Origin of the sequence: Kitasatospora sp. NPDC005856, from assembly GCF_040629945.1 — a bacterium.
Taxonomy (GTDB): domain Bacteria; phylum Actinomycetota; class Actinomycetes; order Streptomycetales; family Streptomycetaceae; genus Kitasatospora.
Genome location: NZ_JBEXWT010000036.1, coordinates 30,013 through 81,527 on the forward strand (window position 1 = coordinate 30,013; position 51,515 = coordinate 81,527).

The following is a 51,515-nucleotide window of genomic DNA, read 5'->3' on the forward strand; positions in this document are numbered from 1 at the left end:
CGTGAAACCCTGCCAACCGTTGCCGATCCTGACCGGCTGCGCACTGCTGTAGCCACGGCTGCTCTCCCCCGGGTACAGCAACAGATCACCACTGGCGTCATTGCGGACGACGATGTCCTGGTGACCGTCGCCGTCCCAGTCGGCCACCCCGAACGGCGTGAAACCCTGCCAACCGTTGCCGATCCTGACCGGCTGCGCACTGCTGTAGCCACGGCTGCTCTCCCCCGGGTACAGCAACAGATCACCACTGGCATCGTTGCGGGCAATGATGTCCTGGTGGCCGTCGCGGTCCCAATCGGCCACCCCGAACGGGGTGTAGGGCAGTTTGGTCAGCTGGCTCAGCAGCCAGTCACGGTTGGGGCCGGCCCCCACCTCGCTGTACGAGGCGGCACCGCCGCAGCTGGCCCCCTTCAGGACACCTGCCTGCACGGTGTCACCGCCGCCCTGCGGGGTCACCAGGAGCGGGCCGCCGCTGTCGCCCGGGCATGGGCCCTTGTCGACCATGATTCTCTTGATTCCGAGATTGTCCGGTTGCGGCGGCGTGATGAAGACGCTGATGAACTGCAGTTGGCTGGGCAGGACACCGGCTGCGTTCAGTCCCCAGCCGGTGGCTATCCCCTGGTCGAACTGCGTGAACGGCCCTGCGGCCACACCGTCCCACAGGAAGGCCTGCGCCGGCACGGCAAGCTGAACGGGAGTCACATTGGTGATGGGGGAACTGAGTTCGAGCAGGGCCACGTCGTTGTGTCCGCCGATGTAGGCGGGGTTTCGCAGGATCCGCTTGATTCCGCGGATCTGTCCGCCCGTGGCCGCCATGTTGTTTCCGACCCGCACCGTCATGTCGCCGACCGAGGTCGGCACCGAGCAGTGCACCGCGGTGAGAACCCAGCTGGGGTGGATCAGGGAACCCGTGCAGAGGCCGCCGACGGCGGTATTGCGCACCTCGGCCACGAACGCCAGATCACCGTTCGAAACCGGGTTTCCACCGGTGATGGCGTGCGCCGCCGACGGGACGAGAGTTGGCAGCACGGCCACGAGCGATGCTGCGAGAAATCTACCGCTTATCCCCTTCATCGAACCTCCAGGGAACCAACCCCCCAGATGGATCTCACGAGAGCGGGCTGCCGCGCCCGCATGACGTCACGCTAAGTCCTCGATTCGGCGAAGGCGCGGGTGAGGCGGGCAGCCCTGCTCTGATCAGGTGAGCACGCTCAGCCGGACGCTTTCCCACCAGCACTCGAACGCGTTTGCCCTGGAAGAATGCCCCCCCAGGACGTGGGTCGACATCAAGGACGTCCACGGCCCCCGGGGTTCCGCCCGTGGCGGGCGGGCGGGATGATGGCGGGTGTGATCGTCGCAGCTGCGCAGTTCGCCCCGGCCGCCGGGGATGTCGAGGGCAACGTCCGTACGGTGTCCGGCCTGATCCGCCGGGCCGGTGCCGAGGGCGCGCGCGTCGTCGTCTTCCCCGAGCTGGCCCTCACCGGCTACGAACCGACCCTCATCCGCGCGACCCCGGCCGCTCGTCTCACCGAGGCGGACGCCCGGCTCGATCCGGTACGGGAGGCCTGCCGCGCGACGGGGGCGGCGGCCGTCGTCAACGGGCCCGTGCTCATGGCCGGGGCGCAGGGCCGGGCGGGTATCACCTCGCTGGTCGTCGGCCCGGACGGCGCGCTCCTCGCCCGCTACGACAAGAGGCATCTGTACGGCGTCGAGGCCGAGGTCTTCGCCCCGGGCACCGCCGACGGGCGTTTCACCCTCGACGGCGTCCGGTTCGCGCTCGCCACCTGCTACGACAACCGCTTCCCCGACATCGCCGAGCGGGCCGCCTCGGACGGCTGCACCGTCTATCTGGCGAGCTCGGCGTTGGACGCCGACAACGACTCGTTCGAGAAGGTGTATCCGGTACGGGCCAGGGAGTTCGGGCTGTACGTGGTCCTGGCCGACCTCCTCGGCCCGAGCGAGGCGGGCCCGTGCACGGGCCGCAGCGGTGCGTGGGGCCCGGACGGCGAGCGGATCGCCGACGCGGGCCCCGACCGGGAGGGGTTCGCCCTCGCCGAGGTGGGCTGACGAGCCCGCCGGGTGCACTCGGCGGCACGCAGGACGCTCCGGCGGTCGTCCGGGGCGCCGCCACAGGAAGTCGGCTTCATCCCAGGTAGTCGACGCGCACCAGACTGGTGTCCGGGATGACGATCACGTGTCGCTTCTGTTCGGCCCAGCCGTTCGGCAGGAGGAACGGAACCAGCGCCATGGCCGCACGCGGTCAGGTCGGGCGGACGGAATCCACGGCTTCTCAGCCGGCGACGGTCTCGGCATGCCGGTGGAGGGCGTCCAGGAGCGCGGTCTGCCGGTCGGTCAGCTTGCCCTCGGTGCGGGCCGTCGCCTGCTTGCGCAGCCAGGTGCCGGGGCGGAAGGCGGGGTCGTCGCCGAGGCCGGTGCGGTTGGCGGGGCCGGTGAGGGTGCCGCCGGCGGCGAGGTAGGCGAGCAGGCGGCGGTAGGAGCGGTTCCAGTCCGGCTCCAGGCGCCACAGCTCGTCCAGCGTGGTGAGCTTCGCAGCCTGGTCGGCGGTGAGGTTCTCGGCCTTGCGCTGGCGGCGCATCCACGCGCCCACCGCGTAGTCGTCGAGCTTCGCGGTCGCGGGGATCGCCAGGTGGCCGTGCTGGTGGTGGAAGGCCTTGGCGTAGGCGTGGCCGCGTTCCCAGGCGTTGGCGTGCTTGGACCAGATCATGCCCAGTGCGTCCAGCTCCGAGACGCGGGCCGGGTCGAGCAGGTGCCGGCCGCCCAGGTGGCGCTGGCGGGTGAGCCAGGAGATCAGCTCGGCGTGCTCGGTCTTGTCGGTGGGGTCGAGGTGGCCGTGCCGGAGGTGGAATGCGGTGGCGACGGCGTGCATGCGCTGCCACTCGACGGCCCGCGGGTTGAACGCGCGCAGCTTGACGGTCTGGAGGATCCGCGCGGCGTGCCGGCGGGCGTCGATCTTCAGCCACTCGATCGGCGACTCCACCGGCGCCGACCGCTGCTCCCCCGCGCCGCCGCCGGCTGCGGCGGCCTCGCCCTCGGCCGGCTCGGCCGCGGTGGTGTGCGCGGTGCCCTGGGAGCGGTGGGCGCGCAACTCGGTGATCCGGCCGACGACCCGGGCGTCGTGCGCGGCCAGGGCGCGCAGGACCCGCCAGATCGTGCGGAAGGAGCTGGCTTCGATCTCGGTGTCGGCCTCCGCCTTCACGGCCTCGCCGGCGTCGTGGATCTCGGCCGGGTCGGCGGTGGCCGTGTCGTCGCCGACCTCGGGTGTCGGGAGGTGGACCGGGATGATGACCCAGGACACCTTGCCCTGCCGGTAGGACTGGCGCAGCGCCCGTCCGACGGCCTGGACGATGTCGATGACGGACGACTTCGGGTCCGCGAAGCAGACGGCGTCCACCGCCCTCACGTCGATGCCCTCCGAGAGCAGGCGGGCGTTGGCGAGGATGCCGCACTCCTCGCCGTCCTCGCCGGTGTGGTTCTTGAACTCCGTGAACGCGGCCCGGCGGTCCTTGAGCCGGTCGGTGCCGGCCACGGCCTTCGCCCGGATCCGCTCGGGGCGCTCGGCGTCGGGCAGCAGTTCCGAGGCGTCCGGCAGGGTGGTCGCGAACTCCCGTGCCGCGCTGACGCGGGAGTGGAAGGTGATGACCCGGCGCAGGCCGAGGTCGGCGACCGCGCGCAGCACGGCGATCTGCAGGGCCAGGCGCAGGAGTTCCTCGTTGGAGCGCTGGGTGCGGAGGTCCGCGACGGCCGGGAGGCGGAGCAGTTCGCGCAGGTCCTCGTCGGTGACGACGGGGACCAGGACGCGGTAGTCGGCGAGGTAGCCGTGTTCGATGCCCTGGCCGAGGGTCCAGGTGAAGACGGTGGGGCCGTAGATGCTTTCGTCGTCCATGGAGCAGAGCGCGGGCAGCTTCGCCGTGCCCTCGCTGTCGGCGTCGCCGAGGTCGGCCAGTCCGTCCTTCGCGCGCCGGTCGTCGGCGATCCGCGGGGTGGCGGTGAAGTAGAGGCGGCGCGCGGCGGGGACCTGGGTGTCGTCGTGGACGGCCGCCCACGCTTTGCCCTCGGCGCCGGCGGTGCGGTGGGCCTCGTCGACGACGACCAGGTCCCAGGCCGGGAGGCGGAAGTCGCGGTGGGCCTGGACGATCCGCTCCAGCGAGGCGTACGTGGCGTACACGGTGACGGGTTCGCCGGCCTTCTCGGCGGCGACCAGGTCGGCGATCCGCGGGGCCTGCGTCGTCACCCGGGCGTGGACGCGGCCGCCGGCCTCGGCGCTCTCCAGCGCCTCCTCGCGCGAGCAGGCCGCGACGGCCAGGCCCCGGCGGCCGCCGCGCAGCGACCAGGCTTCGGCGGTCTGCTCCAGCAGCTCGATCGTCGGCACCAGCACCAGCACCCGGCCCTTCGCCGCCAGGCGGCGGGCGCAGCCGGCCGCGATCAGCGTCTTGCCGGAGCCGGTCGCCGCGACGACCGTCGCCCGGCCGCCGTCCTTCACCTCGCGCACCGCGGCCGCGACCGCGTCCTTCTGGAACCCGTGCAGCGGCAGCGGGTTGACCGCGGTGGTGCCGGACGGCTGCGCCGGGACGGGAGGCTCGGCCTGGGCGCGCGGAGCGGCCGGCGCGTCCTGCTCGGCGGCGGTGGTGGTGGTCTCCACGGCGGCGGTTCTCCTTCGTCGGCCGGGGTGGTGCGGGAGGGCGGTCGGGTACCGGGCGGGATCGGCCGCCGGTCAGCCGATGAGGACTTCGGAGGTCTGGTGGCCGGTGGGGGTCCAGGTGCGGATCTCCAGGTAGACGATCTCGGCGTCCTCGGTGGCGCGGCCGCTCTCCACCAGCCAGGTCTTCACGGCGTGGACGACGTCGCCGTGCGAGTCCGCGACCCGCCGCGACCACTCGGCGGCGGGGAAGCCGCCGGTGGCGGCGGAGCCGTAGGTGCGCTCCTCCGTGCCGTCCTCGCGGGGCACCACGCCGCGCCGGATGCCGGGCGAGTCCTGCCTGGACCCGGCCGACAGGATGAAGTAGCGGGACAGCATGCGCACCGTCAGGGCGACCCGACCGTCCGCGGCCGCGGCCGCGTGGATCACGCCGGCGAGGTGCGCGGCGCCGGACCTGATGGCCTGCTTCCCGGCCCGGCCGGCCATGCTCCCGCCCGGGGTGCCGATGACGTCCTTGCCCCGCACCCGGGCCTTCTGACCGGTCTTCGTGCGGCGGCGCTGCACGTTCTCCTGCGCGACGGCGCCGAGTACCTCGGCGTCGCGTTCGCCGCCGCGTACCGCACGGACGACCTGGCGCAGCGCGTTCACGAACGCGGCGCCCTTGCCCTTGGTGAAGAACTGCGAGACGAGCGAGGCGTCACGGCCGAGCATCTGCGCGACCTGGCGCTTCGTGTAGCCCTCGTCGATCAGATCCTGGGTCAGGCGGGCGGCCTCGTTCGGCCGGCTCCGGTCGGCCGGGCTCACCGGTCGGCTCCCTTCGCGGCGGCGAGTTCGGCGCGGCCGAGGCCGCGCAGTTTCAGGTACTGCTCCTGGCTGGTGGGGTGCTCGACGGGGCCGGTGAGGTGGCCCTTGAGGAGGTAGTCCCCGGGCTCGCCGCGGTAGGGCCAGGGCTGGCGCTCGGTCAGGGCGATGCCGTCGGTGCCGAAGTAGACGACCGTGCCGGGCTTCGCGTGGAGGGCACCGGCGTGGCCGATGACCTCCTTGCCCTGGCGGTACTTCATGTCCAGCAGCGCCGCCCGGGCGCCGGACCACACGTAGGCGGCCCATTCGGGGTGGGCGTACGGGTCGCGGGAGAAGCCGGCCTGCCGCTGCCAGGTCACCACCTGGTCGTCCTGGCCGAGGATCTCCACGCCGGCCGGGAGCGCCTCGCCGATCGGGGTGGTGCCGGAGACCAGGCGGGGGCGCTGGGCGAAGCCGCCGAGGCCGAACAGCAGCACGGAGCGGACGGCGCGGGACGCGAGGTAGGCCGCCTGCCGCTGGCGCTCGTCGCCGTGCACGCGGGAGAGGTTGGTCAGGTCCGCCCAGGCCGACTTGAGGCGCTTGCCCCACTCGTCCAGCGGCTTGCCGTCCTCGAAGAGCAGGCCGCCCAGGATCTCGACCTTCCACGGCATCAGGTGGTTCGACAGCGCCAGGTGGACCTCCGCGCCTCCCGCCCAGGTGGTGAAGGTGGCGCCGGGCTCCGAGGGGTAGGTCCAGGCGCGGTCACCGGTCACGGGGGCCGGGAGCAGGCCGACGTGGTTCCAGCCGGCCGGGACGGTCACGCGGATGTTCCAGTGCGAGCAGCTCATCAGGGCCTTGACCTGCTCCTGCTCGCTCATCGCGGCGAACGCGGCGGCGGTGACGCGGCGCGGGGTGCCGACCGGGGACTTCCACAGGTGCTTGGCGTAGGCGAACGTGCGGTCGTACTCCACCAGGGCGGGCAGTTGTTCCGGGACGCGCGGGGGCAGGATCAGCTCGGTGCGGCCCTGGCCGCCGGTCACGTGCAGCAGGCCTCGCAGCTCCTCGCTGAGGACCGGGTAGCCGCCCGCCCACCTGCCGGTGGTGGGGACGGTGCGCGACCACAGGTCCCGGCCGGTCTGCGAGGGCGAGCCCATCAGGACCGCGTCGTCCCAGTGCCGGCGCAGCGCCTGCCACAGCAGGGTGAACGCCTGACGGCAGGTGACGACGTCGGCGCCGTCCGGGTCGAACCACTCCCCCATGGAGCGGATCTCGGTGGTGGCGCCGTCCGGCGCGGCGGCGGGGGCGTAGCGGCCGACGGGCTGGCGCTGGTGGACGAAGTGGCCGGCCAGCTTGTCGCGGCCGGAGCCGACGGCGGTGGTCCACCGCTCCGATGGGGTGTTCAGCCAGGCGGCGACGGCGTCCTTGAGCGTGCTGTGGCGCTCGGCGCCGTCGTGCCAGGGGGCGCCGGCGGTGATGTAGATCCGTTCGGTGCCGGGTGCGGCGGCGAGGACGGCGTCCAGGAGTTCGCCCGGGGTGCGGGTGCCGAGGTCGAGCCGTACGACGCGGTCGCGCACGGCGAGGTCGCCGGTCGTGGCGTCCAGGAACACCGTGGCGCGGGTCTGTTGGACGAAGTTCGGGCGCTTGGAGGACAGACCGGTCGTCACGGCCTCGAACCGGGCGCCCGCCGGGCCCTCGGGGAGGGTGGGCAGCTCGCGCGGCCCGACGGCGACCGGAGCAGCGGGAGCCGTCCGGACGGCCGGCGCGGCGGCGGGCGCGGCGGCGGGCGCGGCCGGGGCGGGCTGCACGGCGACGGCCTGGGCCTCGACCTCGACCTCGACCGGGGCCGGGGCCGGCTGCTCGGGTGCGGCGGCGGTGCGGGTCAGCGCCGGAGCGACCGCGCTCGCGGGCTCGGCGGCGGGCGCGGCCTCGGGCGCCGGGGCGGGTGCGGCGGCGGCAGCGGCGGCCTGGCTGTCGGCCCTGGCGGCGCGGACGGCGGCCGGGGTCGGGTCCAGCAGCGGGGCGATCCGCACGACGTCGGCCAGCGTCAGCCCGGAGGCCTTCGCGATGGCCGGCGCCTGGGCGCCCTCGTACCCCGCGAGCCCGGCCACGCGGCGCGCGCGTTGGGCGGTGAGCTTGTCCAGCTCCTTCTGCGCGGCCGCGACCTGCTTCTCGGCGGCCGTGATCCCGGTGCGCAGCTCGCGCAGACCGGCGAGCTCGGCGGTGTACGTCTTGCGGTCCATCAGCGGGTCACTCCCCCTCGGTGGTGGCGTCGGTGTCGGTGTCGAGGGGGCGGGCCCGGCGGGCGAGGGTGAGCCAGCCGTCCGGGCCCCGGGTGCCGTGGATGTCGGCCAGTCCCGCGAGCAGGAAGGCGTACGCGCCGCGTTTGGGGGCCCGCGGCTGTGCGGTGCCGCTCTCCCACTTGGCGAACGTCTCCCGCCGGGTCTTCAGGGCCTCGGCCACCTCGACCTGGGTCAGGCCGGCGGCCTTGCGCAGTCGTTCCCGCTCGGCCGGTTCCGGCAGGTCACCGCCGTCGCGGGCCTTGGCCAGCAGCGCGTCCACCGCCGCGAAGATCTCGGACATCACATACCTCCTATCCGGAAAGGCAGCATAGAACAACTCTCCTAGCGCAGCATTTTTCATCGCATGAACATCGCACTGGCAACCTCATGAGGCGCTCATGACGCTTGGCCGGCGTGGACTGCCGCCGGCCTTCCGCCCGCCGTACGGCGGCGGCCCGGTCCTGGTGGCAGGCGGGGACAGTGGGCGGCTCGCCGGCCTCGTGTGCACCGCGTCTTGGTCCTGCCCGCCGGATGGCGCGGTGGGACGATGGCGGTGTGGAGCCGCTGTACGACTGGTTGTCTCAGCGGGGTGTGGACACCGGAATGATCTGGGGACTCCCACGCTGGAACGTGGGCGTGCCGCCGGACGGGGACGGCCGGTCGGACCGGCGCACCGTGCGGCCGCGGGAGGGCGGGTGCCATGACCAGCGGCCTGCTGGACGTCCGGGCGCAGACGGCGGACGAGGCGGCCCTGTGGGCTCGGCGGGCCGTCCGGTTGCTGCGGGGCGCTTCGAAGCGGTTCCGCCGGATCCATGGTGACGTCGCGGACCAGGTCATGGAGCTGGGGCGGCTGTACGACCGTTGGCAGCGCACGACGGCCATGGCCACCCGGGCGCTTGCCGCGTTCTACGCCTCGGGCGCCTCGCTGGACCCCGCGGTCGAGGAGTTGCGCCGGGCCGAGACGGACGAGGTCATCGCGGCCGACGAAAACAGCGTGAGCGAGCTGCGGGCGCTACGGTACGGCCTGCTCGAACTGCAGCGGCGGGCAGGGGATCGGTGGCTGCGGGTGGGACGGGGAAAGCTGGTCTACCTCTACCCGTTCGCCGTACGCGGTGTGGAGCCCGAGAAGCTGGTCGAGGCGGTCGGGCAGAACGAGGCGTCGCGTTGGGAACTGGTCGGCACCCGCCCGGTCAGGACGCACGGCTCGCTCGATCTCGACGACGTGTGGAAGAGCCACGACGGCTTGGGCCGCCGCTACGACGGTGCGCTGGTGGTCATGCCGGACGCCGTCGTCCGTGCGCCGGACGGGCGTGAGCGGGCGGAGGCCGGGATGAGGCCGAGGGCTTCGGCCGTGGCTCCGTGGCCTCGATGCGGTCGGTGCCCCTCCCCCGGCCGGTCAGTCCTCCATGCGCAGATAGTCGTCCAACGGGACCTCACTCATGCGCTGCGTGACGATCGGCCGAAGCAGCGCGGCGGTTGCTCCGGCGATCGCTCCCAGCGGCGCCACGAGGGAGCGGTCGACTCCCGACAGGCCGCCGGTGCAGAGGTAGGCACCAGCGATCGCGCTGATCAGCACCTCCTTGGGGTCGGCCGCGGGGAACTCGAAGTCCGCGTTGCTCGGGATCACCGAGACGATGGCGACGGCCAGCGGGCTCGCATCGGGCCGCCCCACGATCTTGGCGCCCACGTCGGCCGCGGCACCGTCACCCAGAAAAATGAGCCGAGCGAATTCTCCCAGCTCGCCTACCTCTTGCTCGGTGAGCGGGGCGACGGCCCCGAGCCGGAGCAGGTGGTAGCGAATCCTGTGGATATTCGCGTCCTCCATGAAGAATTGCCTGGACTCGTTGACGGCCTGCTCGGCATCCCTGAAATCAGTCATCGTCTCGCACTCGCCTGGGAAAGCTTCGGGGCTGTTCCACATTGTGGACTGCCATGACAGCATCGGGGACTGTCATGAAGCGTCGCCGACCTGCGGAATCCCCTCAGATCCGAACTCGCGGACAGGGGCGGCGACACCCTTGTCGGGGCTAGGACTGGATTCGTTGAAGTTCTGCCGGAATTCACCCCCTGAAAACAGGGAACGATATCTTGCGTCAAAACGTATCCGCCGGATCCCTGACGCGGTCCGGCCTCGGAGGATTCAACCCCGCGGGGGGTCGCTCTGCTTTTGTCGCCTGACACAACAGTAGTCCTGGATCTTGCCGGTCCGCCAGTGCCTGTCGTCCCCGGCAAGAGAGCGCAGAGCGCTCCTGGCCCCAGGCCCTGGTGACGCTCTGTAAGAGGTCTCGCGTTCGCCACGATGGAGTGGAGCTGCACGTGGTGGCTCCACTCGGACGTCGGTGAGCAGGGCCGGCCGGCCGGGCATCGGGGCGACCGTCAACGGAGCGCCGTCGTGCCGAGTGCGCCGCCGCGGAGCGCCGCCGGCTGCACGGTGGCGCGGCTGTCGGGAGAACCGAGCTGCTCGCACTGGAACATCCGCGTGACCGTCCCGGCCGGCTGGAACCACGTCGGCCTGCTCCCGGCCCCCGTGACCGGTGACCGCGCCTGGACCTACCCCTCGGAGCCCGGCGCCACCTTCACCACCTGGGCGGGAGGCGCGGAGGTCCACCTGGCGCTGTCGAACCACCTGATGCCGTGGAAGGTCGAGATCCTGGGCGGCCTGCTCTTCGTCGCCGCTCCTCGGCGACATCCAGGTCCGCAAGGCGGTGCAGGAGAGCATCGACCGCGCGCAGATAGCGAAGATCCGGTTCCAGGGCCTCGACTACAGCGAGCCGCTGCCCGGCTCGGCGGTGCTCTACAGCTTCCAGCAGGGCTACCAGGACAACGTCGCCGCCGTGCTGACGTACGACCCGCAGGAGGCACGCAGGACCCTGGACGCGGCCGGCTGGAAGCCCGGGGCCGACGGCATCCGCACCAAGGACGGCAGGGCGCTCGAACTCGGCTACACCCTGCTCGGCGACGACCCCGTCGAGAAGGCCACCGCCGGGGCGTTCACCGCGATGCTCAAGGCCGTCGGCGTGAAGGTGGACGTCAACAAGGTCTCCGAGAACGACTTCTCCAAGGTGCTCAGCGACCGCCGCTTCGACCTGTTCATCTCCGGCAACCGCTCGACGGACCCCTTCGGCGCGCGGTACCTGTGCGACTTCTACTGCTCGGACCGTGACTCCAACATCACCGGAGCCGGCACCCCCGAGCTGGACGCGGAGATCCGCGCCACCGCGGAGATCGCCGACCTCGGAGGGCAGATCGCGGCCGTCAACAAGGTCGAGCAGAAGGCCCTCCAGCAGTACGCCTTCCTGCCGCTCTACAGCGGTCCCTCCACCTACGGCATCCGCAAGGGCCTCGCCAACGTCGGTGCCACCATCTTCTACAGCCCGCTGCCCGAGACCATCGGCTGGCAGAAGTAGCACCACCGGCGCCCGGGCCGCCCTGTCACCCGCGTGGGTGGCAGGGCGGCCCGCCGTGCCGGTACGGCCCCGGGCCGCTGCGTGCGGTGCGGCCCGCCGGGCGCTTCCGGCGGCGGCGGGCCGTACCCGTGGGGAGTTACAGGCTGCGGGTGAGGCGGTCGGTCAGGAGCCGGGTGAAGCGGGCCGGGTCGCTCAGGTCGCCGCCCTCGGCGAGCAGGGCGCTGCCGTGGACGAGTTCGGCGATGTCGGCGAGGGTCGCGTCGTCGGGGTTCGTCCGGTGGGCCTGGTGCAGGGCGGTGACGAGGGGGTGGGTGGGGTTGAGTTCGAGGATCCGCTTCACGGGGGGAAGGTCCTGGCCCATGGCCCGGTACATCTTCTCCAGGGTGGGGGTCAGGTCCTGGGCGTCGCCGACCAGGCAGGCGGCGGAGGTGGTGAGCCGGGTGGAGAGGCGGACCTGCTTGACCTGCTCGGTCAGGGTGCTCTGCAGCCACCCGAGGAGGTCGGCGAAGTCCTGTTCGCGCTGGGCCTTCTCCGCCTTCGCCTCGTCACCGCCGTCGGTGTCGGCGTCGTCGAGGTCGACCTGGCCCTTGGCGATGGACTGGAAGCGGTGGCCCTCGAAGGCGGGGATCTGGTCGGTCCAGACCTCGTCGACGGGGTCGGTGAGGATCAGGACCTCGTAGCCCTTGGCGGTGAAGGCCTCCATGTGCGGGGAGTTCTCCACCATCTGGCGGTTCTCGCCGGTCAGGTAGTAGATGGTGTCCTGGCCGTCCTTCATCCGCGCGACGTACTCGCGCAGCGTGGTCTCCTTCCGGGCGTCGTGGGTGGAGGCGGCCGAGACCAGGTCCAGCAGCGCGTCGGTGCTGTCGTGGTCCTCGAGCAGGCCTTCCTTGATCACCCGGCCGAACTGCTCCCACAGCGCGGTGTAGGCGTCGGTGTCGGCGGCCCGCATGCTCTTGAGGGCGGCGAGGACCTTCTTGACGAGTCGTCGGCGGACCGCGGTGATCTGGCGGTCGTGCTGCAGGATCTCGCGGGAGACGTTCAGCGACAGGTCGTGGGCGTCGACGACGCCCTTGACGAAGCGCAGGTAGTTCGGCATGAGCGCGTCGCAGTCGTCCATGATGAACACGCGCTTGACGTACAGCTGCACGCCCCGCTTGGTGTCGCGGGAGTACAGGTCGAACGGGGCGTGGGCGGGGATGAACAGCAGCGCCTCGTACTCGAAGGTGCCCTCGGCGCGCATGTGGATGGTCTCGGCCGGGGCCTGCCAGTCGTGGCTGATCTGCTGGTAGAAGTCGTGGTACTCGGCCTCGGTCACCTCGCTGCGCGGGCGGGCCCACAGGGCCTTCATCGAGTTCAGCGTCTCGGGCGCGCCGGCGGCCTCGTCCGCGGCCTCGTCCGCCGCACCGGATTCGGCGTCCGCACCGACGGGTTCGGCGGCCATCCGGATGGGCCAGCGGATGAAGTCCGAGTACTGCTTGACGATCTGACGGATCTTCCACGCCGCGAGGTAGTCGCCGAGCCCGTCCTCGCCGTCCGCCGGCTTGAGGTGCAGCGTGACCGAGGTGCCCACCGGCAGGCCGTCGGCCTGCGCGACGGTGTAACTGCCCTCGCCGTCGGACTCCCACGCGGTGCCCTGTTCGGTGCCGGCGCGGCGGGTCTGCAGGGTGACCTTGTCGGCGACCATGAACGCCGAGTAGAAGCCGACGCCGAACTGGCCGATCAGGCTCTGCGCCGCGTCCGCGTCCTTGGCCTCCTTGATCTTGGCCAGCAGGCTGGCGGTGCCGGACTTGGCGATGGTGCCGATCAGGTCGACGACGTCCTCGCGGGTCATGCCGATGCCGTTGTCCCGCACCGTCAGGGTGCGGGCCTGCTGGTCGACTTCCAGGGTGATGTGCAGGTCCGAGGTGTCGACCGCGAGGTCGGTGGCGGTGAGGGATTCCAGGCGGAGCTTGTCGAGGGCGTCGGAGGCGTTGGAGATCAGCTCGCGCAGGAAGATGTCCTTGTTCGAGTAGATCGAGTGGATCACCAGCTGCAGCAGCTGGCGGGTCTCCGCCTGGAACTCCAGCGTCTCGGTCGGGCTGGCCACGGGACGTGTCTCCTTCGTGTTCATGCGTTACGTGGTGGAAAGGGGGTTCGGTGGGGTCGCCCGTGTTCGGTCGGGGCGCCCGTGTTCGGTCCGGTGACCGGTGGCGGCGTCGGGATGCGCACGGCCCGCGAGCACCTGCGCCGTGTCGTCCTCCGCGGGCGGGCGCGGTCCCGTGCTACTCCGGCGGCTCGCGCCAGGCGGCGACGAGCTCGTGGAAGCGCGGGAACCGGGCGCCCGGCACGGTCTCGTCGCTGACCGCCTCGCCGTTGAGCCAGCAGATGTCGAAGGTGTCCGTCTCGGTGTCGAGCAGGCAGCACACGCCACCGGTGGCGGCGGTGAGGCCGGTGAACACCTTCCTGACGCTCGCGGACCGCGCGAACATCCGGCTCATGGCCGAGGTGGCCGCGGTGAACTGCAGCGACGCGAAGTCCGGGTGCCATGCGGGCGAGAACCTGACGGTCAGGTAGACGTACCCGACCGGCACCCGTCCTCGCTCGTCGACCCTGGTGAAATCGCTGAGGAAGAACTCGCGCACCGCGTCGTCGACGCCGATCACGATCGAGGTGTCCAGTTCGAGCGTGCCGCCTGCCGAACAGTCGACCGGTTCGCTCGTGAACCCCGAGGTGAACGGCACGATCACCTGCTCGCCGCCCGGCAGGGTCACCGGAAGCGGCGGTGTGTCGCGGCCCCGGGGGGCGAGCTCGGCCAGCCGGGTCAGTGCTCTCCCGACGTTCCGAGGGGGCATGAAGATCTCGTAGCTGTAGTCCAGCCCCATACCGCCTCGCCTCCCCTGTCGCGAAACCGCCATCCTTTCACGGGATGGACCGGCCGTGCGGTCGATGGCTCCGACGGGACCGGCCGGAGGTGGGGCGGCGTCCGCTCCGCCCGTACGGGGACGGGTTTCGGCCCGGCCCGGCCCGGGGCGGGCCGGGTCAGCCCGTCGCGCCGGTCGCCGCCCGTGCCCGGAGGGCGTCGACGGCGAGGCGGGCGGTGGTTCCGATGGCGGCGTCAGCGGCGGGCAGGGTGATGGTGGTGGCGGCGGCGCGGGTGAAGACGGCGAGGGCGTAGCGGCCGCCGTCGGGGTATTCGACGACGCCGACCTCGTGGCGCAGCGTGGGGAGGGTGCCGGTCTTGCCGTGGACGCGGACGTCGTCGTAGGGGAAGCCGGAGGCCAGGCGGTGCGGCCAGACCTGGAGGCCGAGGAGGCGTCGCAGGGCGGCGCCGTGGTCGCCGGGGCAGGCGTCGCCGTGCCAGAGGGCGGCGAGCAGGGTGGTCATGTCGCGGGGGGTGCTGTGGTTGGTGAAGGCGGGGTCGAGGACCCTGAGGCGGGCGACGACGGCGGGGTCGACCGGGGAGTCCGGGCCGGTGTCCTCGGCGAGGGCGGCGATGAGGTCGCGGAGCTTGTGGACGGCGACGGTGCGGCTCAGGCCGAGGTCGGCCATGGTGCGGTTGACGGTGTCGAGGCCGATCTGGTCCCACAGGGTGTCGGCGGCGGTGTTGTCGCTGACGGCCGCGGTGAGGTAGGCGAGGTCGCGCAGGGAGAGGCGGGCGGCGTCGAGCATGGCGGCGAGGCCGGTCCCGCCGGGGGTGCGGCCGGCAGCGGGGACGTCGACCTGCCGGGTCAGGTCGATCCGTCCGGCGGCGGCCTCGCGGTACAGCGTCACGAGCAGGCAGACCTTGTGGACGCTGGCGGTGCTGACGACGGTGTCGGCGCCGAGGCCGATCTCGGCGCCGGTGTCGAGGTCGCGCGCGTGCAGCCAGCCGGTGACGCCCGCGTCGGCGAAGGCCGCGGCGATGCGGGTGCGCGCGGCGCGGCCGTACGGGGCCCGGTCGACGGCCGCGCGGTCGACGGCCGTGCGGCCGGCTCCGGTGCGCTCGACTCCGGTGCGGTTCGCTCCGGTGCGGTCGCTGGTCATAGCGGGAACTCCATTGCGGGCCGGGGGTAGAGCGGGCGGTTGGGCGGCTGGGGCAGCAGGCCGCCGGGGCCGGTCAGCGCCTCGTGGGCGGCCTGGGCGAACAGCCGGACGGCGGGCCCGCCCCGCCCGGCCGGCCAGGCCGTGGAGGTCCGCCAGGCCAGCGGAGTGCCGGTGAGCGGACGCCAGACTGTACCCGGTGGGGGTGTGGTGCGCGGCACCAGGGCGATGGCGCTGCCGGTGAGCACGAGCGCGCCCGCCACGTCCGGTCCCGGCGGGTCGACGACGGCCCCGGGGGTGCAACCGTGCCTGGTCAGCGTGGTGAGGACCTCGTCGTACAGGGCCGGGGCCGTGGCGCGGGGGAAGAGGACCAGGCGCAGGCCGGTCAGTTCGGCCACCGCGAGCTCCGGGCGGTCGGCGTACGGACTGCCGGCGGCGAGCAGCGCGCCGAGCGGCTGGTGCAGGACGGGGCCGAAGGCCAGTCCGTCGGCCGGGCAGGGGTGACGGACGACGGCGACGTCGACGGTGTGCTGGGCGAGTTCGCGCACCACGGCCGCGACCGGCAGCTCCCGCAGTTCGAGCCGGGTGCCCGGGGAGGCGGTCTCGAAGCCGGTGAGCAGCGCGGCCAGGGTGGCCGGCCCGAGTTCGGGCGGGACGGCCGCGCGCAGGGTGCCGGCCCGTCCGCTGCGCAGGTCGGCGGCGGTGGCGAGGAGGCGGGCGGCGCTGTCCAGCGTCTCCTCGGCTTCGGCGAGCAGCAGCCGGCCCGCCGGGGTGAGCTCGACGCCGCGCGGGCCGCGGTCGAACAGGGTCACGCCGAGTTCGCGTTCGAGGCGCTGGATCCGCTGGGAGAGCGAGGGCTGGGCGATCCGCAGGCGCTCGGCGGCACGGCCGAAGTGCCGTTCCTCGGCGACGGCTCGGAAGTGGCGGAGGTGCCCCAGCAGGTCCATGGGCAGCAATCATAGGTGTTTTCCTATCGCCCACTTCACGATTGCGGTCTTGGACTGGGTGGTCGGCGGCCTGTTTAGCTGAGCGCGACGGCGCGACGGCGACGGCATGAGCCACCGCGTCGCGCGACCGCGACAGCGACCGCAACTGCGTCCGCGACCGCGACCGCACGAGCCACCTGGGAGACGACCGATGACGCCCGACCTCCACCGCACCCGCGCCGCGCTGCCCGCGGTGGCCCTGCTCGTGGCCGCGCTGATCGGCGGGTGCGACCGGACGGACGGCGCCTCGACGGCGGCGGCCCCCGGCATGACGGCTCCGGGCGCGACGGAGTCGAGCGCGACGGCCCCCGGCGCGGGGGTGGCGGGCGTGCCCGCGACCGGTTCGGCGGAGGACTCCTTCGCGGCACTCGAGCAGCGGTTCGGTGCCCGGCTCGGCGTGTTCGCGGTGGACACCGGCAGCGGCCGGGAGGTCACCCACCGGGCCGACGAGCGGTTCGCGTTCGCGTCCACGATCAAGTCGCTCGCCGCCGGGGCCCTGCTGCGGAAGGCCTCCGACGCGGACCTGGACAAGGTCGTCCCCTACCGCCAGGAGGACGTGCTGGCGTGGGCGCCGATCACCTCGCAGCACGTGGCGACCGGCATGAAGCTGCGTGACCTGGCCGCCGCCTCCATCCAGTACAGCGACAACACCGCGGCCAACCTCGTCATCGCCGAGCTCGGCGGCCCGGCGGCCGTCCAGCAGTCCCTGCGCGACCTGGGCGACTCGACCACCAGCGTCGACCGCACCGAACCCACCCTCAACGAGGCGACCCCGGGCGACACCCGCGACACCAGCACACCGCGCGTCCTCGCCGCCGACCTGCGCCGCTACGTGCTCGGCGACGCCCTCGCGGAGGACCGGCGCGGGCTGCTGACGGACTGGCTGGTCGGCAACACGACCGGCGGCCCGTACATCCGCGCCGGGGTGCCCGCCGACTGGAGGATCGGCGACAAGACCGGCAACGCGGGCTACGGCACACGCAACGACGTCGCCGTGGCGTGGCCGTCGGGCGGGCGCAGCCCGATCGTGGTCGTCGTCCTGTCCGACCGCGGCAAGGCGGGCGCCACCTCCGACGACGCCCTGATCGCCCAGGCGACGAAGACCGTCGTCAGTGCCCTCGGCTGACCGTCCCCGACCGACCAGGAGCCCCGACCGCGATGATCCGCCCCACCCGCCGGACCGCCACCGAGGCCGACTTCACCCGGCGCCGCCTCGCCCAGCTCGCCGTCCTCGGTCTCACCGCCGGGGCCGCGCCGACCGCCCTGCCGGGCACGGCCTCGGCCGCCGCCCCCTCCGAGGCGGCGTCCGCCGCCCGCGCTTCGGCGAAGGCACCGTCCGCCGGGCGCCCGCACTACGACCGCGCCCGCCGCCTCGCCGCCGACGACCCCGTGCTGCGGGCCCTGGTGACAGCGCTGACCCCCGGCCCCGTCCCTCCCCCGCTGCCCGCGCCCGCGCCCGCGCCCGTCAAGCTGTTCGACAACCTCGTGCTGCTGAGCACGGGCCGGGTCTCGGCGATGGCGGTGCTGACGGACGACGGCATCGTGCTGATCGACGCGCTCACCTCACCTGCCGATGCCGAGGGCGTGATCATCCCCGGGTTGCGGGCGGTCGGCGCCGACCCGGCGGCGATCCGCCACGTCGTCGTGACCCACGGCCACGCGGACCACTTCGGCGGCGCACAGACCCTCGCCGACCGCTACGGCGCCCGGGTGCACATGTCCGCGGCCGACTGGGACCTCCTCGCCCGCACCCGCCCCGCCGACGCCCCCGTCCGCGACCTCGACATCGCGGACTGCGAGCAGCTCACGCTCGGCGGCACGACGATCGAGCTGCACCACACCCCGGGACACACCCCCGGCACCGTGTCCCCGGTCATCCCGGTCCGGGCGGGCCGCCGGCACCACAGCGCGATGCTGTGGGGCGGCCTCAAGCCGCCCTCGACGGTGGCGGGCCTGCGTACCCTCCTCGCCTCCGTCCGCTCCTTCCGGGCCGTCATGCGCCGGACGAACGTGGAGGTCGAGCTCTCCAACCACCCGAACGACCACGGCCTGGAACGCGCCGAACAGCTGCGGCACCAACCGCCCGGCGCCGCGAACCCCTTCCTCCTCGGCGGCCCCCGCACCCAGCGGTACATGGCGGTCATGGACGCGATGCTGCGCGGCCACATCGCCGACGCGGAGGCGGCGGAGGCAGCGTAGCGGCGGAGTCTTTCCCCGGCCGGGCCGGATGTCCTCCTACTCGCGGATCCGGGCGTTCACCGGGGGACGCGCGTCCGCGGTGTCCGCGGTGTCCGCGCCCAGGCCCGCGAGCAGGCGCAGTCCGTCCTCGGCGGGGCTGCCCGGGGCCGCGGACAGCACCAGCAGCTCGATGCCCGGTTCGTCGGGCAGTGCGAAGTTCTCCTGGTGCAGTTCCAGCAGCCCGACCAGGGGATGCCGGTACGCCTTGCGTCCATGCGCGCGGGCACGCACGTCCGCACGGGACCAGAGACGGCGGAAGCGCTCGCTGCCCATCGCCAATTCCCCGACGAGCGAGGCCAGTCGGGGGTCGTCCGGATACTTGCCGGCGGCCAGGCGCAGGTGCCCGACCACGTCGCGGGTGCAGTTCTCCCAGTCCGCGTAGAGGCCGTGCTCGGCTTCCTCGAGGAAGAGGTGCCGGGCGGTGTTCAGGCCCGGCATCGGGCGGCCGAAGAGGAGTCCGGCGAGGCGGTTCCCGGCGAGCGCGTCCAGGCGGTGGTTCATGATCAGCGCGGGTGCGCCGGCGACCAGGTCGAGGACCCGCAGCAGCTCCGGCCGGACCCGGCCGCCCGACACCGTCGTGCGGCGGCGGCGCTGCCGCGCGAGGCGGTGGAGGTGCCCGCGTTCGGTCTCGTCGAGGCCGAGGACACCGGCGAGCGCGTCGAGGACCTGCTCGGAGGGCTGGGTCGCGCGGCCCTGCTCCAGACGTACGTAGTAGTCGACGCTGACGCCGGACAGGTGCGCGACCTCCTCGCGGCGCAGCCCTTCGACCCGGCGGCGGCTGTCGACGGGGATGCCGACGGTGGCCGGGTCGACCCGGGAACGCCGGGTCCGCAGGAAACCCGCGAGATCGTCCATGTCCTCAGTATCGCCTGGTCCGTGGCCCGTGAGGGTGGTCCTGTCGGTACCAGGAAGTCCAGTCCGACGGAAGCGGCGCCCCTGAACGCCGGGCGCCGCGGCGTCCAGGATCGAGGGCATCCGATCCGAAGGAGTTCCCGTGAAGACGCTGATCGTCCACGCCCACCCGGAGCCGAAGTCGCTCAACGGCTCGCTGAAGGACCTCGCGGTGTCCACCTTGGAGGCCGCCGGGCACGAGGTGCGGGTGAGCGACCTGTACGCGATGAACTGGAAGGCGGTCGTGGACGCCGCGGACTACGGCCCCGAGGCTTCGAGTCCGCTGAGCATCGCCCGGGACTCCGGCCGGGCCTTCGAGGCCGGCACGCTCTCTCCGGACGTCCTCGCCGAGCAGGAGAAGCTGCTGTGGGCCGACACGGTCGTCTTCCAGTTCCCGCTGTGGTGGTACACGATGCCCGCGATCCTCAAGGGCTGGGTGGACCGGGTGTTCACCCACCGCTTCGCGTACGGCGTCGGCGAGCACAGCGACACCAAGTACGGCGAGCGTTTCGGCGAAGGCACCCTCGCGGGCAGGAGGGCTCTGCTGTCGGTGACCGTCGGCGGCCCGGAGTCGCACTACACCGCTCGCGGGATCAACGGCCCCGTCGACGACCTGCTGTTCCCCTTCCAGCACGGCATCCTCTACTACCCCGGCCTCGAGGTGCTGCCGCCGTTCGTGCTGTACGGCACCGACCGGATGACCCACGCGGACTACCCGGACGTCGCGAAGGCCTGGGAGGAACGCCTGCTCACCCTGGAGTCGACCGAACCGATCGCGTTCCGGCGGCAGAACTTCGGCGACTACGAGATCCCCTCGCTGCACCTGAAGGAGGGACTGGAACCCGTGGGCCGCACGGGTTTCGGGCTGCACGTGCGCGGCTGACGCCGGCACCGGGACGTCCCCGGCCCGGGCGCTCCCCCTGGAGCGGGCGCCCGGGCCGGGGACGTCGACGGCCGGGCGGCTACAGGTGGACGTCGGAGACCTCGAAGGTCTGGACGCTGTAGGTGCCGCAGTCGGACCAGAACCGTCCGCCGTTCATCACGGTGTCCGCGTAGTACTGGTAGCGCTGACCGTCACCGGCGCCGACGCCGGTGACCCAGCGCTTGACCGGGGCGCCGTGCACGCCGGGCTGCGAGAACGCCGTCAGGTCGAGGGCGACGCTGCGCCAAGTCGCCGCCGGCGCGGGGGCGAGCAGCCGGGGAGCAGCTCCCGGACACGGTGTCCTGTGGCGGCCGGGCGGACCCCCGCGACACCACCCGCGACACCACCCGCGGATCCGGCAGAGCGTCCGGAGAGCGCCCGCCGGAAAGCTCGGCAGGTCGCGCCCGAGCATGAACCTCTTTTCCCACGACAAGGAGGAGCACGGCATCTGACCGTGCTCGACGGTCATGTGGGGCGAGCCCGCCCCCCTCATCCCGTCTCACCCCGTCTCGCTCTGCCGCCGCCGCTCGCGCTCCGCGAACCGGAGTTCCAGTTCCTCGTGCCAGCGAGCCGCGTTGCTGCCGTCCAACTGGCCGGCGAAGGCCCGGTAGGCGGCCGGCACCAGAGCCTCGCGGTCGGCGGGCTCCGCCGAGGCGATCGCCCAGAGCGCGTCGTCGGTGTCGTTGTCCAGTCCGGTGCAGGAACGCGGTCCCCCGCCCGTGAGCACACGCTCCAGTTCCGCGTGGAAGGTCTGCCGCAGCTCCTGGTCGGTCGGCCATCCGTGGCGCATCCGGGCTCCCGTCGACGTCGAATTCGGACTCCCCGTCCTCCGGAGACGACTCGGTTGCCCGGGCCTGTGGTTCCACAGACCGGCTTCGGCTCCGGGGCGGGGAGTTCGACGACCTCCGGTGCCCGCCGGCTGCGGGCCGCCGGGGCGGACCGGTGGCGTCAGGCGGTCTGGTATCCGCCGAGCATGAGCGAGGAGCCCACGCTGGTGCAGTACGCGTAGCTCCAGACGCCCTTGCCGACCGGCTGCCAGGGGCCGTGCACGGTCGTGCCGTTGTTGCACCTGGCGACGGCTCGGAAGGTGGTGGCGTCGGGGTAGTCGGCGCAGTAGACGCCGACGGTGTTGTTGTCGTTCCAGGTGCTGCAGTCGGCCCTCGTCGTGGTCGCCGACGCCGGCGTGGCGGCGGCTCCGAGCGCGAGCGAGACCGCGGCGACGGCGGCCGCGGCGAAAGTACGCATCTTGGTCATGGAATTCCCCTCCCCTAGGTGACAGCGGGCCGCTTCCGGGTGGAACGGCCGCTCCCACCAAGGAGATTAGATGCCGGAGCCTTCCGCTCGGCGGCTCCCGAGGGACGGCGGGACGCACTGCCAAGGACCGGCGACGCTGCGTCAAGTCGGCGACGGCCCGGCGGGGGTCTGGATCACTTTCCCCGGGCTCGGGAAGGAAGTCCGGTTGATCGTCTCGGAGTTGGCCGGCGTCTCGCCCGTCCGACCGGGCCGGCGTGCGGCGCGCCCGGACGGTGTCACGGATGCCGGACCGGCGGCGCGGGGTGTCCGCGCCGCCGGTCGGACGGCGGGTGAGGGGGTGGTGGGTCAGCAGCGGACGCCGCTGCCGCGGTCGGTGAGGAGGTCGTCGCGGATCCAGCCCTTGACCCCGGTGGCGTCGTTGCGGACGTAGGTCCACGTCCCGTCACTGGCCGAGACGAAGCAGTGGTAGTCGATCAGCTGGGTCGAGTAGGACACCCCCAGCACCGCACAGCTGGTGCTCGGGCCGCTGCGCATGTTGACGCCGTTCTTGGCGCTCGCGTGCCAGCTGCTGCTGTCCTTGTCGCCGTAGGACACGTTGCAGGCGGCGAGCGCGGGTGCGGCCGCGGGTGCGGCACCGGCGGGGACGGCGGCGGCAAGCGGAACGATCAAGGTGCCGGCGGCCAGCAGGAGGGCCGTGGCGGTGCGCTTGGCGGAACGGTGCATCAGATCCTCCGTGAGTGTGGCGGGACCGCTTCAGTCCCGCGACCGGGAGGCGCGCTCCGGACCGACGGCCGGCGTGCGCTCCGGTACGACCGTCCCACCGTCGTCGGTGCGGTTCGATGGCGAGGCGTGCCGACCGGTTGGCCGTGCGTGCCGTTCCCGGTCCCTCGCGCGCTCGCGCCACTCGCCGGGTGTCAGGCCGTAGGCGGTGCGGAAGGCGCGGGTGAACTCGGGCGGGCGCGGAAAGCCCCAGCGCGCGGCGACCGCGTGGACGGTGAGCTGCCACAGGCGCGGGTCGGCCAGATCGAGGCGACAGCGTTCGAGCCGACGGTGGCGGATGTGGGCGGCCGGCGTCGTGTCGTGCTTCCGGAAGATCCGGTAGAGGGTGCGCAGCGAGATCCGGTGGGCGTCGGCGAGGGCCCGGGGGTCGAGCCACTCGGCGGGGAGGTGGTCGTCGACGAAGGAGAGGATCTGCAGGTAGAGGACGCGCTCCCGGGAGTCGCCGGGTACGGCGGCGAGCCGGTCGAGGTGGTGCGCCAGGAAGGTCTCGGTCAGGTCGGTGAGCACCCTGCCCAGCCGTGCCGCCTGGCCGGTGTCGTCCGGGGAGTCGCGGCTCAGCGCCGTCATGAAGCCGGACAGCAGCAGGCCCGTGCCCCGGGTCCCGGCGAGCGGTGTCGCGAGCAGGGAGGTGATCTCCTGGTGCGGCAGGTGCAGGAGGCGTTTGGGGACCTGGAACATCAGGCACTGGGTGCGGCTCGGCCCGGGGCCGACGAAGCCCTCGAACGGGCGCGCGCTGTCGTGGACGACGAGGTCGCCCGGGCCGAGGAGACCGCTCCGGCCGGCCTGTTCGAAGCCCGAGCGGCCGCGGCGGACGAACAGGACCTGGTACTGCTCGGGGTCGGACTGCCGGACCAGCCGCGGTGTGCGCCGCATGGCCAGGGGTGAGTAGTTCATGGCGGCCAGCTGGCAGTCCCCCAGCTGCACGGCGCTCAGGTCGGCCTCGAAGCGGTCCGGGTCGAGGGATCGCATCTGTACGGTGACCGTCCCCTGGACCGCGACCTCCCGCCACGCTCCGCTCCAGTCGGTCTCCGGCATCCGGTCGCTGTCGTAGAGCGTTTCCACCCAACCCCCAACCTGACATGGTCGCGCCACGCATGCTACCTCCGGGGCGCAGGGGACGACGAGACGAAGAGCCGTCAGGAGACCGGTGCGAGCACGTTCACCGGGACCCCGGGGACCGGAGCCGGAGCCCTACGGGCGGCGGCGAGGGGATCCTCGGCGGCTCGTTCGGGCGGCCGGCGTCGCGGGACGCCGGCCGGGAGCGGCGGCGGCCGGTCCGCGTCAGCGGGGGCAGCCGATCCCCCAGGCGGCGGCCCGGGCCGCGGCGGCCGCGCGGTTGGGGAGGTCGAGCTTGGCGAGGATGTGCTCGATGTGGGTCCCCACGGTGCGCGGCGTGACGTACAGCCGCTCGGCGATCTCCCGGTTGGTGCGACCGGTCGTCAGTTCGGCCAGGACCTGGAGTTCCCGTGGCGAGAGTCCGCCCGGCCGGGTCGCCGCGGCCGGTCCGGCCGCGGCGGCCTCCTCGGAACGCGGGTCGGCGTGGGGGGCGACGGCCGCGGCGTGGGGGGCGACGGCCACGGCGAGCGCCTCGCTGAGCAGGGTGACCACCGCACGTGCGGGTTCGGGCGCGCACCGCGGCCGGCGGGTGCTGACGTTCAGCATGCCGACGTACCGGCCGTCGGCGGCGAAGAGGCACTGGGCCACGCCGTCCTCGATGCCGAGCGGGCGCAGCACCTCCCGGAAGCCCGGGGAGGCGGCCAGGAGCCGCCCGGGGACGTCCCCGAGCCACAGGCCGCCCCGGGCCGGGCTGCGGAGCACGGGGAACACCGGATCGCGGTGCAGGCGCGTCTCGATGTACGCGGTGGCGTCGTCCGGGTAGCTCCCGGCCAGGGTGGTGTGGTGCCCGCGCAGCGGATCCCACCGGGCCAGGGAGGCGTGGTCGTACTCCATCACCCCCGACAGTGCCGTCAGGACGGTGTCGAGGCCGGTCGTGCCGGCCACGGCGTTCCTTGCGGCCTCGCGGACGCCGACGGCCGCGTCCAGGATCTCCGCCACGCTCCGTTCCGCTGCCATCGTCCAAGGATGATCATGTGCCCGGATGGCGTCAAACGCGCGGGGCCTCGTGCACGATCCGCCCGTCCATGACGGTGAGGACGACGGGCATCGTCGGGATGTCCCGGGGGTCGGCGGCGAGCAGGTCCCCGTCGAGCACGCACAGGTCCGCGGCCTTGCCCGGCTCCAGGGAGCCCTTCCAGTCGTCGGCGAAGTCCTGCCAGGCCGCGTCGATCGTGTAGGTGCGCAGCGCCTCGGCCAGGCCGATGCGCTGTTCCGGGCCGCTGACCCGGCCGGCGGCCTTGGACTCGCGCAGCATCATGGTGGCCAGGCCCTGGCGCCAGTCGGGGTGCGTGACGGGCGCGTCGGATCCGCTCGCGACCCGTACGCCGGCGTCGATGGCGTCGCGGTACGGCCATGCGTACGCGGCCCGTTCGGCGCCGACGAGTTCCTCCTCCATGTCGGCGACGGTCCACTTGATGGTGGGGTTCATGTTGACGCCGAAGCCGTGCGCGGCCAGCACCTCCATGCTGTGCGCGGTGAGGAAGTCGCCGTGGATGACGTAGTGGCGGGCGTCGGGCCGCGGGTGCTCGGCCATGGCCGCGGCGAAGGCGTCCGCGACGGTGTCGATGGCCCGGTCGCCGGTGACGTGGACGCCCAGTTGGTGCCCGGCGGTGTGGGCGAGCCGGATCATGGCCTCGATTCCGGCGGTGCGCTCGGTGTCGGTGTCGCCGCCGACGCACAGGGCGCCGCAGCCTCCGCTGACGTACGGCTCGTGCATCCAGGCCGTCTTGTTGGGGACGATGCCGTCGGCGAAGACCTTGACGCCGTGGACCGCGAGGCGGCGCGGGTCCGTGTCGCCGGGTGCGCCGAGGTCCGCGAGGCCGCGGGCGAACTCCTCGGTGGTGCTCGCCATGCCGGTGGGCAGCAGCAGGACGCCGACGCGGGCGGTCAGTTCGCCGTCGGCCAGCAGCGCGCGGTAGACGTCGAGGGTCTCCTCGCCGAGCGCGCCCCGCATGATGCCCTCGCCGCCGGGGCCGAGCCCGGGCTCGGTGTAGCTGGTCACGCCGAGCCGGGCGAGGGTGGCGAGGGTCGCCCTGATCGCGTCGGTCCGCTCCTGCCGGCTGAGCGGCGGCAGCGCGTTCTGGACGAGGGCCTGGGCCCCCTCGTGGAGCAGCCCGGTGGGCTCCCCCGTCTCGTCGACGACGATGGCTCCGCCGGGCGGGGCGACGGTGTTCCGGTCGATGCCGATGAGCTCCAGGGCCTTGGAGTTGACCCAGGTGGCGTGTCCGGAGAAGGAGTACAGCACGACGGGGTGGTCCGGGCTCACGGCGTCGAGGTCGCGCCGCGAGGGCGTGCGCGACGGGTCCAGGAGGCACTCGTCGAGGTATCCGGTGTCCCAGCCGTGCCCGGTGATCCACTGCCCGGCCGGGGTCCGTCCGACCGCCTCGCGCACCGCTTCGGCCGCGTCCCCGAGCGAGGACACCGCGGGGTGGCCGAGGTCGAGGGAGAGCGGCGGTGTGGCCGTGCCGAAGGCGCATCCGTGCAGGTGGGAGTCGTTGATGCCGGGAAGCAGGGTCGCCCCCCGCAGGTCGACGACCCGGGTGCGGGGCCCGATGAGCGGTGCGACGTCGTCGTTCCGGCCGACGGCGCTGATGACCTGGCCGGTCACCGCCAGGGCCGAGGCGACGGAGAAGTCCGCGTCGACCGTGACCACCTGCCCGTTGAGAAACACCAGATCCGCGTGCGTGTCCACAGGAACGACCTTTCGGGAAGCCGGGCGCACCGCGGCCGTTCGCGGGCGCTCCTTCGAGGACTATGGCCGCGCCCCCGCCGCTCGCACATCGGTCGTTCCACCGATGCGTGCCTGCCGGGGGCGGGCCGGGAGCCGGGCCGGGACGCATCGGGCCGGGAGCACGGCCGGGGCAGCGGCCTCGGGCTGTCGGTGCCGGTTCCCCGCGGGTGTGGTCACGTCATGACCGGGGCGTTGCCGAGTCATTGATGGTTGGTGAGGCGGCGGGATAGCTTCGCTTCCGCACCACCCGTCCTGTTTCTGCCCGGCCGACACTCCGTCCTCGGCCGGTCCCGCACCCGGATGATGTGGAGAACTCATGGCTCGACTGCGTTCCTTACGGCGGCTCGGCCTGGCCGTGCCGATCGCACTGTCGCTGACCGCCTCGCTCGGCTCCCTCGCCGTACCGGCCTCGGCAACGCCCCCGGCAGGGGCCGCCGTTCAGGCCGGGGACGCGCAAACCCTGGCGTACGTCGTCAACACGGGGACCGACCGTCGCACGCTCGCGGAGGTGCAGCGGGCCGTCACCGCGGCCGGCGGCACCGTCGTCGTCACGTACGACGGGATCGGCGTCATCGTCGCCCATTCGGCGAACCCCGACTTCGGCAGGCGACTGCGCGCGGTGCGCGGGGTGCAGTCCGCGGGTACCACGCGGACCGCGCCGCTGAGCGCGGTGGGGACGCCGGACGAGGGTGCGGTGCGGTACCTCTCCGGGGCCGAGGCCGCGGTGATCGAGAAGGCGTCCGGCGGCGGCCCGGGCGCCGAGCCCCTCGAAGCCGAGCAGTGGGACCTGCGGGCGATCGGCGCGGACCGGGCCGCGAAGGTCGACCCGGGCAGCGGTGACGTCACGGTCGCCGTGATAGACACCGGCGTCGACGACACCCACCCGGACCTCGCCGCGAACTTCTCGCCGTCGCAGTCCGCGAACTGCGTCAGCGGCAAGGCCGACACCACGTACGGCTCCTGGCGGCCGGTGGACCCGGACTACTTCCACGGCACGCACGTGGCGGGCACGATAGCCGCGGCCCGCAACGGCGTGGGCGTCGCGGGCGTGGCACCCGGGGTGAAGGTCTCCGGCATCACGGTCTCCCAGCCCACCCCGCGCCAGCTGATCTACGCCGAGAGCGTCGTCTGCGCCTTCGTGTTCGCCGCCGACCACGGCGTTCAGATCACCAACAACAGCTACTACGTGGACCCTTGGCAGTACAACTGCCTGGACGACCCCGACCAGAAGGCCATCGTCGACGCGGTCGACCGCGCCCAGCTCTACGCGCAGCGCAAGGGCACCCTCAACATCGCCGGGGCCGGCAACGCCAACCACGACCTGGACTCCGACGGCTTCGCCGACAGCCGCAGCCCCGACGACTCCACCCCGGTGAACCGGACGGTCGACCCGCACCGGTGCTGGGACCTGCCCGCCCAACTTCCGGGCGTCGTCACGGTCGGCGCCACCGGCGCCAAGGGCGCGAAGTCGTCCTACTCCAACTACGGCCTCGGCGTGATCGACGTCGCGGCGCCGGGCGGCGACCGGTACCAGGCCTCGGACACGCCGTCCGGGCACCCCGGTGTCCTGTCGACGCTGCCGAACGGCCAGTACGGCTACGAGCAGGGCACGTCCATGGCCACTCCGCACGTCTCCGGCGTGGCCGCGCTGCTGAAGTCCGCCCACCCGCACGCGACCCCCGCCCAGCTGCAGGCGCTGCTCAAGGCCCAGGCGGACAACCCGGGGTGCCCGGCCGGCCCGTACGACGGGAACGGCGACGGCACCGTGGACGCCACCTGCGCGGGCGGCGAGCGCGTCAACGGCTTCTACGGCTTCGGCATCGTCAACGCACTGCGCGCGGTCGAGTAGTCGCCACCGCACGGGCCCCGCTGTCGTGGCCGCCCCCGCGGTCACCCTGTTCCGCCCCTGCACGAACGCCCCCGGCCGTATGGCCGGGGGCGTTCGTCGTGCCCGGTCACCGACCATCGTGGCGGCCGCGGCTGTCACCGCGGCGACGACGGCAGGGCGCAGGAGGCGGGCGGTCCGCTGCGGGAGGGTTCGCGCCCGGGTCGGGCGGGTCGCGGGCGCTGTACGATCGGCCGATGAGTGAGGACTATCCGTTCGAGGACGGCCGCAACGTCTTGTGGGAGCTGGAGGGATTCGGCCCCGACGAGTGGCTCTGCTCGTCCGTCACGTTGACGCGGGAGCAGTTCCTGCAGGTGAGGGGCTTGTTCGAACTCGGCGATGACGAATGGATGATGGCCGGCGTGTACCCGGTTCCCGTCGAGGCCCAGGGCCCGCTGCGGGCGGTCGTCGAGGCGGCGCTGTTCGAGGAGGGGGTGGACTACTTCCTCGGAGCCCGCCAGAACCTCCCCTCGGGAAAGCTCTGGCCTCCCTCCGGGGTCCGCGGGCCGTTCCCCGGCCCGGTTCCCGGGCCGTAGTACCGGGGGGCCGGGGGCCGGGGCGGGCTTCCGGGGCGCGGACGCTCAGTCCCCCTGGGACCAGGCGGCGCTCGGCAGCGACAGGTAGACACCGAAGTCGACGAGCCCGGTCGCGGCGCGGATGTCCGCGTGGAGCACGTCCACCCGCTCCTGCCGGTTGGCCGCCCTGCTGGCGAACCACTTCGACCTGATCTCGATCACCACCTCCAGGCCGCTGCGGTCCAGCGGGCCCAGCCGCCGGAAGCGGATCTCGACGTCCCCGGGCTGCAGATCGCCGTCGTACGGCTCCTCGGGGCACTCGACGGCCAGCGACACCAGATGCGGCAGCACCGAGCCCAGTTCGCGCAGACGGGACTCGGGCACGGTGGGCGCATGGGTCACCTCGACGAGCGGCATGCCCGACACCTTAGACGGAACGACGTCCCGCCGGAGCACCGGGCCCGCTCCCGGCCGACGGACCGTCACCAGCCGTACAGCACACGGCAGATAGCCGGGGACCGCCGGGGACCGCCGACGCGCCTCATGCGCTCGAGGAGAGCGACCCGCGGATCACGGGACCGGTCCGCGCCCTGCCCTCCGGCCCGCGACCCGGCGGGTCCGGGCCGCCGGGGAGCAGCACCGGCGGGCGCGGTCCTCGTCACCCGCGCCGCGTCGCGCCCGCGCCCGTGCCCGCGTCACGACGGTGAGGACCACGGCGACGACCAGGGCAGGCCGCACCGCGCACTTCGCACACAGGAGGCGCGGCGGTCGGCTCGGCTCCGTCACGGCCCGTCACCCGGGCTGTGCGGGCGGACGGCCGGGTGCGCAGCCGTCGATGAGGGGATGCACCGTCCAGGAGTTCTCCGGCCGCTGTTGCGCGGTCAGGACCGCGAGTTGGGCCGGTGTCAACGAGCCCAGCTGCGCGCCGGTCAGCCCGTCGGGGTTGCGGGGGTCGGGTGGCGGCGGGGCTTCGTTCACCAGGCGGCACCAGCGCTGCTGGGTGGCCGTGATCGTCGCACGGTCGGCGGCCGGGACGTTGGTGCGCGGGTCGTAGCCGGCCGGTGCGGGCCTGACCTCGGCCGGGAGTTGTCCGGCGGGCGTGGTGAGTTTCACGATCGCCTTGACCGGGTGCAGTTCGGTGTGCCCCGAGTGGCCGGCGTCCCAGACCCAGCGGCCCTGGACGATGAGCACGTCACCCACCTTGATCTGCCGGGCCACCGGCCCGGTGACGAACGCGTCGTCGAAGGCCTGCGCCGCCTCCCACGCCGCGGCGGCCGCCGCCAGCATCGCGGGCGCCAGCAGGACGGCCAGGACGAGGGCGACGAGGTCCTCGACGATGCTGCAGACCGCGTCGAGCGCCTTGTCCAAGGGCCACGGAAGGTCCTCGGCCACCGCGTGGCAGACCTCTCCCGGGCTCGGTCCGCCCCCCGGTGGCTTGCCCCGGAGTATGTCGAGGAAGGGCTTCAGCGCCTGGCAGACGAAGAAGATCCGGGACCCCTCGCACTCCGCGTGCAGCACCGGCAGCGGGACCCACCGGCCGGTCCGAGGCGGTGCGTGCCAGTCGGTGTCCGACGGCTGGTCCCACAGCTTGTGCAGGTTGTCGCCCTCTCGGCCGTCGTCGGCCAGGGACGTACCCGCGAGCTTCCAGAGCACTCCGTAGCCGTCCACGGGGTAGGTGGCCGTGCCCTGCGGCAGCGGTTTCCTGATGATGGGGATGCCGGTCCGGTCCAACGGTGCGGGCAGCGGTCGGGGATTCGGCGAATCCTTCAGGAGCCGGCCCAGCGGGCCGTTCGCGGCGGCGTCGTCGCGGACACGATGCGGATCGACGATGTCGGGATCGGGCGTGCCCGGCGGGCTGTACTTCGCGAAGTCGTCGGTCTGGAACGGGGCGAGGAGGAGGTTGAAGGAGAAGTCGTTGTCGATCGCCTCGATGCCCGACTTGCCCCGGGCCTGTTCCAGCCCGACCACGACCCCGATGGCACACTCGTCGCCGCCGCCGGCGAGGCAGACGAGCTTCCCGCCGAGCAGGTAGTCGCAGAGCATGAACGCGAGGATCGAGGGGACGCCGGCGTCCAGCGGGCCGGGAGGCACCTCGTAGTCCGCGCGATCGACGCAGTGCGTGTACTGGCCCGGCGGCGTGATGATCGCTCCTGCGTCAACCATGGTCCTTCCTCCTGTCCACCATGGCCCTTCCTCACTGCCCGGTGCGCTACCCGGTGCACTACCCGGTGCCGTCGACGTACAGCGTGACCCCGCCCAGGAGTTCACTGCCGACGCCGGCGTGCACGTTGATCGCCTGTCGGCCGGCGAAGCCGTCGGGCGCCGTCACGTCGACCGTCACCTCGGCCCGCTCGCCCGGGTCCAGCGTCACCTCGGCGGGATGCACCGTCACCCGCCAGCCGTTCGGGATCGGCCAGTGCTCGACGCGGTGCCGCTCGAGCCGTGACCGCTGCTGCTCGGGAGGGCGGTCCTCACCGCACGCGTCCAGCGGCGGGACGGCATAACCGTCGAGCGTCAGCGTGACGGTCGCGCGTTCGGGCCGGTCGTTGCGGACCGGGAAGGCGAACGTCGCGTGGGGCGAGTTGAGCGGCTTCACGTCGGTGTTGCTCTGCCCCAGGTTGTCGGCCGGGTTGGCGTCGTCGTCCCACAGCAGCTCGACCTGCAGGCAGTAGTGGCCCGGGGTGGCCGGGGTGTGCCACGGCACCGTGGCGAACGCGGGGCAGCCGGCGGCGGCCTTCACCGGCAGGTCGACCTTGGTCGTCCCGACGTCGTGCCGGGTGGTGCCCGCGCCGAACTCCAGATAGCTGACCTTGACCGGGAGGCCCGGCGCCGGACCGGTGGTGGAGCCGTTCCAGACCCGGGCGACCACGAGGTAGTCGGTGTCCGGCCGCAGCGTGTGCGCGTCGACCGGAACCCCGGGAGCGGCGGCGAGTTCGACGTGGATGTCGGGGTTGTCCCAGGTGACCGCGAGGCCCAGCGACCGCAGGTACCGCTGGCTGTAGATCATCGGGTCGGCCTGACGGTGCACCCAGGGCGGGATCGCGCCCGGCGGGCGGCAGCGACGGTTCTCCACGCGGCACAGCCGGACCAGCTCCTTCAGCAGCCAGGCCGACCACCCGAGCGCAAGCAGTGACCACAGCGGCCGGAGGCAGTGACGGCAGGTCCACCGCCCGCAACCGCACCCGCAGCGACGCCGGCTCATGGCCGTGACCGTGACCTGCACGGATTCACTGGTGCCGTCCTCATGTTCCCAATGTCCCACCCGTCCCGGACCGCTGCCATGCGACAGCTCGGGCCCGGCCACCGGCAGCCCGGCCACCGGACGACGCCGACCCCACCTACTGTGTCCGCACGTGGACCCGTCTCGACGACACGGCGTGGTCCGGGCCGCAATCCGGTGACAGATGGTCACCCTCCGCCAAGCCATCGGCGGGATCTCAAGGAAACCGGGCCGGCAAGGAACACCGAGCGTCACCGGCAAGGGCCTGGGTGATGGGGGTTGCTCGCGCGGGAGCCCCGCCCTGTGGGGCGGGGCTCCGAACAACGGCGTACGGTTCCCGGTCAGCCGAGGCCGCGAGCGTCCTGCTTCAGCGCGGTGTCCACGGTCAGCGCGGTCGCCACGACGAGGCTGATCAGCGGGTCGGGCAGCGGGCGGTGGATCTGGAGCACGTAGTTGTCGGCCGTGGTGAACATCGTCTTCGCCAGGCCTTCCCAGGTCTTGGTGATCCGGGCGACCTCGGTGTCCGTCTCGTCGACGATGGAGAAGTTCCAGGCCCGCCAGTTCTCCGCCTTGATGGCGCCGATCTTCCGGCCGCCGACCTCCAGCGAGAAGTTGATCTTCCCGATCATGTTCTGCTGGACGATCTGGCCGACCTCCTGGCCGTCCGGACGCTGCACGATCACCCGCGACTTGAAGATCTTCGCCGGGCGGGTCAGCAGCAGCACCGGGGTGCCCTGCGCGTCACGGATCTCCAGCTTGTGGGTCAGGTACTGGTCGATGGAGAAGAGCAGCCGAACCACCTTGCGCAGGCTGCTCTGGCCGACCTGGACCACCGAGCCCAGCGTGGCGCCCTGCTGGTCGTAGACCGCGTACTCGTTGGTCAGCTCGATCAGCTTGGCCTTCTGGTTCACCACCAGGACGGGCTCGGAGAAGAGGGTGCCGCGGCCACCGTAGACCGGTCCGACGCCCGCCTGCTGCTGCACCTGGTACTGCACCTTGGCGGGGTCGCCGACCGGAGCGGCCGGCTGCCCGGGGAAACCCGGGGTGTTCGTGTTCTGGGACATGGCGGGCAGGCTAGGGCCAATGCCCGGTGGGCAGCCAGATCGTTTTGAACGGCCGCCGGGTGCGTCCGGGACCCCGGGTCGCGAATTCGACCTGCGGGTTTGGGCGTTGCGAGCGGCAGCCGACCGGTACTTGACGGAAGGAATGTGTCTGATGTCACATCCGATGATCGTGCGTGGACGATGGCCTGCCGCGCGGCAACGGCTCTCCGGCCGTCGGGGGCGCCGGCGGTGCCGGGCGGGGCGGTCGGGGATGCGCGGGCACCGGGTACCGGCGTGGCGATGAGTTTTCCGGCCCCGGCAGGTCTACATCTCGACAGGACGACCAACTCATCGGGAGTACAGCCATGGGCCTCATCGACATCGAACTGTTCGCGACCCTCGACCTCGTCGGGCAGGCGCCCGGCGGCCCCGACGAGGACCCGGTCGGGTTCCCGTTCGGCGGCTGGCAGGCGCCCTTGATCGACGAGGCCACCGGGGCGCAGATCCTCGCCGCGTACGAGGGCACCGACGCCCTGCTGCTCGGCCGGCGGACGTACGACATCTTCGCCGCCTACTGGCCGCACCAGAAGGACGGCGAGATCGCCGAACTCTTCAACCGCGTCCCGAAGTACGTGGCCTCCCGCGGCACGCCCGACCTCCCGTGGGCCGGGTCCACGCAGCTCGGCCCGGACCTGGCCGCCGCGGTGCGCGGGATCCGTGACCGGCACGAGCGCGTGAAGGTCGTCGGGAGCCTGGACCTGGTGCAGACCCTCCTGCGGGAGAAGCTCTTCGACCGGCTCGACCTGTGGGTGCACCCGATCGTGCTCGGCGTCGGGAAGAAGGTGTTCGACGGTGGCGCGGTGCCCACGAACCTCACGCTCCTCGCACCGCCGGTGGCCGGCCCGCAGGGCACCGTGTACCTGCGCTACGGGCTCGCCGACGGCACGCCCCGGACGGGCGACATGAGCGCGCCCGACCGCGGTCTCGGGCACGACGACGCCCGGTGATCCGATGACGACCGTCGACATCGGTGGGATCGCCCTGGGCGTCGAGTCGTTCGGTGACCACGGCGCACCACTGGTCCTGCTCGCGGGCGGGCCGACGATGCTCTCCTGGCCCGACGCGCTGTGCGAGCGCCTCGCCGCCGGCGGGCGCCGGGTGGTGCGCTACGACCTGCGCGACAGCGGGGAGTCGACGACGGCGGATCCGCGGACGCCCGCCTACACCCTGCGCGGCCTCGCCGCCGACGCGGCGGCCCTGGCCGTCGCGCTCGGCGGGGCACCCGCGCACCTGGCGGGGACCGGAGTCGGCGGGCTGGTCGCCCAGGTGGCCGTGCTCGACCATCCGGGCGCGTTCCGCGCGCTCACCCTGGTCGGCACCCGCCCGGTCGCCCCCGGCCCGCCCGACGACGACCTCCCCGACCACGACCGGGCGACGATGAACCGGCTGTTCGCGCGTCCGCTGCCCGACTGGGCCGATCGCCAGGCGGTCGCGGAGTTCGCCGCCGCCGGCGCGGAGATCCTCGGCGACGACCCCGTCGCCGCGCGCGCTCTCGCCGGGCGCGTCTGGGACCGCACGCCCGGCACCGCTCCCCCGGTCCAGATGGCCAATCAGCTGGGCCTGGTGTTCTCCGGGCTGGACTGCGGACCCCGCTGGCGCGAGCGCCTGCCCGGGGTCAAAATCCCCACCCTCGTCGTCCACGGCCGCCGCAACCGGTTCTTCCCCGTCGGCAACGGCGAGGCGCTCGCGCGCGAGATCCCCGGGGCGCGGCTGCTCGTCCTCGACGGGGCCGCCACCGCGATCACCGACGCGGCGCTCGGCGAGGTCGCGGAGGCGATGCTCGCGCTCGGGTAGCTGCTCCCGCTCGGGCCGGGGGCTGCTCGGCTCGGGGGGGGTGGGGGCCGCTCGGGCCGGGGGCCGCGCCCGTCGGGTCCGCAGGCCGGTCAGCCCCGGGTGGGGGCCGCCGCGACGCAGAACTCGTTGCCCTCCGGGTCCGCCATCACGACGTGATGGCCCTCGAAGGTCTCCAGGACGCTCCCGCCCGCCTGCACCAGCCGCGCGGATTCCGCCCTGATCCGCGCCCACCGCTCGGCCGGGCTGCCGTGTCCCGGCACCCGCACATCCATGTGGAGCCGGTTCTTGGCGGTCTTCGGCTCCGGGACCCTGAGGATGCACAGCCGGGGCCCGACGCCGTCCGGATCGCAGAGCCACGCGCCGTCGTCCGCGCCGTCGTCCTCCGGCAGGCCGAACTGCGCGAGCCACTCGGCCGGTGTGCCACGGCGTCGGCGTCCGTGGCGAAGCCCGGCGGAGGAAGCGGTCCCGGTGTGCGGGCCGCAGGCCGGGACGTCTCTCGTGTCATGGCTACCGCTGCTCGGCAGGTGCTTCCTCGTAGCGGGCCCGCCGCGCGACCGGCGAGAAGCCCAGACTCCGGAAGAGCGCGGCGGATGCGGGGTTGTTGACGTTGACGTCGAGGAAGACGTCCTCGACGCCCGCGGCCCGCATCCGCGCCAGCGCGGCCGTGGCGAGCCCCCTGCCCAGGCCGCGGCCGCGCCATCGCGGCACCGTTCCGATCTGGATCAGGAAGCCCTGCGCGCAGGTCACGAAGGCCGCGGGAGAGCCGTCGAGCGCGCGTGCGAGCAGCGAGTACCGGGGGCGGAAGTCGTCGTCGGCGGCTGTCCAGTCGACCCATTGCGCTTCGGTCCAGCCGGGAAATCCGGGGCGTTCGGCGAACGCCGACCGGTACGCCTCGAAGAAGTCCCCTTGATTGCTTTCGTCCCATTCCTCGATCCCGACCGTCTCGGGCAGGGGCACCTCGGGCAGGGCGGCCTCCAGGCTGCGCCGGAGCACGTCCTCCGCGAACGCCTGACGAAGCCCCCGCGACCGGAAGAGCGCGTCGGCCTCGGCGGTCAGTGCCTCCGTTTCCACGGCGATCCGGCCCACCGCCCTGCCACGTGCCACGTCCAGCAGCCGGTCCAGCAGCGCGGCCCCCAGCCCCTGCCGCCTGTGGGCCGGGTCGACCTGGCCGGTCACCGTCGCGACACCGCGACGGTCCCGAACCGATCCGGCCGCGACCAGGGTTCCGGTCCCGTCCCGGAGGCCGAGAGCGGTCACCGTGCCCCCGGTGTATCTGCTGCCCAGGAACTCGGGTGCCACGGTCGCCGGCAGTCCGCCGTCAACGGCCAGGCAGCGCCGACAGAGCTCGCCGACGGCCGGTAGTTGGTCCTCCTCCAGAGGATCGACCCACTCGAGTTCCACTCGGCCTCCAGTCTCCGTCGCGACAAGGCGGTCCCGTCGCGGATGCCAGGCTCGCACGGCAGTTGTCGCGCGGCGTGTCTCGGGTCGGTTCGCGGGCGCCGGCGAGGAACGCCCGGTGCGTACCCGGCCGCGGGCGCTCACCGTTCGTTGAGCCAGCCGCAGACCCAGTAGTTCCCGTCCGCGTCGCGCTCGGCCATCCACTGGTACGTGACGTCGCCCGCCAGCTGCCCGGAGTCGGGATCCCGCTGGGTGATCTGCACGTCCAGGCTGAATCGGTCGCTGTCGGCGGGGATCCCGTACGGGAGGACCCTCCAGCGGGCGACGTAGTAGCCGTTGAGCGCGAACCCCAACAGCGTGGAGCGCAGCCGGGGGCAGGTCGCTCGGCGGAAGGCCGTCATGTCCTGGCCGGCCAGGGCGTCGAGGTACTCCCGGAAGACGCGGTCGACGGCTTGCCGGTCCAGCGGGGTGTGCTGGGGGGACGCCGGCGGGGCCGAGGACGGGGCGGAGGACCAGGCAGGTGCCGAGGGGGCCGCGCCACCGGCGCCGCGATTCGCGTCGCGGGATGAGACCGCCCCCTGCAGCCACGCGATCACGACGACGAGGACTGTCACGGTGGCGGCGAGGCCCCCGACGAGGTAGGCGCGCCACTGCGCGGTCCTGGCGATGTTCGTGACGCCGCTGCCCTGCACCTGGCTGTGGGTGAAGTGCGCTCCACGGAAGTCGTTGTTGACTGTTGTGCCCGTCGGCTCCCGGTCTTTCCCGTTCCGCCCGCTTTGCCCGCCTTTGTGGTGCGCGGTGCCGTCGGTCCCCACCTGCGGTGCTACTCGGCGTAGTTGTTCGTCACGTTCATCGTGCCACTGCCCTGCACCTGGCTGCGGTCGAACCGGGCGCCGCGGAAGTCGTTGTGCACCGTCTCCGCCGGCCGGGCGGCCTCGGCCAGGGCGGCCAGCTGCTCCAGTGCCGACACCACCTGCTGCCGCCCCTCGTCGGGCAGTTCTTCCAGAAGGACCTCGAAGCGGGTCTGCCAGACGGCCGTCTGGGCGGCCTGCACCCGCTCCGTCTCGTCGTCCGCCGCGGCTTCCAGCACGGCGCGGGTCCGGTCGAGTCGCTCGGACTCCGCCTGTTCGCGCCGGGCCTCGCTGCGGCCGAGCAGCCGGGCCGCGGCGTCCCTGACCCCGTTCCAGGCGTCCGTCCCCGCGGCCTGCACGATCGCACTGCCCCCGGCGGCCGCGGCAGCGGCGAGCAACTCGGGCAACATGGCTACCCCCATAGCGCAAGAAGTGGGCCGACAACCCAGAGTCTGCCATGAAGGGCCGTCCGTGGTTGACGGGAGTCCGAAACCCCATGACGGTGGGTCAGGAACACGTCGGACACGGTGGTCACCGAGTACGGCGGCCCCCGCCCGGGGGCGTCCCGCTACGGCCGGGGATCGGTGCGCAGCAGGCCGTACATCAGCCCGTCGCGCCATTCGCCGGCGCGGAAGGTCACCGCGCGGTGCAGCCCTTCCCGGGTGAAGCCGATCTTCTCCAGGGCGCGCTGCTCGGCGATGTTGCCGACCTCGGTGTCCGCCTCCACCCGCATCACCGGCGTGTTGGCGAACAGGTAGTCCACCAGCAGGCGTTGGGCCTGTGTTCCGATCCCCCGCCCGCGCGCCTGCGGCACCAGCTGGATGCCGATGTTCCAGTACGGCATGGTGGGCAGCAGGCCCATCCGGTCGGCGGCGACGAAGCCGCAGAACCCGTCGCCGAGCACGACCGCGAACATCCATTGGTCGTCCCCGAGCAGCCCGTGCTCCTCCCACCGGCGCCGGAGCCGCTCCGGATCCCGCCAGCCGTACCACTGGAACTCGCCCATCGCCTCCGGATCGTTGATCAGACGGCCGATCGCGGGAAGGTCGGCTTCGGCTACCGGGCGCAGGGAGACCGCTTCATCGCTCATCCGGTCACCATAGCCACCCGAACACCAGGATCACTGACGCCTCGTCAGGTCGACTGCGGGACGGCGGCCGCCGCCGGCCGGTCCTGCCCGTCCGCGGTCCGGCCGACGGTCCCGTCGACGGGACGGCCGGTGGCCCTGTCCTGCGCCCGGATCGGCGGCGCACACCCGCTCCCACGCCGATGCGGTGACGCCGGACCGGTCGAGCCCGCGCCGGCGTCGCCGCGGGATGCGGTGGGTCGCCCGCCGGTCGCGGCCTCCCGCGAGTAGGCCGGTCGGAGGAGCTTCGGCGGTGGTCGCCCCGGGGGTGCCGGATGGTTGGTGTGAGGAGAGCGCACGAGCAAGGGAGCCGAGGTGGGCAAGGCAGCGCCCCGTTCAGGCCGTCGACGCGGCTCGACCGGGCGGGGTAGGACTCGGGAGCACACGATCATCGTCGCGCTGATCGTTGCGGCAGGGGGGATCGCCGCGGCCGTCATCACCACCCGCTGTCAGGCGGCCCCGCCGAACGCCGTGCCCTCGGCCTTCCAGGGAACGTGGCAGGGGTGGACCACTCAGCGCGACAGCGGTGCGAGCGACCGTACGACGATCACCGTCAGAACGGGGGACGTCCACCAGGACGTCGGTGAGAGCGCCTACGACGTGGCCGCCGGGAAGTGCCACGGGGTGCTCACCCTGTCCGGCGCGGCGTCCACCACACTGGAGATGGTGGAGCGGATCGACGCCGGACCGTGCGTGCCGACCGGCTCCGTCACACTGACCCTCAAGACGGCGAACGAAGCCGCGTACCTCTACACGGGGGACAAGAAGTCCGGAACGAGGCAGACGGCCGACGGCATCCTGCGGAAGGTCGGATGAGCGGCCGTCATGCTCCGGGCCGGTGCCCTGGTCGGCATCCTGCCCCGGCCGGCCCCGCTCCGCCCGGCGGGGCAGGGCGGGGCGGAGCAGGGCGGGGCGGCCGGTTCCGGATGCGGCAGCACCGGCCGGCTAGGACAGCAGCTGCGCGGGGACGTCGGTGGCCCGGGTGAACACCGAGATCGGGTACTGGGTGTCGCAGTACTTGTTGCCGGTGGAGACCACGCCGATCACCACACCGTCGGCCACCAGCGGCCCACCCGAGTCGCCCTTGCAGACGCTGTCCGTCGTACCGGCCCGCGGCAGACCGCAGACCTTGAGCAGCGGCGATTCGTCCGGCGAGGTGTACGGGTCGCAGGAGGCCGGCGGAGCCAGCGTCAGCTGCGCCTGCTTGAGGTGCGTGCCGGGGCCGTCCGAGCCGGTGCGCCCGAACCCCAGCACCGTGGCCGTGCGGCCGTACCGGTAGAGCGCCTCGTCCCCCTGCCGCGCCACCCGGACGGGCTTCTGCGGCAGCGGACGGTCCAGGGTGAGGACGGCGGAGTCGTGGTCCAGGCCGGCGGTGTAGCGCGGGTCCACCTGGTAGCCCTTCACCCGGCGGACCTGGCCGCCGGAGCCGGTCAGGTCGGTCCGCCCGGCGATCACCTTCAGTGAGCGCGGGTCGGCCGCCTCGCTGACGCAGTGACCCGCGGTGAGCACCTTGGTCGGCGCGATGAGCGCGCCGGTGCACCACTGCTCGCCCGTGGCGGTCTGCAGGGCCACGACGAACGGGTGGGACCTGGTCGTGGTGTCCGATCCGCCGTGGACGGCGGCGGCCGGGGTGGCCGCGACGGCCAGCAGTCCGGCGGTGGCCAGCAGGACGGCGAGCGGGCGTCGGTTCGAGGTGCGCATGGCAGGGCTTCCTTCTGGGTCGGGTGGTACGTGGTGGAGGCGTCGGGTGCGGTGGCCGCGCTCGGCGTCGGACGGGCGACGGCGAGCGTCGGCGTCGGCGCCGGTGGTGGCCGCGGTGGCGCCCGGGTGCCGGCCGGGCCGGCTGAACACGAACGGGAGTCACGCAGGGACACGCAGGGATCCGCGCCTCCCCGGAGGCTCGGCGGGCCGGGTGCTCCCCCGGGCTCGGTGTCGATCGCCGCCGGACCACAGACTGCCCCGGAGCCCGTCCCGCCCGCCAGCACTGCCCGACGGTTCGGGACGCTGGAACGGTGAAACATACTGTGACCTGCGCGTTCATCGCTTCCTGGAACGCCGTGGCGGGACGAGGGAGCCCCTGGAACGGGCTCCGGCAGGGGTGTGGGATTAGCGAAGCGAGCCGGGACGGACGGGGGACGGGGCGAAAATCGGGAGAGGCTTCGATTCGGCTGAAATGTGGTCATTCCGGTGGCGGACTGCGGTCGGCGTCGGCTTGCGCGAGGAGGCGGCGCCCGTTTGTCTGACATCACGTCACCCGATGTGTCCGCTACAGGCGGCTATCCCTGGAGTCACTGTGCGCGTGCGAATCCTGCCAGTCGCGGTCGCGTCCGTCGCCCTCGTCCTGGTCCAGCCGGGCCTCGCCGGCGCGGCATCGGATCCCAGCACCACGGTCACCTTCACCGTCACGTCCGGCGCGCTGTCGATGTCGGTGCCGGTCAGCTCCACCCTCGGCTCGGGGGCGCCCGGCACCCAGGTGAGCGCTCCGCTCGGCCCCGTGACCGTCACCGACGACCGTGCTCTCCTCTCGGCCTCCTGGTCGGTGACCGTCTCGGAGACGGACTTCGCCAACGGCCCGTCGACGGTGCCCGCCACCAGGGCGACCTACACGGTCGGGTCGGTGACGACGACCGGCGTCATCACCGCCACTCCGACGAATGTGACGCTGAGTAACTCACCGCAGGTGGTGGTCACCGGGAGCGCGGGCGTCGGGGACAACACCGCGACCTGGGACCCGACGATCAGCGTCGCCCTGCCCGCCGGCGCCGTCGGCGGGACCTACACCGGAACGCTGACCCACTCCGTTGCCTGACCACATGAATCGCATGAACGGTGCGCGCCGCTCCTGGGTCCTGCTGACGGTGCTGGCCGTCGTCCAGGCGGTCGGGGTGCTGCCGGCGTCGGCGGACGGGATGCCCGGGCCGGGGGCGCCCGGGGTCTCCGCCGCTCCCGGAGTACCCTCTCCCCGGCCGACCCCCGAGAGGAAGACCATCGGCATCAGGCTGCTCGACGCTCCGGAGAACCGCCGCGACGATCCCCGGGCACAGGCCTACATCGTCGACCACGTCGCGCCGGGCACGACCATCGAGCGGCGGGTGGAGGTCACCAACGAGTCGTCCACGCCGATCCACGTCACCGTGTACGCCGCGGCGGCCACCATCGAGAAGGGGCAGTTCGCCTTCGCGCCGGACCGCACGCCCAACGAGCTGACCGGCTGGACGTCATTCGACAAGACCGACCTCGACATGGCGGCCTCCACGACCGCGCAGGTGCGCACCACCATCCGGGTGCCCAAGGACGCCGCCGCCGGGGAGCGCTACGGCGTCGTCTGGGCCCAGACGGGCAGCCCCGCGGACCGCTCGCACAATCTGGCGCTCCTGGGCCGGGTGGGGGTGCGCATGTACGTCGACGTCGGTCCCGGAGGCGAGCCACCCTCGGACTTCACGATCGAGCGGCTCTCCCCGACCAGGGCCCGCGACGGGCGGAAGGAGCTTCACGCCCGGATCCACAACACGGGCGGCCGCGCCCTGGACATCACCGGAGCGCTCCACCTCCTCGACGGGCCGGGCGGCCTGCGCGCAGGCCCCTTCCCGGCCAGGACGGGCACCACGGTGCCCCCGGGCGGCCTCGCGGAGGCGGTCGTCCCGCTCGACACCCAGCTGCCGGACGGCCCCTGGGCCGCGGAACTCACGCTCAGGAGCGGCCTGGTCGAACACACCACACGCGCCACCGTCACCTTCCCGACGACTCCCGGCAGCGCCGGACCGGCCGAGGCATCGGCCGCCGAACCGGGGCACTTCCCCACCCCCGTGACCGCTGTGCTCTCCACCCTCGTCCTCGCCGGCCTCTGCTTCCTGCTCCCCAGCCTCCGCCGACGCCACTGGTGACCACCCCGCCCGGACATCGACCACCACCGCGCTGAAGCTGGTGGGGGCCGACGCGGCGCGCGGCGCCGTGCTCGACTTCGAGCTGCTGCGCGGCCGGCCGCAGCACGTGCTCGGCACGTCCGGGCCGCCGCCGCTGCGCACCCGCCCCCGCTGATCCTGTGCCGTTCCGTCGAGTTCCACCTCGGGCGGAGCCGCGCCGCCGCTCGGTGACCGCCGCAGGTGCGGGACCGCCGCCACCCGCTCGGGTCGAGCGGGGACGTGCCGGAGGCACCGCACGACGTGCGGTGCCTCCGGTGTGGCGGACGTGGCGCGGGGTCAGGCGCTGAGGAGGTAGTAGCCGCCGTGGCCGGTGCAGCCGCCCCCCCAGTAGGCGCCCGAACGGAAGCCCGGCGGGATCGGCGAGTTGGGACAGGTGACCAGGCCGGCCTTGGCGATCTGGTGGTACCAGCCACCGACCCCGTTGCAGCCGTAGACCACGTAGCCGGTCACGACGTAGCCCGCGACGATCGGGGAGCCGCCGCAGGTCCAGATCCCGTCCTGGACGAGGTTGTGCCGCCAGGAGCCCATCCCGTTGCAGCCGTACTTGATGTAGTCGGTGAGGACGTACCCCGAGATGATCGGGGAGCCGCCGCAGCTGTAGAGGCCGTCCGCCTCCGGCTGCTGGAACCACGAGCCCCAGCCGCTGCAGCCGTCCTTGTTGTAGGCGGTGATGACCCATCCGTTCGGGATGGCGGCTCCGGAGCAGGCCCACTGGCCGGTGCTGGTGACACTGGTGGCGCTGGTGACGCCGGCCGGCTGGGCGGCCGCGCTGGACGTGCCGGCGGCGGTTCCCGCGAGGACGAAAGCGGCGATGAGCGCGAGCGCGCCCAGGGTGGCGCCTATGCCGCGGCGGACGACCGCGCCGGTGAGGCGCTTCCAGAGGGGACGAGGATGCATGGTCGGTTCACTCCAGTCCTGGCGGCGGGCATGCTGGATGCCCGCTGGTCGGGGGGATGGCCGAGCGGTGAATCGGGCCTCACCTTAGTGGGGAGGCCGCGTGGGTGTCCGGTGTTTGGACAGTGAAGGTGGCCCGGCGGTGGCAGTGCCTCGGTCACCGGCCCCCGGGCGGGCGCGGGACCCGGGCGGGCGTCGTCGCGCCCGGCGACGCCGCCGAGGCCGACCTCTTCGTGGAGACGGCGTCGCCCTTGGCTAGGCTCACGGCCATGTGGAGACAGTCGGTGCGGGAAGTCTTTCCCGGTGCAGGGCTTCGGGAGCCGGCCGAGGCGTCCGGGATCGTCGAGGCCGAGAGGCGGCTGGGGCGCGCCCTGCCGACGGACCTCAAGCAGCTGCTGTCGGAGAGCGACGGCGTGCTCGGCCACTCTCACGTGGACACCGTCTGGACCATCGACCGGATCGTCGAGCAGAACCTCCGCTTCTGGTCCGACGAGACCTTCGCCCAGCTCTACATGTCGTTCGACGCCCTCCTGTTCTTCGGCGACAACGGGGGCGGCGACCAGTTCGCCTTCGTGCAGAAGCCGCAGCGCCCGGACGTGTTCGTCTGGGAGCACGAGAGCGACAGCCGCCGGTGGGTGGCCAACGACCTGCGCGACTACCTCGGCCGTTCGCTGCGCGCCGGTGGGGACGACTGGTACCAGCTGTAGCCGAAACGATCCGCCGGGCAGGCGCCGGTGGCGCGGAACCGGGCCCCGGGTAGGGGCGTCCGTCCTTCACGACGGCGGCCGATGATCACGGATGTCGGCCGTCCCCCGTGGAAGGAGCACCGTGACGGACCGTACGTCGAAGAGCGCATCGCGCGCCGGCAGGCGCCGTTGGCGTCGCGTCGCGCTGATCGGGTGCGGGGTGCTGCTGCTGGGACCGGCCGTGCTCGCGGTGGTGCGGCTGTTCGGCTGGGACGACGGCACGGTGTGGGCCCTGCCGATGGCCGGGCTGCCGTACGCGGCGCTGCTCAGCGTGCTGCTGTTCGCGGTGGTGGCGGCGCTGCGCGGACGGTGGCTGGCCCTCGTCGCGGCCGCTCTGGTGGCGCTGCAACTGTGGTGGCTGATACCCCGGTTCGTCCCGGACGCGGCCGACGCACCCGCCGACGCGCCCCGGCTGCGGGTGGCGACCAGCAACAACTTCATGGGGCAGGTCTCGCCGAAGTCCCTGGTCGATCTCGTACGCGACCAGCGGATCGACGTGCTCGCGGTCGAGGAGCAGAGCGACTCCGCCGCCGACGCGCTGGACGCGGCCGGCATCCGCGCCCTGCTGCCGCACCGCGAGCGGCCGGCCGGCACCGACACCGCGCTCTACACCCGGCTGCCCGTCAGCTCCGCCGCCGACCCGGCCTGGCCGACCACCAACCTGACCGTCGACGTCGGCGGCCGCCCGGTACAGCTGGTCGCCGTACACACCTACTACCCGCTCGGCGACGCCCGCCGCTGGGCCGAGGGGCTGCACGACCTGCGGGCCGCCGCACCAGGGCGTACCCGCAACGCGGTCCTGCTGGGCGACTTCAACGCCACCCTCGACCACAAGCCGATGCGCGACCTGGTCGACACCGGCCTGGCCGACACCCACGAGGAGCTCGGCGCGGGCCTCTTCCCGACCTGGCCGCAGGACCACCCCGACTACCGCGTCCCGGCCGTGATCCAGATCGACCACGTCCTGCACGGGCCCGCGCTGACCGCCGTCGACGTCTCCGAGCACGCCCTGCCGCGCAGCGACCACCGCGCCGTGGTGGCCGAACTCGCCGTCCTGCGCTGAGCGCGGGGAGACGGAGCAGCAGGACGGATCTCCGTCGCCCCGTGAGCTGCCGGCGGATACCGTCGTACGTCATGGACGGCAGCGGAGAGCGGCTCCCCGGCGGGACGGGCACGGCGGACACGACGGGCAGGACCGGCACGACGGGCAGGAGCGGCACGACGGGCAGCGCCGACACGGTGCTGATCGTGGTGCGCGGGCCGAGCGGTGCCGGAAAGTCCAGCACCGCCGCGCGGCTTCGCGCCGCGTACGGCCGGGGCATCGCCGTCGTCGGCCAGGACGTCCTGCGGCGCGAGGTGCTGCGGGAGCGGGATGTCGCCGGCGGGGCGAACATCGGCCTGATCGACCTGGTGGCGCGGCATGCCCTCGACCACGGCTTCCACGTCGTCGTCGAGGGCATCCTCGCCGCCGACCGCTACGGCCGGATGCTGGCCCGGCTGGCGGCCGACCACCTCGGGCGCAGCTTCCTGTACTACCTGGACGTCGACTTCGAGGAGACCGTCCGGCGGCACGCCACCCGCCCGCTGGCCGCCGAGGTCTCCCCCGAGCAGATGGCCGGCTGGTACCGGGCGCACGACGTCCTGCCCGGCGGCCTCGAACGGGTCATCGGCCGGCACAGCACCCTCGATGACACCGTCGAGCGGATCCTCTCCGACACCGGCCTCACCCCGCCCGGCTGGACGCCCCGCCCCTGACCGGTGCGCCTCCCGAGCGGACCGGCGGCCGTCGTTCCTTCACCCCGAGGTGTCCGTCGGCGTAGGCCGTGGAGCGGAGCCGGTGTCCGGCCGAAGGCGGATGACCGTCGTACGCCGTCCCGACAGAATGATCTCCGTTCCGCCCCCCGCCTGTGAAGGACGTGCACGATGTCCGTGCTGCTGCTGAATGACGACGACGTCCGCCGGCGCCTCGACGCCCCGCGCGCCGTGCGGGCGGTACGCGGCGCCCTGCTGGCCGCGCACACGGGCGGTCTCGTCGCTCCGCCGCGCGTGCGCGCCGAACTCGGCGACGGACAGCTGGTGTTCACGGCGGGACGGCTGCACGCGGAGAAGCTGATCGGTTTCCGGTCCTACGACACCGTGGTCGGGGCGGAGCAGCTGGTGGCCGTGTGGAGCACCGAGGACGGCCGGCTCAGGGCCGTCGTGCACGGCGGCGAGCTGGGCCCGCGGCGCACCGGCGCGATCGGGGCCGTGGCGGTGGACGCGGCGGCGAATCCCGGTCCGCTGCGGCTCGGACTCGTCGGGGCGGGGGCGCAGGCCTGGGCGCAGCTGTGGGCGATCCGCGCGGTGCGGCCCGTGGCGCGGGCTGTGGTGGCGTCCCGCCGGCCGGAGCGGGCGCGGGCGTTCGCCCGGCGCGCCGCCGAGGAGTTGGGGGTCGAGGTGCGGGCGGTGGGCACGGTCGAGGAGGCGGTGCGGGAGCGCGACGTCGTGGTCGTCGCGACGAACAGCCCGGTGCCCGTCCTGGACGCCGACTGGATCGCACCGGGCACCCATGTGACGACGCTCGGGCCCAAGACGCTCTCGCGCCACGAGGTTCCCGCCGCCCTGGCGGAGCGCGCGCACGTCCTGCTGACGGACTCGCTCGCGCAGACGGCCGGCTACGCCGAACCGCACGTCTTCCCCGTCGGGCGGATGGTCGGTCTCGGCGCCGTTCTGGCCGGCGACGAGGCCGCGCGCACCAACGCGGACGACATCACCGTCTTCTGCTCGGTCGGCCTGGCCGGCACCGAAGTCGCCGTCGCGGCAGCGCTGTTGGAGGAGTCGCGCTGAAAGCCGACCGGGGACGGGCTCTCGCCGCGACGGATACGGCGGGCATCCGGGAACGGCCGCTGCCCGAAGCCGCGTGAGTGGCGGGTTCGGGCAGCGGCCCCTACCCGGGCCAACCGTTGCGGTTCTCGAGGGGCTTTGCTCCGGCTGCGGCGCAGCAGAGGTCCTGGCCGAGGACGTAGCAGCGCAGGTCGATGTCCTCGGGTAGGGCGGGGGCGGTGCCGGGGAGGGCGACGGCGCCGACCGCGACGATGAACGTCCTGGTCACGGCGTCGCTCCCCTTCTTGGTCCGGGGGGCCTGGAAGAGCAGGTAGCGGGCCAGCAGGTAGTCCTCGGTGGTGAGGTGGGGGTGGGCCAGGAGGTCGAGGGCCGCGGCGTGGAGGAGGGCGCTGTCGCGGGGGGCGGGGGTGGCGCTGTAGATCGGCTTGCCGCCGCTCTCCACCCAGGAGGCGTCCAGGCCCCGGGCCGTGTAGCGGGCGGTGAGTTCGGCGTCGGTGCGGTGGGCGGCTTCGCCCCGCAGGAGGCGGTTGCCGGTGATCCGCCGTCCGTCCGGCAGGAGCACCCGGTTCTGGAGGGTGTCGCCCTCGACGCCCTCGGTGGCGAAGCGCTGCTCGGCGAGGCGTCCGTGGCGGAGCATGGCCTCCCAGGCCGGGGTGGCGAGGCCTCCGGTGTAGGTGCGCGTGGCCCGGTCCCATCGCGCGCCCTCGCGCAGGCGGCCGACCTCGCCGAGGCGGTCGTAGTTGGTGTCGCCTTCCCGGATGGGGGTGCGGAAGCGCTCCGGGTTGAAGGCCGCGCCGGCGATGCCCGGAGGCGGGCCCATCGTGACGGCGAGACGGTAGCGCCAGTCGACCAGGTGCGCGTGGACGGCGGCCAGCGCGGCCACCCGGGCCGGCACGTCCGAAGTGGCCTCCCATGTCCGGGCCAGCATGCCGGCCGCTTCGACGGCGGCGTTCGCCTGCTCGGAGGCGAAGGCGCGGGCCTTGGCCTGTCGGGCGGGGTCGGCGGAGCGCAGGGCGAGCGGGCTGGTGGGGAAGTCGCCGGGGGTGATCGGTGCGGTGGCCATGGCTCTCTCTCCTGGTCGGACGGCGCCCTGGGGGGGTCGTCTGGATCGCCAAGGTGCTTGAGGGGCAGCGGTGTTGAGGGGGCGGGGCATGTCCCGAGCGGCGCACCCGCCACCCGACCGCCCTTCGGCGCGCCGCCTGCCGTGGTGTCGCCCGGCCGACGAACGTACCGGCTGCGGCGCCGTGTTGAGGAGGTTCCGCACGACGGACAGGCCCTCCGGACCCTGGGGTCCTGGAGGAAAGGGCCGCCCACGGCCGTTCATGGTCGCAGAGTCGGTGGCACCGGGGCAGGAGGGCGGCGACCGCGAAGTGCCCCGGACCGGCTACGGGTGACCGGCGCCCGGCCCGGTCGTTTCACACCGGGGGTCGGCCCCGCCGCTCGGGGTGACCAGGAGGCCGGAGGTGTGCGCGTCATGGGGTTGGCCGAGGATTCGCGGGAGGGTGCGGTGGGCGAGCGGACGCGACGTCAGTTCCTCGCCAGGGCCGCCGTGTTGGGTGGGAGTCTGGCCGTCGGGCCCGCGGCGGGCGCCGCCGCGCTCCCGCGTGGCGCGGGCGCCGGTGGCCGCGCCGGCTCCGGGCGGAGCGTGGCGGTCCTCGGCGGCGGGGTCTCCGGGCTGAGCGCGGCGCACGAACTGGCCGAGCGCGGCTACCGGGTGACGGTGTACGAGTACCACGCCGCGCTCGGCGGCAAGGCCAGGAGCATGGACGTGCCGGGCAGCGCGGCCGGTGGCCGTCGGGCGCTGCCGGGCGAGCACGGCTTCCGGTTCTTCCCCGGCTTCTACCGCAACCTGCCGGACACCCTGCGCCGCATCCCCTGCGCCGGCAACCCCGGCGGCGTGCACGGCAACCTGCGCGACGCCACCCAGGCGCTGCTGGCCTTCGACGCCCCGCGCCCGGGCCTGCTCCTGCCGTTCCGGTCCCTCACCCGCCCGCTCGACCTGGGCGACCTCGCCCCGGACGCCCTGCGGCGGACCCTGGCCGGGGTGCTGGACGAGGTGCTGCACCTGCCCGCCGACGAGCTGGCCTACTTCACGGACCGGGTCCTGGTCCACCTGACCAGCTGCGACCTGCGTCGCGAGCAGCAGTGGGAGCGGGTGCCGTGGTGGGACTTCATCAGGGCCGGGCGGATGTCCCACGACTACCAGCGCCTCCTCGGGGTCGGCCTGACCCGGGACCTGGTCGCGACCCGGGCCGAGCAGGCCAGCACCCGTACGGTGGCCCGCACCGTCGTCGAGGCCTTCCTGCTGAACGGGTTGCTGGGGCGCGGTGTCGACGGACAGCCCGACCGGGTGCTCAACGGCCCCACCAGCGAGGCCTGGATCGACCCGTGGGTGGCCCATCTGTCCTCGCTGGGCGTCGGGTTCCGGACCGGGACCGAGGTCCGGGAGGTGCTGTACGCGGAGGGCCGGATCACCGGCGTCCGGGTGGCGCCGGCCGGCGGCGGCGCCCCCGGGACGGTGCGGGCGGACTACTACCTCAGCGCGCTGCCGGTCGAGCACGCCCGCGCCACCTGGGGCCCGCGTCTGCGTGCCGCCGATCCGCAGCTGGCGCGCTGCGACGCGATCCGCACGGACTGGATGACGGGCATCCAGTTCTACCTGCGCCGCCCGGTGCGGCCGGTGCACGGCCACGCCGTCGCCCTGGACTCCCCGTGGTCGCTCACCGCCGTCAACCAGGCGCAGTTCTGGGACCGGGACTTCGCGGCGGCCTACGGCGACGGAACGGTGCGCGACTGCCTGTCGGTCTGCGTCTCGGAGTGGGACCGGCCCGGCATCCTCTACGGCAGGACGGCCAAGGAGTGCACCCGCGAGGAGGTGGCGCGCGAGGTCTGGGCGCAGTGCCGGCGGGCCTTCGACCGGCCGGGCGCCGGGTGGCCGGCGGACGCGGAGCTGCACTCGTGGTTCCTCGACCCGGCCGTCACCGGTCTGGGCGGGCCGGCGCCGGCCAACCGCGAGCAGTTGCTGGTCCACCCCGCCGGAACGCTCTACGACCGGCCCTCCGCCGTGACCGCGGTCGGCAACTTCTTCCTGGCCGGCGACTACGTCCGCACCGAGGTCGACCTGGCCACCATGGAGGGGGCCAACGAGTCCGCGCGGCGCGCCGTCAACGCCCTGCTGGACGCGGACGGTTCGACCGCCGGGCGCTGCCGGATCCGGGGACTCTTCCGGCCCCCGGAGCTGGAGCCGCTCAAGCTGGTCGACGAGGCCCGCTACCGCCTCGGCCTGCCGAACACCTTCGACCTCGGGTGACCCGGCCCGGCGCGCCTGCGTGTCGGCATGACGGTCGGGCCGGCGCCTGACCGGCGGCGCCGCTCCGGATGCGGGGGGCGGTGGCGGGCGCCGCCCCGCGCGGCGGTGGAGACGCTCTCGCTACGGCGAGGGGGTGGGGGCCGTGGTCGCGTCGCCGGTGCAGACGGTGCCCCGGGAGACGACGACCGCGCAGGCGGTGGCGTCGGTGGGTCGGGCGGAGTGGACCATCTTGGTGTGCGCGTCGTGACCGTACTGCTGGCGGTACTCCTGCTGATCGGACGGGGCGCCGTTCCGGTCGAAGACCTGGACGCGGTCGTCCGGGGAGCTGCCGCTCATCCTGGCCCATGCCGCTCGGCAGGAGGGGCTGAAGCGGAGTTCGATCAGGACGCCGTACGCCTGGTTGCGGGCGGTGGTGGAGGCGTCCTGCAGGCAGGTCGTGGCGGCGGGCTCGATGCCGGTGCAGGAGGAGGCGTCGCAGGCGACCGCGGGCGTCGCTCGGGGTGGGACCGCGGCTGCGGGTGAGGTGGGCGTCTCCGAGGCCGGGGAGTCGTCCCCCGCCAGCCGGGGGACGGCGATGGCGGCCGCCGCGAGCACCAGTGCGGCGGCGCACCAGAGCGGCCAGTGCCGTGTGCGGGTGGCGGGTTCGGAAGCGGTGGCGGTGGTGGCGGCGGCGGTGGCGGCGGGTTCACGAGGCTCGGCCGGGCCGTCGTCGGACGGTTCGTCCGGGCGGGTCCGGGCGGCGCCCGGTGCTTCGCCCTCCACCTGAGCCCGCAGTCCGAGCGCGTTCGCGAGTTCGTCGTCCGGGAGTCGGTAGTGCTCCCACAACAGGCGGATCGCGTCCACGGGGGCGGGGTTCTGGCCGTCGGGATTCTCGTAGCGCGACAGGGTGGTCTGGGCGATGTGAAGGCTTCGCCCGACGGTGGTCTGCGTCTGGCCGGCCTCCTTTCGCCAGCGCCGCAGGGTGAGTGCCAGTTCCGTCCTGACCGACGGAGGCCGCAGGCTTTCGCCGTCGGTCTCCGTGATCCGGTCCTGCGGCATGCGCAGTCCCCCTCGCATGTCTCGGGTCGTTCATATTCCCAGGTCACAGCACAGGTCCGCGCTTGCGCATATGCATGAGTAACCGTGTGCTCGCACAGCGTAGAAGTCCCGGCGGGTGACGTGCAATCGTGAGGGCAGCCGGAGGCCCTCCGGTGAAACCCATCCCCTCTCGCCCGTATCCGGGCGGCCTCGGCCTGCCCGGATCGGGCACACCCGACCCAAGGAGTAGTCATGAGCATGCCCAGCAATGGAGTGTTCGGCGCCCTGAAGGGGCGTACCGGGCTGACCGCGCGCACCACGGTCGCGGCTGTCCTGGCCGCCGGCGTCCTCGCGGGCATCGGTGTCGCCAGTGCCGAGAGCGTCCGCCCCGGTGCCCACGGGGCGTCGCGCGACACCGCCGCGGCCGACGTGCGGCTGAACCTGCGTGAGGGCATGCGCGGGGACGCTGTCTCCGCGCTCCAGCGCCGGCTCGACGCCCACGGGCACCGGGTGGCGGTCGACGGCGTCTTCGGGCCCGAGACGACCGCTGCCGTCAAGGCGTTCCAGCGCGCTCACGGTCTGAAGGCCGACGGCATCGTCGGCCCCGCCACCTGGACGGGGCTGCTGTCCGCCGGCCGCGGCTGACCCACAGCACCACCGGCCCCGGCGCCGCACACCCGCAGCCGAAGAGCGAAGGAGTCCCCCATGTCCCGCAGCGTCCACGACGCGAACAGCGCACCGAAGCGAAGGTCCAGACCGATCGCGACGGTCGAGTCGGTCCCGGGGGACGGCGCGAGGCCTGTGCCGCGCGGGTTGCGCGGTACAGGCCTCGTGGGTCACTCCGGGTGCCCCTGTCCGGTCCCCGGGGTG

The 51,515-nt window shown here is 73.3% G+C and carries 47 protein-coding genes and 2 pseudogenes; 19 read left to right on the top strand and 30 right to left on the bottom strand.

Annotation, left to right across the window (positions count from 1 at the left end; genetic code table 11):
• Nucleotides 1–1,035: trypsin-like serine protease (locus ABZ449_RS22185; protein WP_360348410.1), on the bottom strand; the 1,035-nt coding region annotated here is incomplete at its 3' end.
• 303 nt (nt 1,036–1,338) lie between these two features.
• On the opposite strand from ABZ449_RS22185, the gene ABZ449_RS22190 reads away from it, so the two are divergent.
• Nucleotides 1,339–2,067: a carbon-nitrogen hydrolase family protein gene (locus ABZ449_RS22190; protein WP_360348553.1), complete on the top strand. Its 729-nt coding sequence runs from the start codon at nt 1,339–1,341 to the stop codon at nt 2,065–2,067.
• A 223-nt stretch (nt 2,068–2,290) separates the two neighbouring features.
• On the opposite strand, the gene ABZ449_RS22195 is transcribed toward ABZ449_RS22190, so the two are convergent.
• The 4 genes from ABZ449_RS22195 to ABZ449_RS22210 form a co-directional block, all read right to left on the bottom strand.
• Complete coding sequence (locus tag ABZ449_RS22195; protein ID WP_360348413.1) at nt 2,291–4,660, bottom strand: Helicase associated domain protein; 2,370 nt, start codon at nt 4,658–4,660, stop codon at nt 2,291–2,293.
• A gap of 72 nt (nt 4,661–4,732) precedes the next feature.
• The gene (locus ABZ449_RS22200) at nt 4,733–5,461 is read right to left on the bottom strand and encodes a helix-turn-helix domain containing protein (RefSeq protein ID WP_360348416.1); all 729 of its coding nucleotides are present in this window, start codon (nt 5,459–5,461) and stop codon (nt 4,733–4,735) included.
• A complete protein-coding gene (locus tag ABZ449_RS22205) occupies nt 5,458–7,677 on the bottom strand; it encodes a hypothetical protein (protein WP_360348419.1) in 2,220 nt (739 codons plus the stop codon). The genes ABZ449_RS22200 and ABZ449_RS22205 overlap by 4 nt, the downstream gene beginning before the upstream one ends.
• Before the next feature lie 7 nt (nt 7,678–7,684).
• Nucleotides 7,685–8,017 carry a helix-turn-helix domain-containing protein gene (locus ABZ449_RS22210; RefSeq protein ID WP_360348422.1) on the bottom strand — a complete coding sequence of 111 codons (333 nt, stop codon included), beginning with the start codon at nt 8,015–8,017 and terminating at the stop codon, nt 7,685–7,687.
• 399 nt (nt 8,018–8,416) lie between these two features.
• Here ABZ449_RS22210 and ABZ449_RS22215 point away from each other — a divergent pair, with 399 nt between their 5' ends.
• Nucleotides 8,417–9,652: a hypothetical protein gene (locus ABZ449_RS22215; protein ID WP_360348425.1), complete on the top strand. Its 1,236-nt coding sequence runs from the start codon at nt 8,417–8,419 to the stop codon at nt 9,650–9,652.
• A gap of 745 nt (nt 9,653–10,397) precedes the next feature.
• Nucleotides 10,398–11,123: pseudogene (locus ABZ449_RS22220) on the top strand (ABC transporter substrate-binding protein); the annotation flags it as partial.
• Between the two features lie 136 nt (nt 11,124–11,259).
• On the opposite strand, the gene htpG reads toward ABZ449_RS22220, so the two are convergent.
• The 4 genes from htpG to ABZ449_RS22240 form a co-directional block, all read right to left on the bottom strand.
• Nucleotides 11,260–13,209: a molecular chaperone HtpG gene (htpG, locus tag ABZ449_RS22225; RefSeq protein ID WP_360348428.1), complete on the bottom strand. Its 1,950-nt coding sequence runs from the start codon at nt 13,207–13,209 to the stop codon at nt 11,260–11,262.
• A gap of 175 nt (nt 13,210–13,384) precedes the next feature.
• Entirely contained in the window at nt 13,385–13,984 is a 600-nt protein-coding gene (locus tag ABZ449_RS22230) for a hypothetical protein (RefSeq protein ID WP_360348431.1), read from the bottom strand.
• A 157-nt stretch (nt 13,985–14,141) separates the two neighbouring features.
• Nucleotides 14,142–15,125, bottom strand: coding sequence for a serine hydrolase (locus tag ABZ449_RS22235; RefSeq protein ID WP_360348434.1), 984 nt, complete (start codon nt 15,123–15,125; stop codon nt 14,142–14,144).
• A complete protein-coding gene (locus tag ABZ449_RS22240) occupies nt 15,122–16,069 on the bottom strand; it encodes a LysR family transcriptional regulator (RefSeq protein ID WP_360348437.1) in 948 nt (315 codons plus the stop codon). The genes ABZ449_RS22235 and ABZ449_RS22240 overlap by 4 nt, the downstream gene beginning before the upstream one ends.
• A gap of 190 nt (nt 16,070–16,259) precedes the next feature.
• Here ABZ449_RS22240 and bla point away from each other — a divergent pair, with 190 nt between their 5' ends.
• Together bla and ABZ449_RS22250 are read left to right on the top strand one after the other, a co-directional pair.
• Nucleotides 16,260–17,234, top strand: coding sequence for a class A beta-lactamase (gene bla / locus ABZ449_RS22245; protein ID WP_360348440.1), 975 nt, complete (start codon nt 16,260–16,262; stop codon nt 17,232–17,234).
• Between the two features lie 32 nt (nt 17,235–17,266).
• Nucleotides 17,267–18,307: an MBL fold metallo-hydrolase gene (locus ABZ449_RS22250; protein ID WP_360348443.1), complete on the top strand. Its 1,041-nt coding sequence runs from the start codon at nt 17,267–17,269 to the stop codon at nt 18,305–18,307.
• A 36-nt stretch (nt 18,308–18,343) separates the two neighbouring features.
• Here ABZ449_RS22250 and ABZ449_RS22255 read toward each other — a convergent pair whose 3' ends face one another.
• A complete protein-coding gene (locus ABZ449_RS22255) occupies nt 18,344–19,201 on the bottom strand; it encodes a helix-turn-helix transcriptional regulator (protein ID WP_360348446.1) in 858 nt (285 codons plus the stop codon).
• A gap of 139 nt (nt 19,202–19,340) precedes the next feature.
• Between ABZ449_RS22255 and ABZ449_RS22260 the strand changes: the two genes are divergently transcribed.
• A complete protein-coding gene (locus ABZ449_RS22260) occupies nt 19,341–20,120 on the top strand; it encodes an NAD(P)H-dependent oxidoreductase (protein ID WP_360348449.1) in 780 nt (259 codons plus the stop codon).
• A 79-nt stretch (nt 20,121–20,199) separates the two neighbouring features.
• Here the strand turns inward: ABZ449_RS22260 and ABZ449_RS22265 are convergent, their stop codons facing one another.
• The 7 genes from ABZ449_RS22265 to ABZ449_RS22295 all read right to left on the bottom strand — a co-directional run bounded on the left by ABZ449_RS22265 (nt 20,200) and on the right by ABZ449_RS22295 (nt 26,001).
• Complete coding sequence (locus ABZ449_RS22265) at nt 20,200–20,361, bottom strand: hypothetical protein (RefSeq protein WP_360348452.1); 162 nt, start codon at nt 20,359–20,361, stop codon at nt 20,200–20,202.
• A gap of 297 nt (nt 20,362–20,658) precedes the next feature.
• Complete coding sequence (locus ABZ449_RS22270; RefSeq protein WP_360348454.1) at nt 20,659–20,949, bottom strand: hypothetical protein; 291 nt, start codon at nt 20,947–20,949, stop codon at nt 20,659–20,661.
• Nucleotides 20,950–21,107: 158 nt separating this feature from the next.
• Nucleotides 21,108–21,413: a hypothetical protein gene (locus ABZ449_RS22275; protein WP_360348457.1), complete on the bottom strand. Its 306-nt coding sequence runs from the start codon at nt 21,411–21,413 to the stop codon at nt 21,108–21,110.
• 345 nt (nt 21,414–21,758) lie between these two features.
• Nucleotides 21,759–22,136 carry an SH3 domain-containing protein gene (locus ABZ449_RS22280; RefSeq protein ID WP_360348460.1) on the bottom strand — a complete coding sequence of 126 codons (378 nt, stop codon included), beginning with the start codon at nt 22,134–22,136 and terminating at the stop codon, nt 21,759–21,761.
• Nucleotides 22,137–22,166: 30 nt separating this feature from the next.
• On the bottom strand, nt 22,167–23,255 hold the full coding sequence (locus tag ABZ449_RS22285) for a helix-turn-helix domain-containing protein (RefSeq protein WP_360348463.1): 1,089 nt from the start codon (nt 23,253–23,255) through the stop codon (nt 22,167–22,169).
• Nucleotides 23,256–23,474: 219 nt separating this feature from the next.
• A complete protein-coding gene (locus tag ABZ449_RS22290; RefSeq protein WP_360348466.1) occupies nt 23,475–24,266 on the bottom strand; it encodes a LuxR C-terminal-related transcriptional regulator in 792 nt (263 codons plus the stop codon).
• Between the two features lie 31 nt (nt 24,267–24,297).
• Entirely contained in the window at nt 24,298–26,001 is a 1,704-nt protein-coding gene (locus ABZ449_RS22295; protein WP_360348469.1) for an amidohydrolase, read from the bottom strand.
• A gap of 355 nt (nt 26,002–26,356) precedes the next feature.
• Between ABZ449_RS22295 and ABZ449_RS22300 the strand changes: the two genes are divergently transcribed.
• Both ABZ449_RS22300 and ABZ449_RS22305 read left to right on the top strand, forming a co-directional pair.
• Nucleotides 26,357–27,889, top strand: a complete 1,533-nt coding sequence (locus ABZ449_RS22300) for a S8 family serine peptidase (protein WP_360348472.1) — start codon at nt 26,357–26,359, stop codon at nt 27,887–27,889.
• A 233-nt stretch (nt 27,890–28,122) separates the two neighbouring features.
• Nucleotides 28,123–28,461 carry a hypothetical protein gene (locus tag ABZ449_RS22305; RefSeq protein WP_360348475.1) on the top strand — a complete coding sequence of 113 codons (339 nt, stop codon included), beginning with the start codon at nt 28,123–28,125 and terminating at the stop codon, nt 28,459–28,461.
• 45 nt (nt 28,462–28,506) lie between these two features.
• Here the strand turns inward: ABZ449_RS22305 and ABZ449_RS22310 are convergent, their stop codons facing one another.
• The 4 genes from ABZ449_RS22310 to ABZ449_RS22325 form a co-directional block, all read right to left on the bottom strand.
• Complete coding sequence (locus ABZ449_RS22310) at nt 28,507–28,857, bottom strand: hypothetical protein (RefSeq protein WP_360348478.1); 351 nt, start codon at nt 28,855–28,857, stop codon at nt 28,507–28,509.
• Between the two features lie 375 nt (nt 28,858–29,232).
• On the bottom strand, nt 29,233–30,603 hold the full coding sequence (locus ABZ449_RS22315; protein ID WP_360348481.1) for a hypothetical protein: 1,371 nt from the start codon (nt 30,601–30,603) through the stop codon (nt 29,233–29,235).
• A 58-nt stretch (nt 30,604–30,661) separates the two neighbouring features.
• The gene (locus tag ABZ449_RS22320) at nt 30,662–31,513 is read right to left on the bottom strand and encodes an NEW3 domain-containing protein (RefSeq protein ID WP_360348484.1); all 852 of its coding nucleotides are present in this window, start codon (nt 31,511–31,513) and stop codon (nt 30,662–30,664) included.
• 488 nt (nt 31,514–32,001) lie between these two features.
• Entirely contained in the window at nt 32,002–32,724 is a 723-nt protein-coding gene (locus ABZ449_RS22325; protein WP_360348487.1) for a phospholipid scramblase-related protein, read from the bottom strand.
• A gap of 344 nt (nt 32,725–33,068) precedes the next feature.
• Between ABZ449_RS22325 and ABZ449_RS22330 the strand changes: the two genes are divergently transcribed.
• Both ABZ449_RS22330 and ABZ449_RS22335 read left to right on the top strand, forming a co-directional pair.
• Complete coding sequence (locus tag ABZ449_RS22330) at nt 33,069–33,710, top strand: dihydrofolate reductase family protein (RefSeq protein ID WP_360348489.1); 642 nt, start codon at nt 33,069–33,071, stop codon at nt 33,708–33,710.
• A 4-nt stretch (nt 33,711–33,714) separates the two neighbouring features.
• On the top strand, nt 33,715–34,557 hold the full coding sequence (locus ABZ449_RS22335) for an alpha/beta hydrolase (protein ID WP_360348492.1): 843 nt from the start codon (nt 33,715–33,717) through the stop codon (nt 34,555–34,557).
• Nucleotides 34,558–34,646: 89 nt separating this feature from the next.
• Here the strand turns inward: ABZ449_RS22335 and ABZ449_RS22340 are convergent.
• The 5 genes and pseudogenes from ABZ449_RS22340 to ABZ449_RS22360 form a co-directional block, all read right to left on the bottom strand.
• Nucleotides 34,647–34,967, bottom strand: a pseudogene (locus ABZ449_RS22340) (VOC family protein); the annotation flags it as partial.
• 97 nt (nt 34,968–35,064) lie between these two features.
• Nucleotides 35,065–35,958, bottom strand: a complete 894-nt coding sequence (locus ABZ449_RS22345) for a GNAT family N-acetyltransferase (protein WP_360348495.1) — start codon at nt 35,956–35,958, stop codon at nt 35,065–35,067.
• A 137-nt stretch (nt 35,959–36,095) separates the two neighbouring features.
• Entirely contained in the window at nt 36,096–36,647 is a 552-nt protein-coding gene (locus ABZ449_RS22350; protein ID WP_360348498.1) for a hypothetical protein, read from the bottom strand.
• 131 nt (nt 36,648–36,778) lie between these two features.
• Nucleotides 36,779–37,216, bottom strand: coding sequence for a hypothetical protein (locus ABZ449_RS22355; protein WP_360348501.1), 438 nt, complete (start codon nt 37,214–37,216; stop codon nt 36,779–36,781).
• 158 nt (nt 37,217–37,374) lie between these two features.
• Nucleotides 37,375–37,896: a GNAT family protein gene (locus ABZ449_RS22360; protein WP_360348504.1), complete on the bottom strand. Its 522-nt coding sequence runs from the start codon at nt 37,894–37,896 to the stop codon at nt 37,375–37,377.
• 351 nt (nt 37,897–38,247) lie between these two features.
• On the opposite strand from ABZ449_RS22360, the gene ABZ449_RS22365 reads away from it, so the two are divergent.
• Entirely contained in the window at nt 38,248–38,748 is a 501-nt protein-coding gene (locus ABZ449_RS22365; RefSeq protein WP_360348507.1) for a hypothetical protein, read from the top strand.
• Between the two features lie 129 nt (nt 38,749–38,877).
• Here ABZ449_RS22365 and ABZ449_RS22370 read toward each other — a convergent pair whose 3' ends face one another.
• A complete protein-coding gene (locus ABZ449_RS22370) occupies nt 38,878–39,633 on the bottom strand; it encodes a serine protease (protein WP_360348510.1) in 756 nt (251 codons plus the stop codon).
• Nucleotides 39,634–40,231: 598 nt separating this feature from the next.
• On the opposite strand from ABZ449_RS22370, the gene ABZ449_RS22375 reads away from it, so the two are divergent.
• On the top strand, nt 40,232–40,741 hold the full coding sequence (locus ABZ449_RS22375; protein WP_360348514.1) for a hypothetical protein: 510 nt from the start codon (nt 40,232–40,234) through the stop codon (nt 40,739–40,741).
• A 4-nt stretch (nt 40,742–40,745) separates the two neighbouring features.
• Complete coding sequence (locus ABZ449_RS22380) at nt 40,746–41,816, top strand: hypothetical protein (RefSeq protein WP_360348517.1); 1,071 nt, start codon at nt 40,746–40,748, stop codon at nt 41,814–41,816.
• Between the two features lie 315 nt (nt 41,817–42,131).
• On the opposite strand, the gene ABZ449_RS22385 is transcribed toward ABZ449_RS22380, so the two are convergent.
• A complete protein-coding gene (locus tag ABZ449_RS22385) occupies nt 42,132–42,752 on the bottom strand; it encodes a hypothetical protein (protein ID WP_360348520.1) in 621 nt (206 codons plus the stop codon).
• Between the two features lie 266 nt (nt 42,753–43,018).
• Here ABZ449_RS22385 and ABZ449_RS22390 point away from each other — a divergent pair, with 266 nt between their 5' ends.
• The 4 genes from ABZ449_RS22390 (at nt 43,019) to ABZ449_RS22405 (ending at nt 46,321) form a co-directional block, all read left to right on the top strand.
• The gene (locus tag ABZ449_RS22390) at nt 43,019–43,456 is read left to right on the top strand and encodes an SMI1/KNR4 family protein (protein WP_360348523.1); all 438 of its coding nucleotides are present in this window, start codon (nt 43,019–43,021) and stop codon (nt 43,454–43,456) included.
• A gap of 121 nt (nt 43,457–43,577) precedes the next feature.
• Nucleotides 43,578–44,558: an endonuclease/exonuclease/phosphatase family protein gene (locus ABZ449_RS22395; RefSeq protein ID WP_360348526.1), complete on the top strand. Its 981-nt coding sequence runs from the start codon at nt 43,578–43,580 to the stop codon at nt 44,556–44,558.
• Between the two features lie 71 nt (nt 44,559–44,629).
• The gene (locus ABZ449_RS22400) at nt 44,630–45,250 is read left to right on the top strand and encodes an AAA family ATPase (protein WP_360348529.1); all 621 of its coding nucleotides are present in this window, start codon (nt 44,630–44,632) and stop codon (nt 45,248–45,250) included.
• A gap of 168 nt (nt 45,251–45,418) precedes the next feature.
• On the top strand, nt 45,419–46,321 hold the full coding sequence (locus ABZ449_RS22405) for an NAD(P)-binding domain-containing protein (RefSeq protein WP_360348532.1): 903 nt from the start codon (nt 45,419–45,421) through the stop codon (nt 46,319–46,321).
• Nucleotides 46,322–46,421: 100 nt separating this feature from the next.
• On the opposite strand, the gene ABZ449_RS22410 is transcribed toward ABZ449_RS22405, so the two are convergent.
• Complete coding sequence (locus ABZ449_RS22410; protein ID WP_360348534.1) at nt 46,422–47,381, bottom strand: hypothetical protein; 960 nt, start codon at nt 47,379–47,381, stop codon at nt 46,422–46,424.
• Between the two features lie 411 nt (nt 47,382–47,792).
• Here ABZ449_RS22410 and ABZ449_RS22415 point away from each other — a divergent pair, with 411 nt between their 5' ends.
• Nucleotides 47,793–49,628 carry an FAD-dependent oxidoreductase gene (locus ABZ449_RS22415; RefSeq protein WP_360348537.1) on the top strand — a complete coding sequence of 612 codons (1,836 nt, stop codon included), beginning with the start codon at nt 47,793–47,795 and terminating at the stop codon, nt 49,626–49,628.
• A gap of 120 nt (nt 49,629–49,748) precedes the next feature.
• Here the strand turns inward: ABZ449_RS22415 and ABZ449_RS22420 are convergent, their stop codons facing one another.
• Nucleotides 49,749–50,666 (bottom strand): DUF2690 domain-containing protein, encoded by a 918-nt coding sequence (locus ABZ449_RS22420; RefSeq protein WP_360348540.1) that lies wholly within the window; start codon nt 50,664–50,666, stop codon nt 49,749–49,751.
• A 231-nt stretch (nt 50,667–50,897) separates the two neighbouring features.
• Here ABZ449_RS22420 and ABZ449_RS22425 point away from each other — a divergent pair, with 231 nt between their 5' ends.
• Nucleotides 50,898–51,290, top strand: coding sequence for a peptidoglycan-binding domain-containing protein (locus tag ABZ449_RS22425; RefSeq protein WP_360348542.1), 393 nt, complete (start codon nt 50,898–50,900; stop codon nt 51,288–51,290).
• The last annotated feature ends 225 nt before the right edge of the window (nt 51,291–51,515 follow it).

Coding starts and splice junctions, on each gene's coding strand:
- ABZ449_RS22190 (WP_360348553.1), top strand. CDS start 1,339: ATGGCGGGTGTGATCGTCGCAGCTGCGCAGTTCGCCCCGGCCGCCGGG.
- ABZ449_RS22205 (WP_360348419.1), bottom strand. CDS start 7,677: ATGGACCGCAAGACGTACACCGCCGAGCTCGCCGGTCTGCGCGAGCTG.
- ABZ449_RS22210 (WP_360348422.1), bottom strand. CDS start 8,017: ATGTCCGAGATCTTCGCGGCGGTGGACGCGCTGCTGGCCAAGGCCCGC.
- ABZ449_RS22215 (WP_360348425.1), top strand. CDS start 8,417: ATGACCAGCGGCCTGCTGGACGTCCGGGCGCAGACGGCGGACGAGGCG.
- ABZ449_RS22230 (WP_360348431.1), bottom strand. CDS start 13,984: ATGGGGCTGGACTACAGCTACGAGATCTTCATGCCCCCTCGGAACGTC.
- ABZ449_RS22235 (WP_360348434.1), bottom strand. CDS start 15,125: ATGACCAGCGACCGCACCGGAGCGAACCGCACCGGAGTCGAGCGCACC.
- ABZ449_RS22240 (WP_360348437.1), bottom strand. CDS start 16,069: ATGGACCTGCTGGGGCACCTCCGCCACTTCCGAGCCGTCGCCGAGGAA.
- bla (WP_360348440.1), top strand. CDS start 16,260: ATGACGCCCGACCTCCACCGCACCCGCGCCGCGCTGCCCGCGGTGGCC.
- ABZ449_RS22250 (WP_360348443.1), top strand. CDS start 17,267: ATGATCCGCCCCACCCGCCGGACCGCCACCGAGGCCGACTTCACCCGG.
- ABZ449_RS22255 (WP_360348446.1), bottom strand. CDS start 19,201: ATGGACGATCTCGCGGGTTTCCTGCGGACCCGGCGTTCCCGGGTCGAC.
- ABZ449_RS22270 (WP_360348454.1), bottom strand. CDS start 20,949: ATGCGCCACGGATGGCCGACCGACCAGGAGCTGCGGCAGACCTTCCAC.
- ABZ449_RS22275 (WP_360348457.1), bottom strand. CDS start 21,413: ATGACCAAGATGCGTACTTTCGCCGCGGCCGCCGTCGCCGCGGTCTCG.
- ABZ449_RS22280 (WP_360348460.1), bottom strand. CDS start 22,136: ATGCACCGTTCCGCCAAGCGCACCGCCACGGCCCTCCTGCTGGCCGCC.
- ABZ449_RS22290 (WP_360348466.1), bottom strand. CDS start 24,266: ATGGCAGCGGAACGGAGCGTGGCGGAGATCCTGGACGCGGCCGTCGGC.
- ABZ449_RS22300 (WP_360348472.1), top strand. CDS start 26,357: ATGGCTCGACTGCGTTCCTTACGGCGGCTCGGCCTGGCCGTGCCGATC.
- ABZ449_RS22305 (WP_360348475.1), top strand. CDS start 28,123: ATGAGTGAGGACTATCCGTTCGAGGACGGCCGCAACGTCTTGTGGGAG.
- ABZ449_RS22310 (WP_360348478.1), bottom strand. CDS start 28,857: ATGCCGCTCGTCGAGGTGACCCATGCGCCCACCGTGCCCGAGTCCCGT.
- ABZ449_RS22315 (WP_360348481.1), bottom strand. CDS start 30,603: ATGGTTGACGCAGGAGCGATCATCACGCCGCCGGGCCAGTACACGCAC.
- ABZ449_RS22325 (WP_360348487.1), bottom strand. CDS start 32,724: ATGTCCCAGAACACGAACACCCCGGGTTTCCCCGGGCAGCCGGCCGCT.
- ABZ449_RS22330 (WP_360348489.1), top strand. CDS start 33,069: ATGGGCCTCATCGACATCGAACTGTTCGCGACCCTCGACCTCGTCGGG.
- ABZ449_RS22335 (WP_360348492.1), top strand. CDS start 33,715: ATGACGACCGTCGACATCGGTGGGATCGCCCTGGGCGTCGAGTCGTTC.
- ABZ449_RS22355 (WP_360348501.1), bottom strand. CDS start 37,216: ATGTTGCCCGAGTTGCTCGCCGCTGCCGCGGCCGCCGGGGGCAGTGCG.
- ABZ449_RS22360 (WP_360348504.1), bottom strand. CDS start 37,896: ATGAGCGATGAAGCGGTCTCCCTGCGCCCGGTAGCCGAAGCCGACCTT.
- ABZ449_RS22370 (WP_360348510.1), bottom strand. CDS start 39,633: ATGCGCACCTCGAACCGACGCCCGCTCGCCGTCCTGCTGGCCACCGCC.
- ABZ449_RS22380 (WP_360348517.1), top strand. CDS start 40,746: ATGAATCGCATGAACGGTGCGCGCCGCTCCTGGGTCCTGCTGACGGTG.
- ABZ449_RS22385 (WP_360348520.1), bottom strand. CDS start 42,752: ATGCATCCTCGTCCCCTCTGGAAGCGCCTCACCGGCGCGGTCGTCCGC.
- ABZ449_RS22390 (WP_360348523.1), top strand. CDS start 43,019: ATGTGGAGACAGTCGGTGCGGGAAGTCTTTCCCGGTGCAGGGCTTCGG.
- ABZ449_RS22400 (WP_360348529.1), top strand. CDS start 44,630: ATGGACGGCAGCGGAGAGCGGCTCCCCGGCGGGACGGGCACGGCGGAC.
- ABZ449_RS22405 (WP_360348532.1), top strand. CDS start 45,419: ATGTCCGTGCTGCTGCTGAATGACGACGACGTCCGCCGGCGCCTCGAC.
- ABZ449_RS22410 (WP_360348534.1), bottom strand. CDS start 47,381: ATGGCCACCGCACCGATCACCCCCGGCGACTTCCCCACCAGCCCGCTC.
- ABZ449_RS22415 (WP_360348537.1), top strand. CDS start 47,793: ATGGGGTTGGCCGAGGATTCGCGGGAGGGTGCGGTGGGCGAGCGGACG.
- ABZ449_RS22420 (WP_360348540.1), bottom strand. CDS start 50,666: ATGCCGCAGGACCGGATCACGGAGACCGACGGCGAAAGCCTGCGGCCT.
- ABZ449_RS22425 (WP_360348542.1), top strand. CDS start 50,898: ATGAGCATGCCCAGCAATGGAGTGTTCGGCGCCCTGAAGGGGCGTACC.